The following is a 56,203-nucleotide window of genomic DNA, read 5'->3' as shown; positions in this document are numbered from 1 at the left end:
CAGTTCTTTATCCACCGCCGAAACCAGCCGCGAATCGTCAGCCGTCACATCCGGCGCGAAGCGGGCGGCGACTTTGCCGTCGCGGCCGATCAGGAATTTTTCGAAGTTCCAGAGGATGTCGTCTTCGTCGCCGCCTGTCATGCCGTGGGATTTCAGGCGTTCGCGCATCGGGCCGTCGCCCGTCGTCGCGACACCCGACTTGGTCAGTTGCCGATAAAGCGGGTGCTGGGCCTCTCCCTTGACCGAGATCTTCGAGAAGATCGGGAAGGTGACGTCATAGGTGCTGGTGCAAAAATCGAGGATCTCGGCGTCGGTGCCGGGTTCCTGGCCCTTGAAGTCGTTGGCGGGAAAGGCGGCGATGACGAAGCCGCGCTCGCGCTTTTCGCCATAGAGCTTTTCCAGTCCCTCATATTGCGGCGTGAGCCCGCATTTCGAGGCGACATTGACGACCAGGAGCACCCTGCCCTTGTATTCGTTGAGCGTGGTCTCGCGACCATCCACAGTCTTGACCGGGATATCCAGCACATTGCCCGTCACGGGAACCTCCAATTTCGTAAGGATATGTTTCGCCCAAGCTTAGCAATATCGCCGCCGTTGTCATCAGCGTCGGGATCAACTTGGCTTCCACAGGACGCCGGTGCGGCTTCCGGCCGCACGGGGCCTCAGCACCTCAGGCGGGAGACGTTTCCTTCACGTCGTCGAGCAGGAAGTGCACGACGAGATAATCCGTCTTGTAATGGCGGCCGCTGTCCGACACGGAATCGACGCTGCCGCCGTCCTTCGGGTGCCAGGCATGGTAATGGGGATTGGTGGTGATCAGGGTGATGGCCTTGCCATCTCTTTCGCCAAGCCGGAAGCGCATCTCGGCGAGCGGCCAGATCCGCTCGTAATCCTGCATGGTGATTCGCGCCTTCAGCGCCTTGCGCTGCAGCGGCGCTTCGCCGGCCTCGGCTGGTGTTTCCAACATCACCTCCTCAGCTCCGCTGATGATGGCGTTGAATTCTTCAGGCCACATGCGTCTCATGAAATCGCTCCTCCCGAGGCTTTTTCGTCAGTTCACAGATGGAACTTAGCGGTTTGTTCGAAAGAAGCAAATTCCTGTCATGCGGTTGTCATCGGTGCCGGCTGCTCCTACCTTCCCGTCAAACCGCATCAGGGCCGTCAGTCGCCCGCAATCCCGAGATCAGAGATGAAGACACGTGAAGACAGGCAGGCGCTCCGGGCGGGCATGCCGCGCACTCCGCTCAGCGCCCACCATATGGAAAACGCCCGCCTGCTGCCGGATCGCGGCGAGCTGCTCTATCGGATTCCGAATGGCGGCATCGGCGTCGAGGTGGGAGCAGCCTTCGGCGAATATACGGCCGAGATCCTGGAAAAGAATCGCCCGGCGCAGCTCTACCTCATCGATCCCTGGTCGATGGATCGCTACAGTTCCGGGCTTGACGCGATCCACACGAATTTCGCCGCCGAGATCGAGGCCGGCCGGCTGCACCTGATGCAAGGCACATCACTCGAAAAGCTTGCCGAATTCGAAGACGATTTCCTCGACTGGGCCTATATCGATACCGATCATTCCTTCGAGCTCACCTGGCAGGAACTCCTGCTCTGCGAAAAGAAGGTGAAGCGGACGGGGCGCATTGCCGGGCATGATTTCTGCACCGGCAATACGGTCAAGCCGATCGTCTATGGTGTCGTCGAGGCGGTTACCAAATTCTGCAAGGATTATGGCTGGCAATTCGAGTTCCTGACGGTCGAATCGCACGCGCATTTTTCCTATTGCCTGAAGCGGCTCTGATCAGTCTAAAGCGCGGCGCGATCTTTCAGATTCGCTTCAGGCGCTTTAGGTCTTTGGTTTTGCGCATGTCTTTACCGCAAAACCGCTGCACACTTTTGCGTGACATGCTTTACGCCTGGCCGGAATATTGCTCGTCGCTGACCTTTTCCATCCAGTCGACGTGATTGCCGTCCAGCGCCTCATGAATGGCGATGTGCGTCATCGCCGTATCCGGGGCAGCACCATGCCAATGTTTTTCGCCCGGCGCGAACCAGACGGTATCGCCGGCACGGATCTCGCGGATGTCCCCACCCCAATTCTGGGCGAGGCCCTTGCCTGATGTCACGATCAGCGTCTGGCCGAGCGGATGCGTATGCCAGGCCGTGCGGGCGCCGGGTTCGAAGGTGACGGAGACCGCCCTCGCCCGTGCCGGCGCCGGCGTTTCCATCAGCGGATCCTGGCGAACGGCGCCGGTGAAATAGTCGGCCGGTGGCTTCGTTGACGGGCGAGAGCCGACGGGTTTGATCTCCATGATCTTTCCTTTTCCATCCATGCGGTTGAAGCCTTGTAGCAGAACGATATTTCATCGGGGCGACCAATCAAAGCCGGATCGACAATTGCCGCAAAGTCACCCGGCTGATAGTGCCAGTGTCTTTCATCAGCGCGTCGCATCTTGCTTGAATCATGCGACGCGCTTTGGCTCTTTGTTTTTATGCATGCCGTTGTCCCCGCACACTTCCGGGCGACATGCAGTAGGGAGGATTTTTCATGAAACACCACGCTTTTGGCCGCATGCCCTTCACCGTCACCAATGTCGGCTTCGGCGCCTGGCAGATCGGCGGCTCCTGGGGTGATATCAGCGAGGCGGACGGACGCGCGGCGCTGAATGCCGCGCTCGATGCCGGCATGACATTCATCGATACGGCGGATGTCTATGGCGACGGCCGCTCGGAAAAGATCATTGCCGATGTGCTGAAGACGAGTGGGGCGGCCAAGCGCCCGATGGTCGCCACCAAGGGCGGCCGCCGCCTCAACCCGCATGTCTCGGAAGGCTACACAAAGGCTAATCTCGAAGGCTTCATCGACCGCAGCCTCACGAACCTTGCCGTCGACAGCCTCGACCTCGTGCAGCTCCACTGCCCGCCGCGCGACGTGCTTTATCAGCCTGAGGTCTTCGAGGGCCTGAACGCGCTGCAGAAGGCCGGCAAGATCAAGGGTTACGGCGTCAGCGTCGAAAAGGTCGAAGACGGGCTGAAGGCGATCGAATATCCCGGCGTCGTCAGCATCCAGATCATCTACAACATCTTCCGCCAGCGCCCCGACCATCTGTTCTTCCAGGAAGCGCGCCGCAGGAATGTGGCGATCATCGCCCGCGTGCCGCTCGCCAGCGGTCTTCTCTCCGGCAAGATCACCCGGGACACGCATTTTGCCAGCGACGACCACCGCAATTTCAACCGCAGCGGCGAAGCCTTCGATGTCGGCGAGACCTTTGCCGGGGTGCCGTTCGAAGTCGGCCTGCAGGCGGTGGAAGAGGTGCGCAAGCTGGTGCCCGAGGGCGCCACCATGGCCGCCTTCGCGCTCCGCTGGATCCTGATGAGCGATGCCGTCACCGTCGTCATCCCCGGCGCCCGCAATGCCGAGCAGGCCAAGGCCAACGCGGCCGCCGCCGACCTTACGCCGCTTTCGGCCGATGTCATGGCGGCCACGCGCGAGATCTACGAGCGGCTGATCGCGCCGCATGTGCATCAGCGCTGGTAGGGATGGAACGCTGATTCTCCGTCCGACGCCGACCTTTCGCAGGGCACGTCCCCTCTCCCCGTTTTTACGGGGAGAGGGCTAGGGTGAGGGGCAGCTTTCAGTTTGTCGCGCTCAGCTCGACCGGGAAGAACAGGGTCTCGCCGGAGGAGTCGCTGACGCCGTCATTGTCGGTGACCGCGTAAGGCTTGCCCGATGCGTCGAAGGTGAAGCCTTCGAGCTTGTCCAGAACATAGCCGTTGGTGGCAGACTTCAGTTCACCGAGGAAGTCATGGGCTTCGGTTTTCTTGACGACCGGCAGCTCGGCCCCGAGCTTGGCGGGCTTCAGCTCCGAAATCGCGACCTTGTAGAGCTTCTTCAGCCTGGCGGCATCGCCGACAAGGTTGTCGCGCTCGATGATGTAGACGCTGTCGCCCTCGGCCGATATTTCCGACAGACCGACCCAGCCGCTTTCCGTCTTGTCGAGCGGATAGCGAACGGCACCCCATTCCTTCTTCTTCGGATTGTAGGAGACGAGCTTGACGAAGCCCTTCTCGTCGTCGCTCCACTCGCGCTGGACCGCCATCCAGAGCGTCGTGTCGTCGCCGGTGTCGACAATGGTCACGCCTTCGAAGCCGTAGCGGATTTCGTTGGCGACGAGCTCCTTCGGCAGGGCGATCTCGGCCTTGATGTCACCCTTGGCATTGACGTTGTAGAGCGCGTGCGGAACGAGACGCTCGCTATAGCCCTCCGAGGCGAGCCAGAAGGAGCCGTCAGCGGCAGCCGCAATGCCTTCGATGTCGAGCTTCTGCGCCGGAGCGCCGTCACGCTTGACGACGAGGGCGTCGGTGATGACGGCCGGCTTCTTGCTGGCATCGATCGTGTAGATCGTCGGCTGTGAACCCAGAACGCTGTCGCTGACGGCGTAGAGCATGCCCGGCTTGCCCGGAACGGCAGCGAGACCTGAAAGGGCTGCGAAGCCGATCGGATTGCCGTCCTTCTCGGCGGAGACGATCTGCGGATAGGCCTTATCGCCTTCCGAGCGCTCGTAGATCATCACATGCGAGCGCGTGCCGCCGTCCTTGCCGAGATCGACCTCGTTGGCGGTCGCAAAGAGATTGCGGGCGGGAATGGCGATCGCGCCTTCCGGCGAAATGCCTGATGGCAGCAGTTGGACGAGTTCGGGATCGGCGCCGGTATCTTTGAAAACGCCGACCACCGAGGCGCGCTCGGCGAGCAGGAAGAAATACTTGATGTCGCCGAACTTGGCGGCTTCGAGGCCTTCCGGCTCGACGCCCTTCGATCCCGAGCGGCTTTCAGGATAGTGGCCGATATGGGTGACGGCGCGTTCGAAGGAGGCGCCCGATTCGTAGAGAAGCTTGCCCGTCTTATCGAAGATGGTGAAGCCGCGCGAGCCGCCCTGGTAGTCGCCTTCATTGGCAACGACGAGGCGGTTGTCGTCCAGCCACTTCACGGCGTCGGGCTCGCGCAGCACACCTTTGGCTTCGCCTGAGAATTTCAGGGCGCCGTCACGCTTGGTGTCGATACCGGTGAGATCGACGCTGCCGGCGGAGAAATGCGTCTTCACTTCAGCCGTGTTGGCGTCGATGATGACGATCTCATTGTTTTCCTGCAGCGTCAGGGCAATCTCGTTCAGGCCGTTGAAGGCGACGAATTCCGGCTCCGGATCCTCCGGGGCGACGCCGGTAAGCCCGGTCAGCGTCACGTGCTTGATGGTGCCGCAATCGACGGTGCCGTTCTTGACCTGGAAGACGACGAGATCGCCGGCCGGCATCTGCGGGATCTTGCCGTCATTGACGTCTTCGTCGCGCTCATTTTCGATTGCGATGGTGCCGAGCGTCTTGTCCTTGTTGAGGGCGATCGAATCCGGCTGACCACCGAGATCGCACGTGTTTTCGATCTTCTTGGTCGCCACGTCGACGATCGCCAGACGGCCCGAGGGCTTCGCCTTGCTTTCGGAGGTGTTGACGGCAACCAGCGCCTTGCCGGCGCTCGAGGTGACCGAAGTCGGCTCGCCGTCCATCATCAGCGCGCCGCCTGCCTTGGGGGCCTTGGCATCGGTAATGTCGATAAAGCCGATCGCGCCGAGCGGGCTGTCGCTATAGATCAGCGTGTTGCCGTCTTCGGTCGCGGTGATGATCTCGGCGGAGCTCACCGAAAGCTTGTCCTTGTCGGCCGGCAGGTTCTCTGCGACCGGGAAGGAAGCGATGCGGTTGAAAACCGGCTCGGCCGCGGCCGGAAAGGCTACCGATGCGAGAAGCACGGCAGCAAGCGCTGCGCTGCGCGATGAAATTGTCATGAAATCCCCCATGTGTCGAACATTCGAAACATGAGTTTTCTGCGGGAGCCGCATGACAGAGGCATGACAGATGCGGCATTTTGCGTCAAATCATGTCAGGCAAGTTTCCGCTCCCGGCGCATCTCGTTTCGCATGATGAACAGCGAAGCAGACAGGATGAGAGCCGCTCCCAGCCAGAGGTAACCCGCCGGCGCATAGCCGAAGAACAGCCAACCGGCCAGCACGTTCAACGGCAGCTTCAGATCGTCGAACGGCTGGACGTAGGCGGCATCCGCTGCGGCATAGGCAAGCGTCAGGAAATACTGCGCTACGGCAGTCAGCAGCCCCGCCAGCAGGAACAGAGCAAGGGTTGCGCCCGTCGGCACTGCAAAGCCTGCCGCAAGCGCCAGCCCGCCGTTTATCGGCGTCAGCAGAACGAGCAGCCAGACGGTGATCGTCTCCGGCCGTTCGATGCCTGTCAGGCTCTTGGTGATCAGCGACGAGGCGCCCCACAGCAGCGCCGAAAGCACAGGCAAGAGAGCCGCCCAGCCAAAACCATCAGACCATGGCTGCAGAATGATCATCGCTCCGGTGAAGCCCGCCGCCGTCGCTGCCCAGCGGGCCGGGCCGACGCGCTCACCCAGAAAAAGCCGGGCGCCCAGAATGATGAAGAAGGGCGAGGTCATCACCAGTGCGATCGCCTGCCAGATCGGCACCGCGGCAAGGCCGGCGACCCAAGCCTCGACGCCGAGCGCGGCAAGCACGACGCGCGCAAGGTGACGCCAGGGATAGCGCGTGCGCATCGCCGCAAGGCCGAGCCTCTTCAGGAACGGCAGCGAAAACAGGAAGGCGAAGCCATATTGCCAGAAGGCTGCCGACGCCGAGGGAAAGGCAAGCTTCATCGTCAGCCATTGGGTGACGACGTTGAGAAGCGAAAAGGCAATGCCGGCAAGGACCATCCAGAGTGCCCCGACAACGGCGCGGGATGGCTCGACGGCAACGGAAGTCTGATTCATGTCTTTCATCCATAAAAGGGACCAACATAAATCAGGACGCATGAACCCCGACAGGCGACACAGGGCAACCCCTGCCCTTCGCACGGCCGACGCTCATTCTCTTCCATCCGGACTTTAACCGTCGGCTCCGGAATCGCACCGGATCTGCTGACCCTTCCCCCGCTTGGACACGAGAGAAGGCGCTCGCGGGCTCAGGCCGAAACCCTTACCGCCGGTGGGGAGTTTCACCCCGCCCTGAGAACAGAAACGTCGTAGATTAAAGCCCGGGCGACAGCAAGGCCCGCCAAAGCAAAAGGGGTCCGGCAAAGCCGAACCCCTCTTAAATCCTGCACAACCGGTCTCGTTTCCGGCTGGTGGGATAATCTCAGATCAGCCGTTGACGGCGTCCTTCAGGCCCTTGCCGGGCGTGAATTTCGGCACGTTGCGAGCCGGAATGTCGACTTCAGCGCCCGTCGACGGGTTACGGCCCTTCGATGCGGCACGATGAGAAACGGTGAAGCTGCCGAAACCCGCGAGGCGAATGTCGCCCTTGTTCTTCAGTTCAGCCTGGACAACGTCGAAAACCGCGTCAACAGCGGAAGCCGCGTCAGACTTCGTCAGTCCTGCCTTTTCGGCTACTGCGGACACGAGTTCATTCTTGTTCATGTTTCCACCCCTTTCTAAATGGTATGAAACGACTCAAAAGTAAGCTAGGCGCAGAATAGGTTTCATCAGGCCCGCCGAAAACCCAAAAGCCCTGCAAATCAAGGAAAAGCAAGCGTCTACATGACGTTTTCACAAAAAAGGCTGGCGTTTCCGCCAGCCTTTTTCCGTGTTTTGGGCCAATTGGGCATAAATGTGGCAAAGGCCACTCAATGCGCTATGGTTGCGCCTGTCTCATCGAGGCCTTCGACCGATGCGATGACCGGCGTTTCCACCGTGCCATCCCATTCGATCGGCTCCGGCCGCCGGATCAGCGCATGCTTGATCACCTCGCCCATGCGGGATACCGGGATGATCTCCATGTTGTTCTTCACGTTGTCAGGAATCTCCGCCAGGTCCTTGGCGTTTTCCTCCGGAATCAGCACCTTCTTGATGCCGCCGCGAAGCGCTGCGAGCAGCTTTTCCTTGAGACCACCGATCGGCAGCACACGGCCGCGAAGGGTGATTTCGCCGGTCATGGCCACATGCCTGTCCACTGGAATGCCGGTCATGATCGAGACGATCGCGGTTGCCATGGCGACGCCTGCCGAGGGGCCATCCTTCGGCGTCGCGCCTTCCGGCACGTGCACGTGGATATCGCTCTTGTCGAAGCGCGGCGGCTCGATGCCGAAATCGACAGCGCGCGAGCGGACATAGGAGGCCGCTGCCGAGATCGATTCCTTCATGACTTCCTTCAGATTGCCGGTGACGGTCATGCGGCCCTTGCCCGGCATCATCACGCCTTCGATGGTCAGCAGTTCGCCACCGACTTCCGTCCAGGCAAGACCGGTCACGACGCCGACCTGATCCTCGCCCTCTGCTTCGCCATGGCGGAAGCGCGGGACGCCCAGATAGTCGGAGATGTTGGCAGCCGTCACGTGAACGGCCTTCGTCTTGCCCTTGATGATCTCGGTGACCGCCTTGCGGGCGAGTTTCATCAGCTCGCGCTCGAAGTTGCGGACGCCGGCTTCGCGGGTATACTGCTGGCTGATCGACATCAGGGCGTCGTCGCTGACCGAGAATTCTTCCGGCTGCAACGCATGTTCCTTGATGGCCTTCGGCAGCAGGTGCCGCTTGGCGATTTCGCGCTTTTCATCCTCGGTGTAGCCGGCGATACGGATAATCTCCATGCGATCCATCAGAGGCGCTGGAATATTCAGCGTATTTGCCGTCGTGATGAACATCACATCCGACAGGTCGTATTCGACTTCCAGATAGTGGTCCATAAAGGTCATGTTCTGGGCCGGATCGAGCACTTCGAGCAGGGCCGAGGACGGATCACCGCGATAGTCCTGGCCGAGTTTGTCGATCTCGTCGAGCAGGAAGAGCGGGTTGGACTTCTTCGCCTTCTTCATCGACTGGATGACCTTGCCGGGCATCGAGCCAATATAGGTGCGGCGGTGACCGCGGATTTCGGCTTCGTCGCGAACGCCGCCAAGCGCCATGCGGACATACTCACGGCCGGTCGCCTTGGCGATCGACTGGGCGAGCGAGGTCTTGCCGACGCCCGGAGGACCGACGAGGCAGAGGATCGGGCCCTTGATCTTGGTGGCACGGGCCTGCACGGCCAGATATTCGACGATGCGCTCCTTGACCTTGTCGAGACCGAAGTGATCGGCTTCGAGGATCTTCTCGGCATTGTTGAGATCGGCCTTGATCTTCGACTTCTTGCCCCAGGGAATGCCGAGCAGCCAGTCCAGATAATTGCGCACGACGGTGGCTTCCGCCGACATCGGGCTCATCTGGCGCAGCTTCTTCAGTTCCGCATCGGCCTTTTCACGGGCTTCCTTGGACAGCTTGGTCTTGGAGATGCGCTCTTCCAGTTCGCTCATCTCGTCGCGGCCTTCCTCGCCGTCGCCGAGTTCCTTCTGGATCGCCTTCATCTGTTCATTGAGGTAGTATTCGCGCTGGGTCTTCTCCATCTGGCGCTTGACGCGCGAGCGGATGCGCTTTTCGACCTGCAGGACCGAGATCTCGCCTTCCATGAAGCCGAGGGCCTTTTCGAGGCGCTGTTTGACGCTGGTGGTCTCCAGCATCTCCTGCTTCTCGGTGATCTTGATCGACAGATGCGAGGCGACCGTATCGGCGAGCTTGGAATAGTCGTCGATCTGGCTTGCGGCGCCGACCACTTCGGGCGAAATCTTCTTGTTGAGCTTCACGTAGCTCTCGAATTCGGAGACGACCGAACGCGACAGGGCTTCCAGTTCGACCGGATCGTCATGCGGCTCCTCGAGCACATGGCCGAGCGCCTCGTAAAAATCCTCGCGGCTGGTATAAGTGTCGATCTCGGCGCGGGCGCGGCCTTCGACCAGAACCTTCACGGTGCCGTCGGGCAGCTTCAGGAGCTGCAGCACGTTCGCCACGGTGCCTACATTGTGGATCGCGGAAGGATCCGGATCGTCGTCGCTGGCGTTGATCTGCGTCACCAGCATGATCTGCTTGTCGGAACCCATGACCTCTTCGAGCGCACGGATCGACTTTTCCCGTCCGACGAACAGCGGCACGATCATATGCGGGAAAACCACGATGTCGCGCAGGGGCAGAACAGGGTAGGCAGTGCTGCTCGCTACAGACGTTTTCTTCGTCATTTTATGTCCTTTCCATCGTCCCGTTGCCGGGCTCTCTGCACGGCCGCTTGGGACCGGCCGGCAATCTCACTTGTTGCTACAAGTGGAGGTTCTGACTACGCTTTTCAAGCCACGCTAACGCCCGCGTCCCTCGGATGTGACAGCTTTATTACAACGGAACGCCAACACTATGAAGCGCGTGGCTGGACCGGCGCTTACCACTTCCGACCCGGCTAAAATACAAACGCCAGCAAGAGGCTTACGGATCATTGCATCATTGCCAAGCACTACCCCTTGCGCAACATCGGCAAAGGCAATTTCGGTTCCCACCGGCAAATACTAACAGCGCTTCGCATGGTTTTTCAAATAGAAAGGGGCCTGCCTATGGCAAGCCCCCAAAATAATCACACGAAAGCCTAAGCTCACGCCGAAGCGTTGGCCTTTTCTTCCTGGCGATCGGCATAGATGTAAAGCGGACGGGCCGAACCGCGCACCACTTCCTCGGAGATAACGACCTCGCGAACGCCTTCCAGCGTCGGCAGTTCGAACATCGTGTCGAGCAGGATCTTCTCCATGATCGAGCGAAGGCCGCGGGCGCCGGTCTTGCGCACGATCGCCTTGCGGGCGATTTCGCGAAGAGCGTCCTCGTGGAAATTCAGTTCCACATCCTCCATCTCGAACAGGCGCTGATACTGCTTGATCAGCGCATTCTTCGGCTCGGACAGGATCTGGATCAGCGCGTCCTCATCGAGGTCCTCGAGCGTCGCCAGAACCGGCAGACGGCCGATGAACTCGGGGATGAGGCCGAACTTGACCAGGTCTTCCGGCTCCAGTTCGCGCAGGACCTCGCCGACGCGGCGGTCATCCTGCGACTTGACGCTAGCGCCAAAGCCGATCGAGGTCTTCTCGCCACGGGCAGAGATGATCTTGTCGAGGCCGGCAAAAGCGCCGCCGCAGATGAACAGGATGTTCGTGGTGTCGACCTGCAGGAATTCCTGCTGCGGGTGCTTGCGGCCGCCCTGCGGCGGAACGGAAGCGACCGTGCCTTCCATGATCTTCAGCAGCGCCTGCTGCACGCCCTCGCCCGAGACGTCGCGGGTGATCGACGGGTTGTCGGACTTGCGCGAAATCTTGTCGACTTCGTCGATGTAGACGATGCCGCGTTGCGCACGCTCGACATTGTAGTCGGCCGACTGCAGCAGCTTCAGGATGATGTTTTCGACATCCTCGCCGACATAACCGGCCTCGGTCAGCGTCGTCGCATCGGCCATGGTGAAGGGAACGTCGATGATGCGGGCGAGCGTCTGGGCAAGATAGGTCTTGCCGCAGCCGGTCGGGCCGACGAGCATGATGTTCGACTTCGCCAGCTCGACTTCGCCGTTCTTGGAGGCGTGCGCCAGGCGCTTGTAGTGGTTGTGAACGGCAACCGACAGGATCTTCTTCGCCTGCCGCTGGCCGATGACGTATTCGTCGAGGACCTTGATGATGTCCTGGGGCGTCGGAACGCCGTCGCGGGACTTGACCATCGAGGACTTGTTCTCCTCGCGGATGATGTCCATGCACAATTCGACGCATTCATCGCAGATGAAGACGGTCGGTCCGGCAATCAGTTTCCGGACTTCGTGCTGGCTCTTTCCGCAGAACGAACAATACAGAGTGTTCTTGGAGTCGCCGCCGTTGCTGCCGCTGACCTTGCTCATATCACTTTCCTTCCAGCACGCCGCATTTCAAGGCGAAATCGCGGTCCACTCTATCAGCTCCTGGCGGCACTCCGTTTCCGGAGCCTTTGCCGAGAAGGGCTTCAGGGGCTACGAACCGGGCCCAACCAATCATGTCCTGGGCCCGGCGGCAACGAATTCCCCTTCGAATGCCGAATGCTATGTCACAAAAATTCAACATAGCATTAATAGTTACTATTAGCGTCTTCGTCGCCGGATGAAAGCCCTTGTTCAATCACAAATGGGATAGAACTGTGGCGAGGAAAACACCATCCCTATTAATTACTAGGCCTGTTCGCCTTCCATTTCGAGGCGCGACGTCAGAACCTTGTCGATCACGCCCCAGCTCTGGGCTTCGTCCGCATCCATGAAATGGTCACGATCGAGCGTCTTTTCAACTTCCTCGTAGGTGCGGCCGGTGTGCTTGACGTAGACCTCGTTCAGGCGGCGCTTCATCTTGAGGATGTCGCGGGCGTGGCGCTCGATGTCCGAAGCCTGGCCCTGGAAGCCGCCCGAGGGCTGGTGCACCATGATGCGGGAATTCGGCGTGGCAAAGCGCATGTCCTTGTGGCCGGCCGCGAGAAGCAGCGAGCCCATGGATGCGGCCTGGCCGATGCAGAGCGTCGAAACCGCGGGCTTGATGAACTGCATCGTATCGTAGATCGCCATGCCGGCGGTGACGACGCCACCGGGCGAATTGATGTAGAGGGCGATTTCCTTTTTCGGGTTTTCGGCCTCGAGGAAGAGCAGCTGGGCGCAGACGAGCGTCGCCATGTGGTCCTCGACAGCACCTGTCAGGAAGATGATGCGTTCCTTCAACAGGCGGGAATAGATGTCGTAGGAGCGTTCACCGCGGTTGGTCTGTTCCACGACCATCGGAACGAGGGCCATTGCGGTATCGACTGGGTTTCTCATGTGCGTCCTTTGTCAACGTCTCGCCGGCCGGCGCCGGGAATCAAAGAAAAATGTCTTACCCCTACATAGAGTGTCCCGGCCCTCCTCTTCAAGACACGCATGAGGATAACGTTAAGAAGGCGGGGCAAGGCGGCCAAGCTCCTTCTTTTCATGCATGTCGTTATCCCGGAACCGCTGCACACTTCCGGGCGACATGCATTGAGCCTCTTTCCCTCAAACGCCTGTTAACGGCGAGCCCTTGGTACGGTCTCCCCCGGCTTTTCTCCATGACAGGATGAAGGAAGGCTTACTCTATTCGACTGTGCTCATACACGTTTACCCAACGGAAAGCCTACCGGCAGATATCGGCCTAAAACAATGCCGCGGCGCAGCAACATTAAGGAAGTGGCGAGCTTCCTCGGCAAGGATGTGAACGGACAGACAAGGGGTTGCTGCCGTGTTCAATTTCGCTACAGGTCTCGCCATCTGGTGTTCCGAGGCCATGACGCTCGCTTTGGTGCTGTTCGTCGCCTGGCGCCACAACGTCAGGAACGAGGCCTATCTCTATTGGGGCCTGGGCTTCCTGCTGACCGGCATCGGCTTTGCGATGGTTGCGCTACGCGGCGAAATCCCCAGCGTGCTTTCAGTAGAGACGGGCAATGCCATCGCCCTGCTCGGCCAGAGCGCCTGGGTGGCTGGTTTTCTGGCACTCGACCGCAAGCGGATCGAATGGTGGGCACTGCTGCCGCCGGCAATCTGGCTCGCCGGTGTCTTCCTGCCCTGGGTCAACAGCGATTATTCAAACCGGGTGGTGCTCTACAACCTTGCTTCGGCGACGGGTGCGACGGCACTCGCCATGGCGGTGGCCGCCGGCGACATGCGCCGTGAGCGTACCCGCATCAAGCTGATGGGTGTGTTCATCCTCCAGGGCTGCCTGTGCTTCGGCTCGGCGCTGACGATGGCATTGACGATGCCAAGCGATATCGAGGCGACCAATCTCGGCGGTGCCTCCGCCATGGCCAGCGCCTTCCTGCTGACCATCGCCTTTGCGTTCACCTGCCGTCTGATCATGGAGCGCTCTGAACGGCACCTGCGTGCCCTCACCCTGACTGACTCGCTGACCGGCGTGCTCAACCGCCGCGGCCTGCTCGGCTATTTCGACGGCATCCAGGAACGGGCTCATAACGAGCAGCGCCAGGTCGCGGTGATCCTTTTCGATCTTGACCATTTCAAGCGCGTCAACGACCGTTTCGGCCACCAGTCCGGCGATGCCGTGCTGACCGCCTTCGCGCACATGGCCCGCCAGTATATTCCGAACAACATCTTCGGCCGCATGGGCGGCGAGGAATTCGCCGCCTTCGCCGCCGTCGCGGACCAGACGGAAGCCGAGGCGATCGCGGAAGCGATCCGCACCGAATTCTGCCGTCTTCCCGTCAGCACCGGCGAAGCGATCGTTCCGGTCACCGTCAGCATCGGCATCGCGCTCGCCTCCTCGATCGAAGCCAATATCGACAAGCTGATCTCGGCCGCCGACCGGGCGCTCTATGCGGCGAAGGCCGCCGGCCGCAACTGCACGGTCACCTTCGGCGAAGCGGAGGCCGCAGCCCCTGCACCGGCCACGCCGAGCGGCAATGCCGGCGAACTCGTGCCGACGGTCGACGACCAGGTCGACGCGCTGCGACGCATGGGTACGCTGTCACGAGCCGGGTAGTCCGGGATCGCTTGCCCCGCATCTTCCCGAGGCCCGGCAAATCCGCTAAGCCTCGGGGCATGATGATCCCATCTTTTCTCTCGATCGACCGCGCCAACCGTCATGTCTCGCTGGACGGCCGCAACCCGGCCTTCTACGGCGACCCGAATGCCGTCTATGCCGCACTTCATGCCCATTGCCCGACCTTCTACTGGAGCGAGCAGAAGCAGTGGTTCTTTACGGGTTACGACCATGTGAACGGCCTGCTCCGCGACCGCCGCTTCGGCCGGCAGATCCTGCATATCGCCAGCCGTGAGGAGCTCGGCCTTGCCGAGCCGATGCCGCATCTTGCCAGTTTCGATCTCTCGGAACGTTATTCCCTGCTCGAACTCGAACCGCCGGAGCACACGCGGCTGCGCACGCTCGTCAACCGCGCCTTCGTTTCCCGCCATGTCGAGAAGATGAAACCTGAGCTTGCCGAACTCGCCAACCGGCTGATCGACGGCTTCGCGGAGAAGCGCGAGATCGAGCTGCTCTCGGCCTTTGCCGACATCATCCCGGTGACGATGATCGCCCGGATGATCGGCATTCCCGAAGAGATGGGGCCACAACTGCTCGCCTGGTCGCACGCCTATGTCCGCATGTACATGTTCGGCCGTACGCGCGAGCAGGAGGAAGAGGCCGAACGGGCGGCGAAGGAATTTTCCGACTACGTCAAGACGGTGATCGCCGAACGCCGTGCGACCCCACGCGACGACCTGCTCACCCACATGATCCATACCGAACACAAGGGCCAGTATCTGACCGAAGAGGAGCTCGTTTCGACGACGATCGTGCTGCTCAATGCCGGGCATGAGGCGACCGTGCACCAGATCGGCAACTCCGTGCGAACCATTCTCGACAGCGGCTGCGATCCGGCGGACCTCTTCCGGGACGAAGCGACGACGGAGCGCACCGTCGAGGAAACCCTGCGCATCTGCGCGCCTGTCCACATCTTCCAGCGCTGGGCCCTGGAGCCTGCCGAAATCGACGGCGTCTCCTTCAAGCGCGGCGACAAGGTCAGTCTCATCCTCGCCGCCGCCAATCTCGATCCGGCGAAATTCACCGATCCCCTCACCTTCAAGCCCGACCGCAACGAGGCGGCGAACCTCTCCTTCGGCGCCGGCATCCATTTCTGCATCGGCGCGCCACTGGCGCGGCTGGAGCTCAACGTCGTGCTGCCGATCCTGTTCGAGCGGCTGGCCGGCCTCAAGCTGGCAAAGACACCCGTGGTCAAGGATGTCTACCATTTCCACGGGCTGGACCGGCTGGATTTGCAGTGGTGATCCATTCCTCTCCGGCGTCGCAGATCAGCCATAGCGGCCGGTGATGTAGTCTTCCGTGCGCTTGACCTTCGGCGACTGAAAAATCTCGGCGGTCGGGCCGTATTCGACCAGTTCGCCCAAATACATGAAGGCGGTGTTGTCGGAGATGCGGCTTGCCTGCTGCATGTTGTGGGTGACGATGACGATGGTGAAATCCGTCTTCAGCCGGGCGACCAGCTCTTCCACCTTGGCAGTCGAGATCGGGTCCAGGGCGGAGGTCGGCTCGTCGAGCAGAAGCACCTCGGGGCGAAGTGCTACGGCACGCGCGATGCAGAGACGTTGCTGCTGACCGCCGGAAAGGCCGAGGCCACTGCCCTTCAGCTTGTCCTTGACCTCTTCCCAGAGCGCTGCCGAGCGCAGCGCCTGCTCGACGCGGACATCCATCTCGGCCTTGGAGATGCGCTCGTGGTGACGGATACCGTAGGCGATGTTGTCGTAGATCGACATCGGGAACGGCACCGGCTTCTGGAAGACCATGCCGACCCGGGCGCGCAGTTCGTTCATCGAATAGCCGGGGTCAAGGATATTCTGGCCGTCGAGCGTGACGGAGCCGGTGGCACGCATCTTCGGGTAGAGCATGTAGATGCGGTTCAAGATGCGCAACAGCGTGGACTTGCCGCAGCCGGACGGACCGATGAGAGCCGAGACCTGGCGCTCGGGAAAGCTCAGGGTGACGTCGCGGATCGCGTGGGCATCGCCGTAGTAGAAGTTGACGCCGGTCAGCGCCATCTTGTCGACTGTTATGGCCGAGTGGGCCGGGCGAGGTTCGAAGGCTTTGTTCTCAAGCATCATTTCGCATTCCTGCGGTTGAGGATGGCGCGGGAGCCCACGCTGAGGAGAAGCACGATCGCCGTCATGACGAAGGCGCCGGCCCAGGCGAGATTCTGCCATTGCTCATAGGGGCTCATAGCGAACTGGAAGATGACGACGGGAATATTCGCCATCGGCTGCGACATGTCCAAGCTCCAATACTGGTTGTTCAGAGCCGTAAAAAGGAGTGGCGCGGTTTCGCCCGAAATGCGGGCGATCGCAAGCAGGATACCCGTCAAGATGCCTGCGGAGGCGGCGCGGTAGAGTATGTTGACCGTTACCTTCCAGCGCGGGATGCCCAGCGAAAGTGCTGCCTCCCGCATGACGTCCGGAACCAGCCGCAACATCTCGTCGGTGGTGCGCACCACGACCGGCAGGAAGATGAAGGCGAGCGCGATGCCGCCGGCAAAGCCGGAAAAGCGTGACGTCGGGCGGACGACCAGCTCATAGACAAACAAGCCGATGATGATCGACGGCGCCGAAAGCAGGATATCGTTGACGAAGCGGATTGCTTCGCCGATCTTCTTGCCGCGGCTGAACTCCGACAGGAAGGTGCCGGCCAGCACGCCGATCGGCGTGGCGATGATAACAGCCAGAACGACCATCAGCAGGCTGCCCATGAAGGCGTTAGCGAGACCGCCGCCATCTTCGCCGGGCGGCGGCGTCATTTCCGTGACGAGACTAGGGCTGAGCGCAGACAGGCCGTGTATCAGCGTCGTCCAGAGGATCCAAACCAGAAAGACCAAGCCGACCACGGTCGCGATGCCACAGAGCGACAGCGCGATCATGCTGCCGATCTGGCGGCGGCGGTAAATGGAACCCGAATGGGTCGCCATGACTACTCTCCCCTCTGTCTTGCCATGCGCACCAGCATGAGCTTGGCGGCCGCCAGAACGATGAAGGTGACAACGAAGAGGATGAGACCGAGCGCCGAGAGCGACGACCTGTAGAGATCATCCGAAGCTTCGGCAAACTCGTTGGCGAGCGTCGCAGCGATCGACGTGCCGGGCTCCATCAACGACACAGCGATGTTATGGGTGTTGCCGAGTACGAAGGTGACCGCCATGGTCTCTCCGAGCGCGCGGCCGAGACCAAGGAAGATGCCGCCGACGACAGCGGTGCGGGTGTGCGGAATGACGATATCGCGCACCACTTCCCACTTGGTCGAACCAAGCGCATAGGCCGATTCCTTCAGCTGCGCCGGGACGACCAGGAAGACGTCGCGCATGACCGAGGAGACGAAGGGGATAATCATGATCGCCAGCACGATGCCTGACGTCAGCATGCCGATGCCGAGCGGGGCGCCGGTGAACAATGCGCCGATTATCGGGATCGGGCCTAGCCAGTCGATCAGCACCGGCTGAACGTAGTCCGACATGAAGGGAGCAAACGTGAAGAGACCCCACATGCCGTAGATGATCGAGGGAATACCGGCGAGAAGCTCGATGGCGCCGCCGATCGGACCGCGAATGGAGCGCGGCGCAACTTCGGTAATGAAAACGGCGATACCGAGGCTCACGGGAACGCCGATGATCATGGCGAGCGCCGAGGTGACCAGCGTGCCGTAAATTGGCACAAGGCCCGAGAACCGCTGGGCAACCGGATCCCATTCCATGCCGGTCAGGAAGCCAAAGCCGAAGGTCCGGAACGCGAGAAACCCGTCCCAGACCATGGAGAACGCCGCTGCGAACAGTGCGACCAGAACAAACAGGCCGCAGCCCAAAACTATCCAATAAAAAATACGATCGCCTGCCGCGCCGTCGCGGCGCTTGACGCCCGCGGTTGTGGCGGGCAGCGATGCCATTGCTTCGCTCATATCCGTCCGCTCTGCTGCTTTGAGGATGTCAAAGGATTCGGGGCGGAAAGCTTGGCTTGCCGCCCCGGCCGCAGTTTCGTCAGGATCAGCCCTTGAAGGAGGCCGTCCAGTAATCTTCGATCTGCTTCACCAGAGTTTCCGGAAGCGGAACGTAGTCGAGCGAGGAAGCTTCCTTCTGGCCGTTTTCGAGCGCCCATTTGAAGAAGGCGAAGGCGGCCTTGGAGCGCGCCGCATCCTTCGGCTCCTTGTACATGATCGCCCAGGTCGTGGCAGTCACCGGCCAGGCCTTTTCGCCCGGAGCATTGGTCATGATCAGGTAGAAGTCCTGAGCCTTGGTCCATTCGGCGCTCGCAGCTGCAGCCGAGAAGCTTTCGGCATTCGGCTTCGGATACTGGCCTGCGGCGTTCTGGATCAGCACGTAAGGCAGCTTGTTCTGCAGGGCGTAGGCGTATTCGACGTAACCGATCGAATCCTTGACGCGGGTGACGTATGCGGCAACGCCCTCATTGCCCTTGCCGCCGATGCCAACCGGCCAGTTGACGGTAGTGCCTTCGCCGACCTTGCTCTTCCAGTCTTCGTTGACCTTGGAGAAGTAGTTGGTCCAGTTGAAGGAGGTGCCCGAACCGTCCGAACGGTGGACGACGGCGATCTGGCTGTCGGGCAGTTTCAGGCCCGGGTTCAGATCGGCAATCGCCTTGTCGTTCCATTTGGTGACGTTGCCGAGGTAGATGTCGGCGAGAACCTTGCCGGTGAGCTTCAGTTCGCCCGACTTGATGCCCTTGACGTTGATGACCGGCACGATGCCGCCGACGACGAGCGGGAACTGGCCGAAGCCGCCGGTCGTCAGGTCTTCCGGCTTCATCGGGGCGTCGGACGCGCCGAAGTCAACCGTTGCAGCCTTGATCTGGGCGATGCCGCCGCCCGAACCGATCGACTGGTAGTTCAGCTTGTCGCCGGTCTGCTTGTTGTAGTCCGCAGACCACTTGGACAGGACGGGGTAGACGAAGGTGGAGCCGGCGCCGGTGATATCGGCGGCGGAGGCCGAAACCGCCAGCGCGGCGACCAGGCCCGCACCGAGGCAGGCCGAAAGAAGTTTCTTGGTGAGCATATGAGCGCTTCCCTAATGGATTTGAAAAACAACGAGGCCAGCGCCATGGAGGGGGTGTCATTGTCGGGGCGCTGAAATTCTCGTCACATCAGGCGGGCTAGGCGCGTTTTATTACAGTTTGATGACGGTTTTTGACCGCCGAAACCGAATGCAGGGCCGTGCGTCAAATGCGGCAGTTACGGCCTTTCGATTGAATCGCGGATTTAACAAAGCCTTAGCAAAAACATTGGGATAGATTGACGCATGGCTGTGGTGGATTGCCGCAGCGATGCCTGGAAATGTCGTTTTCAGGATTTCGAAATGCCGGGGCCTGCTCGTGGCCGATACCGAATTCGTGCGATGGCCTTTACGAGATCATGCGGCCGACTCTTCTCGCAGCCTGCTGGATATGTCGCATGCCGACATGGGTTTTCCGAGCATATACCCTTGAAGCTGGTCGCAGCCGGCGTCTCGCAAGATCGCCGCCTGACGGGTATTCTCAATACCTTCGGCGGTCACGGGTATCTGCAGAGCAGTCGCCAAGGAGATGGTTGCCCGAAGAATATCGGCGCCATTTGCGGTTACATCGAGAGCGGACACGAGCGAGCGGTCGATCTTCATGCGATCAAACCCAAACTGCCGCAATGCACCGATGCTGGCGTAGCCGCAGCCAAAATCATCAAGAGCAAACTTTATGCCGACGCGCTTGAGTTGGTCTATCGACCGACGGGCCTGATCCGGATTTGTCATCAGAACGCCTTCGGTGATTTCCAGTGTCAGGCGGTTTGGATCGAAATCCAGCTCCTGCAGGATCGCGATCACTTGGGCAGCAAATTCCGGATTGCAGAGCTGGATCGGCGAAACGTTCACCGACAAAGTCAGACCGGGCCAGCTCTTGGCATGCCCGATCGACGTTCTCAGCATATGGACGCCAAGGGCATCGATGAGGCCGCACCTTTCAGCAAGCGGGATGAATATTTCCGGGCTGACGTTTCCCGTTGCAGTTTTCCAGCGCGCCAGTGCTTCAAGACCGGTGACAGCGCCGGTCGAAGCAGAGACGAGAGGCTGGAAAACAGCTTCGATTGCGCCGCTGCCGATGGCGTTTTTCAAGAGACCTTCCAGCTCGGCGACCCGTATGCGTTCCCGGTCCAGTTCGGGATCGTATTCAACCGCCTGACCTTTACCATTTGCCTTGGCTCGATAGAGGGCCATGTCGGCTCTGCGAAGAAGCTCCAGAGGCGATATGTCTCCATCGTGCGCCGCAGCTCCGATGCTTGCGCCAACTTCGATCGTTCGCCCGTCAATTTTGAAGGGCTCGGCAAACAGCGCCAGAATCGCCTCTTCCATCTCTTCGCGTGCAGTGGCTCCAACGTGCACCAACGCGAATTCGTCGCCTCCCAGCCGGGCCGCGGCTAGGACTTCGGGATGACTGGTCATCAGCGCGTTCGAGACGATCCGGATCAAATCATCCCCAACCGCATGCCCCCAAGCATCGTTGACCGCCTTGAAGCCGTCGAGATCAACCAAGTAAAGCCGCGGTGACGAAGGTTCCGGGCTCTCCAGATCCTCCAGCAGGCGGAGAAGACCCTGTCTGTTCAACAAGCCACTCAAGCTGTCATGGCTCGCTTCGAAGCGAGCTGTTTGCGCCAGTTGGCGCAGGCGCCGCGCTTCGGATGCGCCAACCAACAGAACGCCGATCAAGAATAGCGAAAGAACGACGGTAGAAGCTGCAAGATAAGGATAGACCTGCTGAAACACGGCACTTCCGGGCGCTTTGCTCGGCCAAACGAGGTAGCCGATCACGCCTCCCTTGATGTCGGTGATCGGCGTGTTCAGGAATCCCGGCTTGGGCGTCGTCTCAAGGCTCAGCCCCTCGAGTTCATGTTCGTTGGAGAGAGTGTCGAGTACCTCCGACGTAAAGGCCTTGTAGAAACTCAGCACGCTGAACTTCGGAACCTCGGCGGCGGCCTCGAACGGCTGGATCGCCTGCGAGGCGATGAGTGCCATACCGCTATCGGTCTTGATGAAATTGACCACCGGCGCCTTGGCCGGAGCTGCAGCCGCATTGATCTGCTGATAAAAGGCTTCTCCGAAAAACGTGCCCGGCTGGAAGGGCTTGCCTTTGGCATAGGCCGAGACGATCGAAGACCCGTCAGGGCCGGTCACGATCGCGCCGTCATAAAGCGCATAATCCTCGCTGGTTTTTCCCCAATTCTCATAGGCCCAATCCGCAGCGGCCGGAGATGAGACAGCACTATAGGCATCGTCCCATATGGCATTGTCCGTCGTTGTCCCGCTCAAGCGAGCCACAAAGGCTGCGACCGCCGCGCGGGCGGCGCGACTGGCCCTGGCATCGTCGATCTCGTTCGCCGACCGGGTCATCGTGGCGACGACATGTGCCATAAGGCCGGTCAATACGAGAGCGACGACAAGGAAGCAGACGGTTGTCGCAATGATGGAAGACGTTTGAGTCCGAACGTGCCTGGCTGCAAGATTCGACGACATGCAAATTCCGCAAAGATTAATTGCAAGGCCATGTCTGGGGGACGGCAGGAGACATCATGTCCGCAATGCGCTGCAGATAAGGGTTTAGCATTTGCCGATGTAGGCACGATTAATGGGATTGGTTAAAAGCATTCAAATCCGGGATATGAGGCCACAAGCACCGTCTTTGCCCGCTTGCCGTTTCGGATCATCGCTGCGACTGCGAGGACAAAAGGCGAAGCCGAAAACGGGAAAGGCCCGGCTTCGTCGCGCCCCATTTGCCGGCCCGCTCAAACCTCGATCACGTAGTCCTTGCGAGTCGTTTCAACGACTTCCCACGTTCCCTTGAAGCCGGGTCTGAGGATCATCCGGTCACCTGCCTTCAGATGAACCGGCTCACCGCCGTCCTCCGTCACGATCGAATGGCCGGCCAGCAGGCTGAAATATTCCCATTCCTCGTAGACGATCCGCCACTTGCCGGGTGTCGCCTCCCAGATGCCGGAATAAAGGCCACCTTCTCTCTCCTCTAGGTTCCACGTACGGAATTGCGGATCGCCGGAGATGATCCGGCCGGGCTCCGGGGCGCCGAACTCGGGTTCGACGCCGTCGATGCTGAAGGTGATGAAATTTGCCATCGTCGTCATGGACCTCTCTGATGTCAGTCTCCTTCGCAGCCAATGCCTGCGTGGGATTATTTGAAATCATTAGCGATTTTGTATCCCGTCGCATAGATCTTCGTGCTGGTGTTGCCGTGCTCCCAAAATCCGCCTCCGACCGGTCCGGACGCGGACCCTATTTCCTCGAATTCGCAAAACGCGCGCGCTATGACTGCCAAGCCTCTTATGCTGACAGGCTGCTTCAAGGCGCGCGCTCAGGCCGAAGACGCTGTGGCAAGCGGTGCAGTCGACATCGTCGGCCTCGCACGTGCGCTCGTCCTTGAGCCTTCACTTCCCAATCTCTGGAAAGACGATCAGAAACCCGAGCCGTCTTTTCCAAGGTTCTCGCAAGCCCCCGAGGGTGGGATCACCGCGTGGTACACGATGCGGCTGGCAGAGATCGGCGCGGACGAGGACAGCCCCGTTTTCGGCGACCTCGCACAGGCAATTCACGACTACGCAGCACGCGACAAATTGCGGACGAAGGTCTGGCTATCTCACTTCGCTGGTAATGCCCTCATGCGTGACCGCACAGTCTCGTTTCAGACTAACCGCGATCCATCGTTGAAAGGAGCGCCGTTGCCATTCGTTTAGCCTGACCGGCAGGCTCCGCTGAGCGAACCATTTGGGCTACCGCCGTTGCTCCTTCATGGAGAAGATTGATTTCATCCGCCACACGCCGAGGGTCGCGGAATCGCACAGCATGAGCCAGTTCTTCGAAGTAGGCGAGCGCCAAGCGCTTGTGCATCTCCGCCGCTCGGAACACGGGATCAGCGATGTCCTTGTGTTCTCCAGCAGCAGCCATAAATCCACAGCCTCTAAAATCCTTGTCCTTGAACCAGAGTTCCAGAAAGTCGAACGTCGACAGAATTCGCTCCATCGGATCGGTCGCACGCTTCTCGACAAACTCGCGCATCTTACGGCGATCCTCTTCGTCGCGCCGCTCGAGCGCCTTGAGGATCAGGTCCTCCTTTGTCTCGAAGTGTCGGTATAGGGTCGTTTTCGCTACGCCACTTTCCGCGATAATCAAGTCAATGCCAGTCGCATGGTAACCATGCTCGTTGAACAGGCGCAAAGATGTTTCGAGCAGATGGTCCCTGATTTCCGATCGCCGCATTATCCCTCACCGAAAAATACTGATCTGTAGTGATACTTAATCACTCGTCGGATGGTAAGCAATGGCTTGTTGGCTGGGAACAGAATACGGCTGCAGCTGACAGTTACGCGCAAGTCGCCATGCTGCACCGTCAATCGGAAGCGACATGGATCGCGATTTCGTGATTTGAAAACGATACAGATCAGTAGTATTAATTCAACATCGATACAGATCTGTATCGTTCTGGATTTGGGTCGTCGAACTGACCGCAAAGTCCAGACATCAATGGGAGAAGGAAATGACCCAACTTATCGATCATGTCGGCATCCAGCCGAAATCGAAACGCATCGCAGGCATCCTGCATCTAGCAGAGACCTATGGCCGCACGGCAACCACCGGTGGCCTCTATGTATCAATCATCGTGATCTATGCCTGGTTTGGCGGCATGAAATTCACAGCCTACGAGGCCCAAGGACTGGTCGATCTGGTCAGCAACAACCCTCTTGTAAGCTGGATGTACTCCATCTTGAGCGTGCGAGGCTTTTCGAGCTTCCTGGGAGTCCTCGAACTCAGCATCGGCGCACTTATAGCCGCAAGACTTGTCAACCCGATTTATTCGCTTGTGGGAGGCGTCCTGTCGTCCGGACTGTTTGTCACCACCATCAGCTTCATGATTACGACCCCTGGCGTGATTGTTCCCGAACTCGGGTTCCCGGCCATCTCGGTCGCTCCTGGCCAGTTCCTGCTCAAAGACGTCGGCCTTCTGGCGCTATCACTCTGGATTGCAATGGATTCCCTTACCGCAATCCGCTTCACGAGAACCTAAATCCGGAAGCTCGGCACATCTGCCATTCGTGCGAACGCCCCGATCCAAGCCTGGATCGGGGCGTTCGCCATTCACTAAGTTCCAAACTCGTGTCATTGTGCCCGCGATCTTCTTCACTGAACGTACGGAGGATTGGTGCCGTGAACGGGTTGTCCCACGGCATTGGGGTGGCAGACTTCGAGACGTGGGCCAGTTTCGGTTTGATTGGAGGGCTGGGCTTCGTCCTCGGCTTCGCGATGAACCACGGGTCGATCTGCACCTTCATCGCTACGACGGAATTGATTTCCGAACGCAGACCCGCGCGATTTCTCGCTCTGGCCGAATGCGCAGTGTGGGCCGCGATCGCCTATATCATCCTCGACAAGTTGCCGACCATGAATGGTGGATGGTCGCCTTTGGTTCACATGGTCGGCGCAGCCATCCTTTTTGGTGTCGGCGTATATGTAAACGGTGCCTGCATTTTTGGATCGGTAGGGCACTTTGGTAACGGAGAGATGGATTTCGGTTTCACCTTCCTCGGGATTCTTGTGATCCTGTCCCTCGATTCTGTGTTCAATCTGCGCGCGGAGCCGATGCCAATCAGCGCTTCACCGCCGCTTGCGCTAGAAGCCTTGTTGGTGGTTTTGTTCGTGTTCCTACTCCTGAGACTCGGCGTCTCGATCAAATCGGAGACCAACTTCCGTCGGCTGACATTGGCAATGGGTACTATTGGCATAACTTCGGCCACCTTATCGGCGTTCGCCCCTCGCTTCTCAGTCACGACCTCGGTCGGATCGATGCTTTCGATCCCGGTGACGAGTTCACTCATCTTTGTCTGCATGTTTAGCGGCAGTCTCGTCTCGGCGAGAATTCGCCGGCATCAGTTTTCACTGAGCTGGCCGCCGACATGGAAGAGCGTGTCGCGAAGAACAATTGGAGGCTTGCTGATGGGCTTTGGGGCGCTCCTTATCCCAGGTGGAAATGACACTCTCCTGCTTGTCGGTCTCCCAATGGGAGCGTGGCAGGCCTTCGTCGCCTATCTTATCATGGTGGCAGCGCTTGCCGTGCTGATCGCTAGATTTGGTTCAACAGCGCGATCGTGGTCTTGAACCCTTCCCCAAAGTCCGAGCGCGCTCACGCTTGATCGTTACGACCGTATGGCTGCGCGATCGTCGCCTCGGCGCTGATTTTATGGCTGTATGCCGACAAACATCATCTGCGAAATTAAAAACGTTTGTTGCGAACCACATCAGATCTTCGAGAGTGCCTGTTCGAGATCGGCGATGATGTCCTTGACGTCCTCGATGCCGACGGAGAGGCGCACCACGTCAGGGCCTGCGCCGGCAGCGATCCTCTGCTCGTCTGTCAACTGCCGGTGCGTCGTCGAGGCCGGATGGATGACGAGCGAACGGGTGTCGCCGATATTGGCAAGATGGGAGAAGAGCTCCAGCCCCTCGACCAGCGTCTTGCCCGCCTCATAGCCGCCCTTGACGCCGAAGGTGAAGACGGAGCCGGCGCCCTTCGGCGAGTAGCGCTGCTGCAGGGCGTGGTTCGGGTCGTCGTCGAGGCCGGCATAGTTCACCCAGGCAATCTTGCTGTGCGCCTTCAGCCACTTCGCGACGGCGATCGCATTGTCGCTGTGGCGCTGCATCCTGAGCGGCAGCGTCTCGATGCCGGTCAGGATCAGGAAAGCGTTGAAGGGCGAGATCGCCGGCCCGAGGTCGCGCAGGCCGAGCACACGGGCAGCGATCGCAAAGGCGAAATTGCCGAAAGTCGCATGCAGCACCATGCCGTTATATTCCGGCCGCGGGCTCGACAGCATCGGATAATTGCCGGATTTTGACCAGTCGAAGGTGCCGCCGTCGACGATGAGGCCGCCCATGGAATTGCCGTGGCCGCCGAGAAACTTCGTCAGTGAATGCACGACGATGTCGGCGCCGTGCTCGATCGGACGGATGAAATAAGGCGTTGCCATCGTATTGTCGACGATCAGCGGCAGGCCGTTGCGATGCGCGACGTCGGCGATGGCGGCGATATCGACGAAAGTGCCGCCGGGATTGGCGAGGCTCTCGATGAAGATGCCGCGCGTCTTGTCGTCGATCTGGCTTTCGAAGCTTGCCGGATCGGCGGCATCGGCCCAGCGCACCTGCCAGCCAAAATTCTCGAAGGCATGGCCGAACTGGTTGATCGAGCCGCCGTAGAGCTGGCGGGCAGCGATGAAATTCTCGCCGGGGCGCATGATATTGTGGAAGACGATCACCTGCGCCGCATGGCCGGAGGCGACGGCAAGGGCTGCGGTGCCGCCCTCGAGCGCTGCGACACGCTCCTCGAGCACGGCCTGCGTCGGGTTCATGATGCGGGTGTAGATGTTGCCGAAGGCCTGCAGGCCGAAAAGGGCGGCGGCATGATCGGAATCATTGAAGACGAAAGCGGTCGTCTGGTAGATCGGCGTTACCCGCGCGCCAGTCGTCGGGTCGGGCTGCGCACCGGCATGGATCGCCAACGTGTTGAATCCCGGATCGTTCTTGGCCATGTCGTCCTCCAGTTGTTGCTGACGGGCAGGATCATAGCCGGTCGCTTGCGAAAGTTAATCGCGATCCGTTTCAACCCGTGGGCGTTCGGTGGAAAATCCGTCTCCGAGGACCGCAACTCAGGCAATAAGACGGGGATACTCGATCGCCGGGCAGCGATTCATCACCACCTGGATGCCGGCGGCCTCCGCCTTTGCCGCAGCCGCATCGTCGCGGACACCAAGCTGAGACCAGATGATCTTCGGCAGCGGCCTCAGCGCCAGCGCCTCCTCGACGACCCCGTCCAGATATTCGGAGGCGCGAAAGACGTCGACCATGTCGATCGGCACGGGAATGTCGGCGAGCCGGGCATACACGGTACGGCCCTGGATCTGTTTGCCCGCCTGCCCCGGATTGACAGGAATGACCTCGTAGCCGCGCGACAGCAGATAGCCCATGACGCCGTTGCTCGGCCGGGCCGGATTGGGCGAAGCGCCGGTCAGCGCGATGGTCTTTACAGAATGCAGGATTCCGGCGAGGTAATCATCCGTGTAGGCGTCGTGATTCATGTCCATTTCTCCACTCCCGAAAGCCCTTCGGCGCGGCCGGCATATTTTTTTGCGTGTCCGTGAAACCGACTGGGCATCTTTTCCGTATATATGAATTGGATACTCCCTGAGGATGATTCGATGAAAAAAGTCGCTCTTGCCCTCATGCTCGTGCTGGCCACATCGCCGGCGCTGGCGATCTCGCGCTACAATCCGCTAACCATGAGCTGTGCCAGCGTGCGTGCCGCCATCCACAATCAGGGCGCGGTCATCTTCCGCTACCAGTCTCCCCGTGGCTTGCCGCTCTACGATCGCTATGTCCGCAACAGCAATTATTGCGACGCGACCGATTATGCGGAATGGACATATATCCCTTCAAAAGACACTCCCCGCTGCCAAGTGCTGAACTGCCAGAACATCGACAACCTTGACGGGATGCTCTTCGTTCCGCATCATCAGCTATGATGTTTTTCGCCGTCATGTCGGGCGCAGGAACAGTACGCCTTTCGCGGTTGCGAAAGGTTTGAGATCAATCCCGCGCTGCGATTTCGCGATGATTACACAATCACAAGCTTTAATTTTCCCTTATGTCAAAGTTATAGAATAATATCTATATTTCAGCACCATAGAATAATCAGTTGTCGAATTCCTGCAGGTATTTTCTCTTTTTGTTCTCGATAAAGCCACTCTTTGTTCCCCCATCCATTAGAAACATCTCATAGTTGAAAGGATCGCGTGGATTGAACGCATGTCGCGCGCACGTAAAAATTGCTCCAATGGGTCGCCATTGTTCACCTCCTGAAAGGATGCTATTCGTCATATGGACACGTAAGCGACCGCCGCCATGCAATTTCGTGCAAATCCCAGTTGTCTTTTCACGAATTTGAAACGCCGAAGGCGAGGCGTGTTCCGCTTCCTCTCATCCTTTCCGGATTACTCCCTTGCCTCTCGACGTCATCCTGCTCGTTCTCTTCGGCGCACTGCTGCACGCGACATGGAACGCCATCATCAAGGCGGGGAGCGATAAGTCCCTCGATGCGGCGCTGATCTCGGCCGGCGGCGCGGTTTCGGCATTGCCGTTCCTGCCATTCCTGCCGTTGCCGCACGCCTCGGCCTGGCCGTTCATCGGCGCCTCTGCCATCCTGCAGTTCGCCTATTTCCAGCTGGTCGCCGCCGCCTACCGGGCCGGCGATATCGGCCTTGTCTATCCGCTGATGCGTGGCTGCGCGCCGCTGCTGATCGCTGCGACAAGCGGTTTCATCCTGAAGGAAAATCTTTCCGGCGGCGCCCTTGCGGGCACGATGACGATCTCGGCCGGCGTGCTGACACTTGCCCTCGAGGCGCGGCGCGGCAGCAGCCGCGCCGTCATCCTCTCGCTTGCCAATGCCTGCGTCATCGCCAGCTACACCTATGTCGACGGAATCGGCGCGCGCATCTCCGGCAATGCGGTTTCCTACACTTTGTGGATGTCGCTGCTGCCGCCGCTGCTGCTGTTTTCCTGGGCAGCATCCCAGCGCGGCGCTTTCGCGGTCGTGCGTCACGTTCGCCGCAACTGGTGGCGCGGCCTTATCGGCGGCGCCGGCTCGATCGCTTCCTACGGGCTGGCACTTTGGGCGATGACGAAAGCCCCGGTCGCGACCGTCGCAGCCTTGCGCGAAACCGCAATCCTGTTTGCACTGGTGATCTCGATCACCGTCTTCAAGGAAAAAGCCAGCATCTGGCGCTACGTCGCCGGCGTCGTCATCGCGATCGGCGGGCTGCTTCTGAAACTGGCGTGATCACTCACCTGTCCATTCGGCCTTGCGCTTGCCGAGGAAGGCGCCGATCCCTTCCTGCGCATCCTCAGTCAGCATGTTCTCGACCATCACCCTGGCGGCATAATCATATGCCGCCTCCACCGGCAGTTCGAGCTGCCGGTTGAAGGCTTCCTTGCCGATCTTCAGTGTCAGTGGCGACTTGCTGGCGATCACAGCCGCATATTTGGAAACCACCTGCGCCAGATACTGCTTTGGCACGATACGGTTGACGAGGCCGAAGTCCTTGGCGGTCGAGGCGTCGATCGTCTCGCCGGTCAGCAGCATCTCCATCGCCTGCTTGCGGTGCGCGGCACGGGAAACGGCCACCATCGGCGTCGAACAGAACAGGCCGATGTTGACGCCCGGCGTACAGAATGTCGAATTGTCCGTGCAGATCGCCAGATCGCAGGAGGCAACGAGCTGGCAGCCCGCAGCCGTTGCAAGCCCGTCGATCTCGGCGATGACAGGCTTCGGCAGATGCGCGATCTTCAGCATCAGATCGGCGCAGAGCCGGAAGGACCTTTCGAAGAAACCGCCCCCCTGATCTTCATCGGCGCGATGGGCGGTGAGTTCCTTGAGATCATGCCCGGCGGAAAAGACATTGCCGGTCGAGGCGATGACGACGACGCGCACATCCGGCTCCGCCCCGGCCGTCTCGAGTTCTTGCATCAGCGCTTCGAGAAGCGCGATCGAAAGCACATTGGCCGGTGGGTTGTTGAGCACGAGCCGCAGCACGCCGTCGCGCAGCGAGCGGGTCAGCATGCCGCCCTCTTCCGCTCCGGCGGCGTCCTTCCGGAAGGATACGATTTCGGCCATGATGCTGCTCCCTGCGCTCGATTCCAGGCAGACGTTTTGCCACAAGGCGCCGGAAATTTCGAGCAGGATCCACACTCCCCGCAGAGACCGTTGCCGTCAGGACCAGAACCACGACTTCGATGTTTCTGCGCTCGCCTGCGCACGGGTCAGACCGACATCGCACAGCTCGTCGTCGGTGAGTTCCAAAAGCGTGCGGCGGCTGCGGCGCTTTTCGAGGTGATGTTCGATCGTCATCAGCAGCCGCAGGCTCCAGCGCGCCATGCCGCGAAGTCTCGACCGAACGATATCGCGAGGTGTGTCAAGGATCCCGCTTAATTCCAGGGCCATCTCTTCTTCCTTTCTTCAACGGATGAAAGATGCGCTGGAAGATGCCGCGAAAGAAGCTTATGGATATTATGATATGCATAAGGATCTCTTTTGTATGCCTCTCCACCTCGATCAGCTTGCCGCCTTTGTCAACGTCGCCGAGCTCGGAAGCTTTACGGCTGCGGCCGACAAGGAAGGCCTGACGCAGCCGGCCGTCAGCCTGCAGGTGAAGGGGCTCGAGCAGCGGCTCGGCGTCCGGCTGATCGAGCGTGTCGGGCGGCGGGCGCAGCCGACCGCGGCTGGCCTCGACCTGCTCGTGCATGCAAGGCGACTGCTTCAGGAATCGGCCGCCGCGGAAGAAGCGATGATGCCGTATAGAGATGGCGCCAGCGGCCGTGTGCGCATCGGCAGCGGCGGCACGGCGTCGATCCATCTGCTTCCTCCCGCCATCGCCGTCGCCAGAAAATCCATGCCCGGCCTCGAAATCACCGTGCGCATCGGCGATGCCGATGACATTCTGCGCGATCTGGAGGCCAACAGCCTCGATATCGCCGTCGTCGCCCTGCCGGCATCGGGACGGAACTTCGAGATCGAGCCGTTCTACGAGGAGGAATTGCTGGCCGTCGCGCCTGCGGGCAGCCTCATGCCCGAAGGCGGACCGGACGCCGCCTTCATGCGCGACAGGACGCTGCTGCTTTATGAGGGTGGCAATACCAGGCGCGCAATCGACGCGTGGCTGGCTGCACCGGATACCAGGATCCGGCCTACGATGGAGTTCGGCAGCATCGAGGCCATCAAGGAGCTGGTGGCCGTGGGGCTCGGCTGGTCGATCCTGCCGGGTCTGGCGCTGAAGCGCGACCGCGCCGGCCTCGTGACGACTGCATCGCTGAACCCGCGGCTCACGCGCCGCCTCGGCATGGTTCTGCGCCGGGACAAACATCTGACACGCGGCCTTCGCGAGATGATGAAATGCCTGCGCGCGTTCAAAGGGTGAGTGCCGCTTTCGACCGGGGACGCGATTTCAAACCGGCAGAGACGACGTGAAAAACGTCAGACGCAGCAGTTCGCGGCTGCAGAAATATGCGGTATCAAAATACCACATATCTAAGTATTTGTTTTTACTTCAAAATTTTTCCAAACCTTCGGGACGTCGATATTGACCCAATGTCATATTGCCTTTATACACCGCGCCAGAACGCAGCCTGTCCGGGCTGCTTTCTTTTTGGCATGCCTAAAGCCTGCCAATCCAAGCAACAAGAAACGCCCTTCAAGCCCTCGGGCCAAGGGTCCCAAAAGAGAGTATTCACTATGGCAACCTTCTCCCAGAAGCCTGCAGAGGTGGAGAAGAAGTGGGTGATCATCGACGCCGAAGGGCTGGTCGTTGGCCGTCTCGCTTCCATCATCGCTATGCGCCTGCGCGGCAAGCACAAGGCAACCTTCACGCCTCACGTTGACGACGGCGACAACGTCATCGTCATCAATGCCGAAAAGGTCGTTTTCACCGGCAAGAAGTATTCCGACAAGGTCTACTACTGGCACACCGGTTATGCCGGCGGCATCAAGGAACGCAGCGCACGCCAGATCATCGAAGGCCGCTTCCCGGAGCGCGTCCTCGAAAAGGCCGTCGAACGCATGGTTCCGCGTGGCCCGCTCGGCCGTCGCCAGATGAAGAACCTGCGCGTTTACGCCGGCTCCAACCATCCCCATGAAGCCCAGCAGCCGGTCGCCCTCGACGTTGCCGCGCTCAACAAAAAGAACGTAAGGAGCGCCTGATATGGCTGACCTCTCCTCCCTGAAGGATCTCGGCACGGTTTCCGAAGCTGCTGCTCCGGCCCACGTCCGCAAGGTCGACTCGCTCGGCCGCTCCTACGCGACCGGCAAGCGCAAGAACGCCGTCGCCCGCGTCTGGGTCAAGCCGGGCTCCGGCAAGATCACCGTCAACGGCAAGGAATTCGCGGAATATTTCGCCCGTCCGGTGCTGCAGATGATCCTGCGCCAGCCGATCGTTGCGGCTGCCCGTGACGGCCAGTTTGACATCGTCGCAACCGTTGCCGGCGGCGGCCTCTCCGGCCAGGCCGGTGCCGTTCGCCATGGCGTGTCCAAGGCGCTTACCTACTTCGAACCGGGCCTGCGCGCGGTACTGAAGAAGGGCGGCTTCCTGACCCGCGACAGCCGCGTCGTCGAACGCAAGAAGTACGGCAAGGCAAAGGCCCGCCGCTCGTTCCAGTTCTCCAAGCGTTAATCGCTTCGGACAGATGGAATTTACGAAGGCCGGGGCAACCCGGCCTTTTTTGCGCTGTTTAAACCAATCGGAAGCGTGCCGGTATGCCATTGTCGCATTCCCGCTCTGCTGGTAGAAACTTGGCAAAGCGCTTCGGAAATGAGCAAAGCCGCAGTCAGGGTCGAATCATGGGAACAACCAAGTCCGCAGACAAATAAGCCGCAACAACTCTGCCCTGTTGTTGCGGCGTCTGTCCGGTCAATCCCGATACTGATGAAGAGACAGATCGCCGCCGAATGAAATCATTTGAGCGGGTTCTTTCCCATGTCTTATCCCAAAATCCAGCAATGGACCTATCCCCTGCCGGCAGCCTTGCTGCTGATGGCACCGTTCGACATCCTGGCCTCGCTCGCCATGGATATCTATCTGCCGATCGTGCCGGTCATGCCGGAGGCGCTCGGCACTTCGCCGGCGGTCATCCAACTGACCCTCAGCCTCTACATGCTCGTGCTCGGTGTCGGCCAGATCGTCTTCGGCCCAATTTCCGATACTGCCGGACGACGGCCTGTCCTGCTTGGAGGTGCTGCACTCTTTGCCGCTTCATCCTTCCTGCTTGCCGGCTCCTCGTCGGCGCCGATCTTCGTGGTCTTGAGATTGCTGCAGGCAGTCGGCGCGTCGGCGACCCTCGTTGCAACTTTCGCAACCGTGCGTGACGTCTACGCCGGGCGTCCCGAAAGCAGCACGATCTATAGCCTTCTCGGATCCATCCTCTCCTTCGTGCCCGCACTCGGCCCGATCATCGGAGCCTTGATCGCGGATCGCTTCGGCTGGCGCGCCATCTTCCTCGTCATCGGCCTCCTTGCGGTTGCCGCCCTTTTCAACGCCGGCATGCGATGGCACGAAACCCGCCCTGCCGTTACCGCGAAGATCGCTCTCCGCCCGATCCTTACAAGCCTTCCCTTCTGGGTTTATACGGGCGGCTTCAGCACGGCGATGGGCGCCTTCTTCGTCTTCTTCTCGACGGCACCCCGTATCCTGATCGACAAAGCCGGTTTTTCCGGCATCGCCTTCAGCTTCATCTTTGCCACGGTGGCGCTGGTGATGATCGTGACGGCGCGTTTCGCCAAGCGTTTCGTCATGCGCTGGGGCATTGCAGGCAGCCTTGCCAGAGGCATGGCAATGCTGCTTCTCGGCGCCGTGCTGCTTACCTTTGGACAGCTGTTTCTGCAGCCTTCCCTCGTCAGCTTCGTCGTGCCGATGTGGATCATCGCGATCGGTATCGTCGTTGCGACGGCGGTCACCGCCAACGGCGCGCTCGACGCCTTTGGCGATACGGCCGGGACGGCGGTCGCGCTCTATTCCTGCGTCGCGAGCATCATCGTCGGCTTTGCCGGAACCTTCTTCGTGATTCTGCTCGGCAGTGACAGCGCCTGGCCGCTCGCGGGCTATGTCTCAGCGACCGCGCTGACAACGCTGGCTGGATTGTGGTGCCTGCGGGAGCTGGCCGGATAGGCAGCGGACAAATGACGGTCGCTCGACGATAACGAGCGGCCGTCGTCCGAACGATTGCTTGAAATCCGTCCGCACCTCGCCTACCCCTTTCTGCGCGCGGGGGATCGGCCAATTCCTTCGCGAGAGACCCGCCGCCCGACGCTCTGGCGTCGTGCGGAGATCCTACAATGCAGCGTCCGTATCGAACGCGACTATGATTTTGCGACCGAAAAAGGAGCATGATTTGGCGAACAGATCGATTGACCACGCCTTCACGGCGACCAGCCTCACCTCCGCTGCCAGCGATCCGACCTTTGCCGGCGCGCTGTCTTTCATGCGCCGCCGCTTCACCAAGGAGCTCGCCGGCGTCGACGTCGCCGTCTGGGGCATTCCCTTCGATGCTGCGACATCGAACAGGCCGGGCACACGCTTCGGGCCGCAGGCGATCCGGCGCGCTTCGGCGATCTTCGACAATGATGCGCAATATCCCTTCAACCGCGAACTCTTCGCCGAAATGGCGGTGATCGACTACGGCGATTGCCTGCTCGACTATGGCAATCATCAGGACACGCCAGCAGCTATCGAACGCCAGGCGAATGTCATCCTCGACAGCGGCGCCTTCCTGTTGACGCTCGGCGGCGATCATTACGTCACCTGGCCACTGCTGAAAGCCCATGTGGCAAAACATGGCCCCCTCGCGCTCGTGCAGTTCGACGCGCACCAGGATACCTGGTTCGACGAGGAACGCCGCATCGACCACGGTTCTTTCGTGGCGCGGGCAGCGCGCGAAGGTATCATCGATCCCGACCGCTCCATTCAGATCGGCATCCGCACCCATGCGCCTGAGGATTGCGGCGTCAATATTCTCTACGGTCATCAGGTCGAGGAGATGAACGCCAGCGATATCGCCTCGGCGATCATCTCCCATACGCGCGGGGCGCCGGCCTATCTCACCTTCGATATCGATTGCCTCGATCCAGCCTTTGCGCCGGGCACCGGCACGCCGGTTTCAGGCGGACCATCGAGCGCCAAGATCCTCTCGGTGCTGCAGCGTCTGCACCAGCTCGATATCCGCGGCGCCGACATCGTCGAGGTATCGCCGCCCTACGATCATGCCGATATCACCGCCATTGCGGGGGCAACGGTGGCGATGTATATGCTGGGGCTTCATGCCGAGCGACGCGCCATCGCCGTGTCACAAGGCTGACCTATCATCCTCAAACTGAATCCGGAAACCTTCAGAACCCATTGAAAGCGCAGGTTTAACATGGCACCGAAAATCTTCATCGACGGCGAACACGGCACGACGGGTCTGCAGATCCGCACGCGCATGGCAGGCCGCCGCGATGTCGAACTTCTGTCCATACCCGAAGCCGAGCGGCGCAACGCCGCCATGCGCGAGGACATGCTGAACGGCGCCGACATCGCCATTCTCTGCCTGCCCGACGATGCGTCGAAGGAAGCAGTGCAGATGGTTTCGGCCAACAACAATGTACGCGTCATCGACACCTCGACCGCCTTCCGCGTCAATCCCGGCTGGGCCTATGGTTTTGCCGAAATGGACAAACAGCAGGCCGACAAGATCGCTGCCACCCGTTTCGTCGCCAATCCCGGCTGCTATCCCACCGGAGCGATCGGCCTCATCCGGCCGCTGCGCGCCGCCGGCATTCTGCCGGACGGCTATCCGATTACGGTCAACGCGGTCTCCGGCTATACCGGCGGCGGCAAGCAGATGATCGCGCAGATGGAGAACCCGGATCATCCGGATGCGATCACCGCGCCGCATTTCCTCTACGGCCTGCCGCTCACCCACAAACATGTGCCCGAGATGACCGTGCACGGCCTGCTCGACCGCGCGCCGATCTTCTCGCCGTCCGTCGGCAAGTTTGCTCAAGGCATGATCGTGCAGGTGCCGCTGCATCTCGACGATCTCGCCGAGGGCACGACGATGGAGAGCATCCATGCCGCCCTCGTCGCCCATTATGCCGGCCAGGATATCGTCAGTGTCGTGCCGTTGGCCGAAAGTAAGGCCCTGCCCCGCGTCAATGCCATCGAGCTCGAAGGCAAGGACACGATGAAGCTCTTCGTCTTCGGCACCCCGGGCGCTTCGCAGATCAATTTGGTGGCGCTGCTCGACAATCTCGGCAAGGGGGCGTCGGGCGCCGCCGTCCAGAACATGGACCTGATGCTCGCCTCGTAAGGCGTGAGCGGCGGCATCGGCCTGATGCCGCTCAAGCTTCGTGTCGATCTCATCATCATGATCTCGCGGCCGCTTGCATCGGCGGCCGCAGCATCGCTTTCGCGCTCGATCATCGATGACGATTGGGCTATGAAACCGCATCCTTCCTCGCTGCCCATCCCGAATCACGGAGCCGATGTCATGACGCTGGATGCGCTTATCGCTGGCGTCGGCGCATGGTTTGCCGCAGCCTTGCCCGATCATGGCATCTATGCGTTGATGGCATTTGCCTTCATCGCCGGGCTTGCCCGCGGCTTTTCGGGTTTCGGCGCCGCATTGATCTTCATTCCGCTCGGCGGCGCGATCGTCGGGCCGAAGCTGATCTCACCGATCCTGCTCGTCATCGACGGCATTGCCACACTCGGGATGATCCCGCCGGCCTGGCGCGGCGCCAACCGACCCGAGGTTTTCGTCATGGCGGCGGGTGCCGCGCTCGGCGTCCCGGCCGGCACGGCGATGCTGGCGCTGCTCGACCCGATGCTGTTGCGCTGGAGCATCACGATCATCGCCATCTCCTTGCTCGCGCTTCTCGTATCGGGATGGCGTTACCACGGCGCACCTTCGGCGCCAATCAGCAGCGGCGTCGGTCTTATCGCCGGGCTTTTCAGCGGCGCCGCACAGCTGGGCGGGCCGCCAGTCGTCGCCTACTGGCTCGGCGGCAAGAGCGACTTCACCCGCGTCAGGGCGAATGTCGTGCTCTACTTCTCGATCTCGTCCGTCTTCAGCGCCATCAGCTATTATGTCGGCGGACTGTTCGTGCCTGCCGTCTTCGCGCTCACCGCCGTCATCCTGCCGAGTTACGTGGTCGGGCTCTACGGCGGCTCGAAACTGTTCGGGCTTGCCGAGGAACGGACCTTCCGCATCGCCTGCTACGTCCTGATCGCCGCCGCCGCGATCATCGGCATGCCGCTGCTCGATGGCGTGCTGCGCTAGAACCCCTCCGTGGAGCGAAGGCCGCTCGCGTCAATCGCGCTCGGCGATCATCGTCCCGTGCGGATATTCGCCGTAAAAGCCGCGCCAGTTGGCGACGGCGAAGCCGAAAACCACAAGCGCGCCGGCCTGATGCAGCAGGCCCCAGTGAAGCGGCACCTGCATCAGCAGCGTCGCTATGCCGATCGCTGCCTGCAGCGTCACCAGCACGAAAAGCAGGATGGCGCGGCGTGCATGGGTGGTCCAAGATGCTGCGCGAAGGGCGATCACCATGTTGATCAACGTCAGTGCGAACAGCGTATAGGCGCCGATGCGATGGATGAACTGCACCGTCTTCGGGTTCTCGAAGGCGTTGATCCAGAAGGGCTGCTGGATCAGCAGATCGGAAGGGATGACGGCGCCGTCCATCAGCGGCCAGGTATTGTAGGAAAAACCAGCGTCGAGCCCCGCCACCAGCGCGCCGAGATAGATCTGGAACAGTGAGAAAATGGCGATCGCGGCGGCAAAACCGTGCGAGCTTCTTGTCGGCGCCGGATCGTCGGAATGTCTGGAGAGACCGCGCATGATCCACATGCAGCCGGCAAAGATCAGACAGGCCATGACAAGATGCGTCGCCAGCCTGTACTGGCTGACGTCGGTGCGGACGGAAAGGCCCGAGGACACCATCCACCAACCGATAAACCCCTGCAGGCCGCCGAGCGCCAGGATGCCGACGAGCGGCCAGCGCAGACGCTTCTCGATCCGCCCCGTCAGCCAGAAATAGATAAGCGGCAGCGCGAAGATCACGCCAATGGCACGCGCGATCAGCCGGTGCGCCCATTCCCACCAGAAGATGCCCTTGAACTCATCGACGGTCATGGAACTGTTCAGTTGCTGAAATTCAGGAATGCGCTGGTAGAGGCGGAATTCCTCCTCCCATTCGGCGGCCGACAGCGGTGGGATGACGCCGTGGATCGGCTTCCACTCTGTGATCGACAGGCCGGAATTGGTCAGCCGCGTGGCGCCGCCGACGAGCACGAGACAGAAAAGCGCCAAAAGCACGAAGCCGAGCCAGAAGCGCAAGGCGCGGCGGTCGCGATTCTGCTTGCGCATTTCGCTCAGGATCGCCTGTTCCGTGGTCGGGTTTGCGACGGCCATGATGTCTCCTTCTATCCGGCAGTTGATTTGCCCCACCGGCTCATGCAAAACAAGCCCCGAACCTTTGCGGCATGCCGTCGCGCCGGTTCGTCCCCTCCATGCCGAGAGATAACCGATGCCCGTCCGCCTCCGCAAATTCATCGGCACGATCCTCATCATCGTGCTCGTGGTCGTCTATGCGCTGGTGGCCAATACGATCGCGGTGGCAACGCTCGGCAACGCGCCCTGGTGGGGACATCTGCTCTATTTCCTGCTCACCGGCCTGCTCTGGGTATTGCCGGCGATGGTGATCATCAAATGGATGGCCGGGCCACCGCAGCGCTAAAGCGCGTCGCGATCTTTCAGATACGCTTGTCGCGCTTTAGGTCTTTGTTTTTACGCATGTCGTTGTCGCAAAAACCGCGGCACACTTTTGCGCGACATGCTTTAGGCCCATTAACGGCCGAATAACCGTGATCTGCGGAAAACCTCGCCCATCGCCTGCGGTTAAACCAAATATACGTCCGGCATACCTACCCTCCCGTTCAGCATTCTTGACCGGAGAAGACCGTGCAGACGCAACAGCTCGATGTCCATGAACAGCCGTCCGACGACGTGGCGCTGGCCGATACGGCCATTTCGCGCCTGCGCCAGCTGAGCATGAAACTCGCCATGACCCAACTCGACATCGAAGTCTTCGACGCGATGCAGCCGCTGGAGGATGACTGGCGGGCGCTGGAGCGCGACAACCTCCAGTCCCTGCATCAGAGCTACGACTGGTGCGCCGCCTGGGTGAGCGCCTTCCAGCGGCCGCTTGCGATCCTTAAAGCCACTCATGCGGGTCAGACCGCCTTCATTCTGCCGATCGAGATCGTCAAGTCTCGCGGCCTCAGGACGGCGAAATTCATTGCCGCCGATCACAGCAATATCAATACCGGCCTGTTCGCAGAGAGCTTTGCCGAAGCCGGCAGGACCATCGACCCCCATGAGTTCGCCGGCCAGCTCCGGCATGCGCTGAAGGGCCGCGCCGATCTGCTGCTGCTGCAGAACATTCCGCTCGAATGGCGCGGGCGAGAGAGCCCGCTCGCCGGGCTGCCGATGGTGCAGAACCAGAATCATGCCTATCAGCTGCCGTTCCTTCCCGCTTTCGAGGACACGCTGAAGCAGCTCAACGCGAAGAACCGGCGCAAGAAATTCCGTGTTCAGTCGAAGCGTCTAGAGGCGGCCGGCGGCTTCGAATACGTCATTCCCGAGACATCGGCAGAACAGCACGGCCTGCTCGATATCTTCTTCCGCCTGAAAAGCGCCCGCTTCGCCAGCCTCGGCCTGCCCGACGTCTTTGCCGACAGGGAAACGCAGACCTTCCTGCACGGTCTCATCGACAAGCAGGACGACAGCAGGCAGTACTTCGGGCTGCAGATGCATATGCTCCGGCTCAAGGGCGAGCATGAGGGTAAGATCGCCGCGATTTCAGGGATTTCGCGCAAGGGCGACCATATAATCTGCCAGTTCGGCGCGATCGATGAAGAGCTCGCGCCGGATACGAGCCCCGGCGAATTTCTCTATTGGCAGACCATCTCGGGATTGCATGGCAAGGGCGTCGCGCTGTTCGATTTCGGCCTCGGCGACCAGACCTACAAGCGTTCCTGGGCGCCGGTCGAGACCGCGCATTACGACGTGGTGTTGCCGGTATCGCCGTTCGGCGTGGTCGCCGGCGCCGCTCACCGGCTCGTCACCCGCGGCAAGGCGCATATCAAGGTGCGCCCGAAGCTTTATAAATTCGCCCAGGGCATCCGGGCACGGATCGGCTGACCGTCAAAAAACTAGGCGGCCCGGCCGAGTGCCTGCTCGGCCCCTTCGCCGCCCGACATCAGCACCACGCGCTCATAGCCGGCAGCCTGGAATTCCGTCATCAATGCAACGAAAATGGCCTCCTCGACCTCAGGCAGCGAGAGGATGATCTCGACGTCCCGGCTGTGCGTCAGCCGCGATACGCCGGCGACATCGGCCGAACCGCATTCGACCACCACGAGATCGTACGCGGCGGCGAGTGCATCGAGCAGCAACGAGAGCCGGTCGACACCGCGCATGGCGCGGCGCACGTCGCTCTGGCCCTGGGGAATGAGATGGGCGTCTGAAAGGCGGTCGCCGTGGATCGTGTCGCCGAAGGCCGCCTCGCCGCAAAGCAGATCGGTGACGCCAAGGGCGGCCGGGTCCTCGGCCATCAGTTCCGTGGGGTAGCCGGAGCCGGTCATATCGATCAGAATAACGCGGTGACCGGCATCGGCGAGCATTCGGGTCAGCGAAACCGTCGCCGCCGAGCCGTTATCACCAGTCGGAGATATGGCGATTGCCAGCGGCGCGCGGCTGCCGGTGAGATAATCCGCAACTGAGGCGACGGAGAATTCATTGTCATCCTCCGGCTCGTCCTCTGGCGCCTCATCGGCAACCTTCACGTCCTGGATTGTATCCTCTTCGTCTGCGACGACGGCGAGCATGCTCGGCTGAACGGGCCTTCCGGCGGCAGCGGCGATCGGTGCGGCCTGCGGCACATGTTTCTCCTCGACGACTGCTTCTGCCTCGATTGTCTCTGAAGCCACATCTGTCGGGCGAAGTGCCCGGCCGCTGAAGAGTTCGGCCAGCATGATGACGATGGCGCTCATGATCAGCGTCGCGACGGCAGCGACGACGACGATCGGCACCACCTTCGGGAAATAGGGATCGACCGGCTCGACGGCCCTGGAAACGATCCGGGCATCGGCTGGGCTCGAATTGCTGTCGGCGCGGGAGGCGGCCTCGCGGTAGCGCACCAGATAAGTTTCGAGCAACTGGCGCTGGGCGTTCGCCTCGCGCTCCAGCGCATTGAGACCGACCTCGTCCTCACCGGCGCGGGCGCTGTTTGCCTGCACCGTGTCCGACTGGCGCTCGAGCTCGCTCGCGCGGAGATCCGCGACCTTCGACTCGTTCTCGATGCTCGCCAGGATCTTCTGCGTCTCCTGGCGAATCTGGCTACGGATATCGGAGAGCTGGGCGCGCAGGCTTTTCAGCCGCGGATGGTTGTTGAGAAGGCTGGTCTGCAGATCGGAGATCTGCGACTGCAGGCCGGATTCCGTCCCCTTCAGCCGCTGGATCGCCTGGGAGGACATGATGTCAGGCAGCGTATCGGAGGCTTCGCCCGAAGACAGTGCGTTGCGCACCGCCTGCGCCCTCGCCTCGGCATTAGCCTTGTCGCCCCGCACGCGGGTCAGCTCAGCGGAAATATCGTTCAGTTGCTGGGCCGGAAAAGTGGTTGTGGCGTTCGTCTGCAGCAGCCCGTGCGAGGTGCGGTATTCAGCGACCTTCTTCTCGGCTTCGCTGACCTTCTGGCGCAGGCCTTCGATCTCCGGCTCCAGCCAGCGGGTCGCCTCGGAGTTGGAATCGAGCTTGGCGCCGCTCTGGGTCGAAAGATAGACATTCGCCATCGCGTTCGGGATGGCGGCGGCGAGCTTCGGGTCCTTGGAGGTGAAATTGATGCCGATGACGCGTGAACCCGGCACCTGATAGACCTGCAGGCGTTCGACGAAGGCGTCGATGACGCGCTCTTCCGGCGGATTTTCCAGCGGGTTCTTCTTCAGGTGAAGCTTCACCAGGATACTGCTCATCGCCGAGCCGCTGGCGGCATCGTCGAATTCCGGCAGGTTATAAAGCTTGAGGTCGTTGATGACCTTCTTGAGGAGATCGGCCGATTGCAGGAGCTGCACCTGGCTGGCGATGTTCAGTTCATCCATCAGCGGGCCGGCGCTGGCGTCATTGATCTGCTGCGTACTGGCGAAGGCCGGCGCCCGGGGTTCGATGAGGATGCGTGTTTCGGTGCGATATTGCGGCGACATGATCTTGGCGCCGGCAAAGGCGACGCCCGCCCCCACGAGGGTGATTGTCAAAATCCGCAGACGGCGCGCCCAGACCGCACGGACCAACTGGCCGAGGTCGATGTCCACATCCTGATCACGAGCTACGCCGGACATGCTCTTACTCCACAACAAAGGTGCCGTAAGCGTAAACGACCATGGTAACTCAACGGTTAATGGTGATCTCGCCGGGAAGAGCGATGATCGATGAAGGAAACCGGGAAATTGCAGACGTCCTTTACCGGGCATTAACCCTAACGGATCGATAACGACTGCACCGAGTTCATTTTTGTGAGCACAAGCGGATGTCTGTCGTCCAGCCCAAGATCCTTTTGGCCCTGAGCCTTGCAGCCATGACGGCAGCATTGGGCGGCTGCACGACGTACAAGCCGGCGCCGAAGGCCTTCAACGAGGCCACCATCCAGCCCTATACGCTGGACAGCGGCGATCGGCTGCGCATCACCGTCTTCGACCAGCAGAGCCTGACCAATACCTATACGGTGGATCAGGCCGGCTATGTCGCTTTCCCGCTCATCGGCCAGGTCCCTGCCCGCGGCCGAACCCTGCAGCAACTCTCGGGACAGATCGCCCAGAAGCTGCAGCAAGGCTATCTTCGCGATCCCGACGTCACCATCGATGTCGATCGCTACCGTTCGGTCTTCATCATGGGTGAAGTCGGCCAGCCCGGCCAGTATGCCTATGTTCCCGGCATGACGGTGCAAAATGCCATCGCGGTTGCCGGCGGCTTCACCAGCCGCGCCAACCAGCGCATGGTCGATGTCACCCGCAAAATCAATGGACAGGTGCTGACCGGCCGCATCAACATATCGGGGCCGATCATCGCAGGTGACACGATCTACGTTCGCGAACGGCTTTTCTGAGCGATGGCAAAACACCAGCCGCTCCGCATCCTCCATTGCTTCAGATCGCCGATCGGCGGGATTTTCCGCCATGTCCGCGATCTCGTCGAGGAGCACAGCAAAGCCGGCCATGAAATCGGCATCCTCTGCGACAGCTCGACCGGCGGCGAGTACGAGGACAGCCTGTTCGACGATATCCGTCCCTATCTCTCGCTCGGCCTGACGCGCGTGCCGATCCGGCGCTCGATCAGCCCGTCCGATATTGCGACGATGTGGGATACTTACAAGAAAATCAAAAGTTTGCGGCCGGATGTGCTGCACGGACACGGCGCCAAAGGCGGCGTGCTCGCGCGACTTGCCGGCTCAGCGTTGCGGGTGAACAGGTATCGCGTAGCCCGCCTCTATACCGCGCATGGCGGAAGCCTGCATTATTCGCGCTCCTCGCTCGGCGGACAGTTTGTCCTCAAGATGGAACGCCTGCAGGAATATTTCACCGATGCGCTGGTCTTCATCTGCGAATATGAGCGCGATACCTACGCGCGCAAGGTCGGGCGACCGCGGACGAAGACGAGACTGATCTACAACGGCATCGGCGAGCGCGATTTCGAGCCGATCCCGACCCGCTCGGATGCCGTGCATTTCATCTATGTGGGAATGCTACGGGACCTCAAGGGTCCCGATCTGTTTGTCGATGCCTTCGCCAAAACCGAACGGCTGCTCGGCAGGCCACTGTCGGCGCTGATGATCGGCGACGGGCCGGATCGCGACCGCTACCGCGAGATGATGGTCGAACGCGGCCTTGGCAAACGCATCGGCATGCTGCCGGCAATGCGAGTCCATGAAGCCTTCTCCATGGCGCAGAACCTCGTCGTTCCCTCACGCGCCGAAGCCATGCCCTATATCGTGCTCGAGGGACTCGGCGCCGGCAAGACGATCATCGCAAGCCGTGTCGGCGGCATTCCAGAGGTGCTCGGCGCGGACAGCGCAGCACTGGTGGAGCCCGGCAATTCCGACGATCTCGCCCGCGTCATGGCGGAAACGCTGAGCACACCCGACTGGCACGCCAGGACGATGCCTAAGCCCGAAGCGGTGAAGGCGGTGTTTTCCTCCGCCGTCATGGCGCGTGATGTCCTGAAATTGTACCAAGAGCTCGTCAATCCCGCTGCCGGCCAAGTATTGCCTGTCGCCTCGTAAATGTTTCTTAGGGGCTTTCTGCTATTTCGCTTGGGTAACAACGAGCGATGAAACCCCATGAACAAGCTGGAAAAAGGCGATCAATTCGACGTGGACGCACTGCGCAAGCAGGTTTCCGACGTCGAGGTGCGCGGCGAAGCGGGTCAGGAGAAGCCTTCCGATCCGACTGAGATCAACCCCTATGCCCGGCAGATCGCCGAACAGTACCGTGACGGAACCCGTTCGCCAACGATCATCATCGGGCAATTGCGGCTGCTCGAATTCCTGGCGCTCTTTGCGATAGCTCTGATCACCTATTATTTCAGCCCCGGCGACGGCGGCGATTCCCCGTTGATGCGGGCGGGCATTGCGGCGATTGCCTCGGCCTTGACCGTCATCAGCCTGCAGCTTGCCGATACCTATACAATTCCGGCACTTCGCTCCAAGCTGCGGCTGATACCGCGCATCCTCGTTGCGTGGACGATCGCGTTTGTCCTCACCACCGGCCTGTTCACACTTCTTCGCGGCACGACATCGGCGATGGTCGATGCCTATATCGTCTGGTTCGCTGCGGGCGCGCTCTTCCTTGCGGCCGAGCGCTTCCTCGTCGCCTACGGCATCCGCAACTGGGCGCGCAACGGCATCATGGAACGCCGCGCCGTCATCGTCGGCGGCGGCGAGCCGGCCAAGGACCTGATCCGCATCCTCGAACAGCAGGCCGACAACGACATCCGCATCTGCGGCATCTTCGACGACCGCGGCGAGAAACGCTCGCCGATCATGGTCGCCGGTTATCCGAAGCTCGGCACTGTCGCCGAACTCGTCGAATTCGTGCGGTTGACGCGCATCGACATGCTGATCATCGCCCTGCCGCTGTCGGCCGAAGCCCGTATCTACGACCTTTTGAAGAAGCTCTGGGTTCTGCCGGTCGATATCCGCCTTGCCGCGCATGCCAACCGGCTGCGCTTCCGGCCGCGCGCCTATTCGCATGTCGGCTCGGTGCCGATGCTCGACATTTTCAAGAAGCCGATCCGTGACTGGGATTCCGTCGCCAAGCGCGGCTTCGACCTGTTCTTCACTTTGGTTGCGCTCGCGCTGCTCTGGCCGCTGATGATCGCGACCGCGATCGCCATCAAGGCGACTTCAGAAGGCCCGGTCTTCTTCATGCAGAAGCGCCACGGCTTCAACAACGAAATCATCAACGTCTTCAAGTTCCGCTCGATGTACACCAACATGGCCGATCCCACCGGCAAGGCCGCGGTGACCAAAAGCGATCCGCGCGTCACCCGCGTCGGCCGCTTCATCCGTAAGACCTCGATCGACGAATTGCCGCAGCTTTTCAACGTTTTGAGGGGTGAGCTCTCGCTGGTCGGCCCACGCCCGCACGCCGTTCTCGCCCAGGCGCGCGATCGCGCCTTCGGCGATGTCGTCGAGGGTTATTTCGCCCGCCACCGCGTCAAGCCCGGTGTCACCGGCTGGGCGCAGATCAACGGCTGGCGCGGCGAAGTGGACAATGACGAGAAGATCAAGTTCCGCACGGCCTACGACCTCTACTACATCGAGAACTGGTCGCTCTGGTTCGATCTCAAGATCCTGTTCCTGACGCCGATCCGACTGCTCAACACGGAAAACGCCTATTGAGCGCGATCGAGGCGACATATCCCCGTGTCGCCCAACCGCAGCGGATGACGCTGCGCCTGATCGGCTCGGCCTTCGTCGCCTTCGGCGTCTTTCTTTCCGGTTTCGTGATCGACGAGCCGGCGCCCTATGAACTCTGGATGGCGGGGTTGATCGGCCTCTGGTTCATTCTGGGCCTCAGGATTTCGCGCAGCGTGGCGCCGCTGCTTGCCCTGCTGCTGACCTTCAATATCGGCGGCATGCTGTCGCTGACGCAGATGAAGGACCTGGCAACGGCGCCGATGTATATCGCGGTGTCGACCTTCCTGGCGCTGACGGCGGTCTTCTACGCGGCAATCATCGAGGACAGCCACAAGCGACTGCCGCTGATCTTCAATGCCTGGGCCTTCGCCGCCGTCGCCACCTCAGCGCTCGGCATACTCGGTTATTTCCACGCCTTCCCGGGCGCGGAAATCTTCACGCTCTACGACCGCGCCAAGGGCGCCTTCCAGGATCCGAATGTTTTCGGCCCCTTCCTGGTGCCGCCATCGCTCTATCTGGTCCACGGTATCTTGGTCGGCGACCTGAAGAAATCGCCGCTGAAGGCCGCCGCCCTGCTCGTGCTAGCGCTCGGCATTTTCCTCTCCTTTTCCCGCGCCGCCTGGGGGCTCTTTGCGCTCGGCGTGGTGCTGCTGATCTTCATCATGCTGCTGAAGGAGCGCAGCGGCGCCTTTCGCTTGCGTGTCCTGGTCCTGTCGCTTGCGGCGATCATCATGCTGATCGCGTCGCTGCTGGTGGCGCTGCAGATCCCGAAGGTCGCCGAACTGTTTTCGGCGCGCGCCCAGCTGGTGCAGCAATATGACGGCGAACATCTCGGCCGCTTCGAGCGCCACCGGATCGGCTTCACCATGATGATGGAGCGTCCGCTCGGCATCGGCCCGCTGGTGTTCGGCACGATGTTTCCCGAGGACGAGCACAATATCTGGCTGAAATCGCTCACCTCCTATGGCTGGCTCGGCTTCGTCAGTTATGTCGGCATGCTTCTCTGGACGCTGGCTCTCGGTTTCCGAAACCTGCTGCTCGACCGGCCGTGGCAGCCCTTCCTGATGATCGCCTGGATCTCGGTTCTCGGCCATGCGACAATCGGCAACGTTATCGATATCGACCACTGGCGCCATGTCTATCTGCTGCTCGGCACGGTCTGGGGCTGCGCGGCGCTGGAAGTGCGCCACAAGCGCGAGCGAAGACGCCACGAGGCGGCGTAAGGTGTTGCCGTCAATGGGCGGCTGTCTATTTCGTCGCTCCTGCCGTCAAGCCAGCAATAAACCTGCGCTGGAAAATGAGATAAGTCACGATGAGGGGGAAAATGACAATCACCGCGCCGGCGGTCAAAACCGGCGTGTTGACGGTATAACGCCCTTGGAAAAACAGCATGCCGAGGGGCAGCGTCCGATAGTCGTCGTCGTTGACCAGGATGAACGGAATCAGAAACTCGTTCCAGGTCCATATGAACAGGAACAGCGCCAGTGTCGACATTGCCGGCACCATGAGTGGGACAACGATCTTGCGCAGGATATAGAAGCGTCCGGCGCCATCGAGAACCGCCGCTTCGAGGACTTCTTCCGGCAGTTGCTGCATCGCGCTGGCGAGGAAGATCGTCGAGAATGGTATCGACATCGCGATCTGCGGCAGAATGAGAGCCGCATAGGTGTTGATCAACCCCAGATACCGCATTTCATAATAAAGCGGGATGATGAAGGCTTCAGCCGGCACCATCATGCCGAGCGTCAGGATAGCGAACAGCGTGCGCCGGAACGGAAACGACAGGTAGGCGAAGGCAAAACCGGTCAGCAGGCCTAAAAAGACGCTTGCAGCAACGACGGGTATGACAACGATGATCGAATTCCAGAAGTAAATGTTGAAATGCCCGGCATTCCAAGCATCGATGTAATTTTCGAAATGCGGATATGCCGGCAGCGCGAATGCACCCTTGAGAACGTCGGCCTTGCTCTTTATCGAGGTCAGAAGCAGAAGCAGGAACGGCGTGATCGTTACGAAAGCAAGAAGCCAGAGGACAATGCGAAGGAATAGCGTACCGGCCGAGATTTTAGACCAACGGCTCATCAAGCCCGTCCTTTGTTCTGCGATCCCACAAATCGGTGAATTGCATAGTTGATGACGAAGGTAAGTACCGCGCCGACAATGGCGATGGCCGCTGCGGCGCCGAACCGATTAAGCTCGAAGCCGAGCTGATACATGTAGATGTTCGGCACGAGCGTCGCGTTGGCGGGTCCGCCCCTGGTCATTGTAAAAATCAGGTCGAAGCTTTTGATTGACGCTATGACCGTCAGGAGCAAAACCACCCTTATTTCAGGCAAGAGAAGCGGCAGCGTTATCCAGAAAAAGGTTTTTCGCCCCGAAGCGCCATCGACCTTGGCAGCGTCGAAAAGAGACGGGTCGATGCGCTGAATCCCGGTCAGGAAGATGACCATGCAAAAACCAAAGAAATACCAAGTGGCAACGATCCCGACCGCGGGAAGCACAAAATTGAAATCTCCCAGCCATGGGAGCGCGAAGGCGCCCAACCCCACCGCTCTCAGAAACTGATTGAACGGGCCAAATGCGGGATTGTAGAGCCATGCCCAGATGATGCCCAACACGGCGGTCGGCATGATATAAGGCAGGAACAAGAAGGTGCGGAGCGCAAGTTGTTCGCGCTGCTTCAGATTCCAGACGCACGCAGCAAGAGTTATGCCGAGCACGAGCGGCAGGACACAGTAGAAGATCATAAGCTCGGCATTGTTACGCAGGGCAATATAAAAGCGACTGTCAGAAAAAAGATCAGCGTAATTGCCGAGACCAACCCACTTGGGCATGCTCAAGCCGTCCCAACTGGTCAGGCTCAAACCCAAAGCCGCGACGATGGGTCCAAAGACAAAAGCCGTGTAGAACAGCAATCCCGGCAATAAATAGATAAAATTGGTCTGTTGCGAGCCGTCAAGTGCGGAGCGTTTCATCCATTACTCCATAAAGCCAAAGCTGTGGTCATCGCGCAGCAAGCCGATCGCAGTGCTCATTTATTTGGATCGACGAGACTGAGGCCACGACCGCCGGGGACGGCCGTGACCAGCGCTCGCAGTCTTTATTTCTTGTCCTTCAGGTACGCCTGATAATCCTTGTCCATAGCATCGACAAAGGCTTCGGGCGTGATATTGCCGGACAGAAGAAGCGGCGTGTTGTCGTCTATTGTCTTCAGCATCGTTGGGCTCGACCAATCGGGGTAATGGCCGAGAGCGTCGTTTGCGTTGAGTGTCTTCCACATTTCGATGCCGGAGGTGAGGAGCGGCGTGAGCTTTGGCTTTGCGTCAGCCGCGAGCGAAGTTGCCGGAAGATAGCCAGCATTGGCCCAGGTTTCAGCAGCCTTTTCCGAGACCATATAATCGATATATGCGCCGGCTACGTCCTGTGTCGGCTTCGTTTTGGCAAGGCTCGTTATCGCCCAGGCAAGATCCACGCCCCCGACACTCATGGGCTTGGAAACACCTTTCGGGGCGGGAATGGCCATGAAGCCGATATCCGGATTGTGTTGCATGTCACCGAAATACCAGGTCCCGGAGATCAGGAACGCGCCCTGCCCGGAAATGAAAAGCTGGACGGCGTCGTCACCCGAGATGCCTTCGAAACCGGGGAAAAAATAACCGCCTTGTGCCCATTGCTGCACGAGTTTGGCGGATTCGATGTTCCCCTTGGTGTTCCACGAGCCGCCCCGGCCGTAAATCAGATCGTCAAGCTCGGCGCGATTGCTCGCGTCGATATGCGCTTGCTCGATGGCGCCGATCATGTGCAAGGCCAGATGCTGCTTTGCCGAGCCCATCATGAAGGGCGCAACGCCCTTTTCCTTCAGCTTATCAAGCCCGGCCAACAGCTCCTCGAAGGTTTGCGGTAGCGCTACTCCCGCATCGCCGAGGATCTTTTTATTGTAGTAGAGGCCAACGATCTCGCCGAGGCCTGATATGCCGTAGGTCTTACCGACCCCAAATTTTCCATCTTCCCAGCGGTCTCGAGCAAGCACCGAATCCGACTGGCGCTTATCCCAGCCATAGTTTTTGATGTAGTCGTCGACCGGCAGGAGCAATCCTTCCTTGACCATCGCCCCCATGTCACCGGCACCCTGATTGACTTTCGTGATGACAGGGCCATCACCTGCCGAAACCGCAAGCTTCAGCGTCAACTTCATGTCGTCAAAAGTGCGGGCGGTGCGCTTGATCGTGACGCCGGGATGCGCAGCTTCGAACTCCTTGTTGAGCTGTTCTATGACCGCACTCTGACCTTCATAGGTTTGGTCATCCCACACAGCCAGGTCGTCGGCGCGCGCGGCTGCCGAAAGACCAAAACTCAAAAGCGCCGCGCCAACAAGCGCGACAGCTGCTTTCAATCGGTATGCCGGCAGTATGCTGATCGATTTCACGGTTCTTTTCATCTGCTCCACCTCATCTGGTTTATTCTCCACTCCCCGTTCAGGCCTTGCGCCAAGCAGCGGCCGAACGTTTTCTTCCCCCAGAGCTTTGCCTGGCTGGCGAATCTGAGGTAATCGTCAATGCATCAGCTCCTCTCGCGACCCAAAATGACAAAGCGCCACGCAGGAGGTGGCAAAGTGATGGACAACAGCTGCTTCATCCGCCCCGCGATTGAAGCGGATATCGACGCCCTTTTCGACATCTGCCTGAAAACCGCGAATGGCGGTGAGGATGCCAGCGCGCTTTATAGCGACCCGCATCTGCCCGGCTACATCTGGTCGGTACCCTACCTCAAATTCGCCAAAGACTTTGCCTTTGTTCTCGTTCAGGACGACCGGCCGGTCGGCTACGTTGTAGGGGTGCCGGACACCGGCGGGTTCGACAGAGACTTGCAGATGAACTGGTGGCCGTTCGTCCGCCAGCAGATTGCAGGACTGGCACCCAGCCGCCCGCGCGACGCCGACGTGATGGAACGAATTCAAAATCCGCGCAGTGGAACGGGGTGGCTTCAAGACCAGTACCCGGCGCATCTCCACATCAACATCCTTCCCGGACTTCAGGCAAGCGGTTGGGGACGCAGGATGATCGGCACGGAGCTTCAGGCGCTTCGAAATCACGGGGTCGGCGGCGTGCATCTCGGGGTTGACCCAAACAACGAACGCGCCAAGGGTTTCTACCGTCACCTTGGCTTTTCCGAATTCGAGCAGGATGGCTCCGTCGCCTTCGCAATGCGGATCCATGCGGGATTGGGTTGAAGCATTTCCTGGCTTCTCCGAGGCAGGGAAAGGCCTTGCCTCATCGGTATAAGAACCCTTGATTGGAGAAAATCTCACACGCCCAGAGCTGCCTGCTCCCCACGAGGCGAGATCAGCGTGCCCATCCGGATGAACGTCCGCCTGAAGGCGTAGTGCTATTGTCGGCAGTAAAACAGATTGCTCGGCGGAAAGCTGTCCATCAATCGAGGGCTTCATCATGAGCAAATCCTCGGCAGCCAGGTTCAAGGGATCGGCGGGGCGCAAAAAAGGAAATAGCCAGGGAAGCCTAGGCCGGTTCCTCTTTGGGCGATCTTGGCGAGCGCACGGCTAACCAGACGATACGTATGGCGCATACTTCTACTCGACCCTCTTTATTTCATCGCGCATTTTTATCGCGCGTTGATCCAAAGCCTACAGCTGGCCTCCCATTTGTCAAGGACATAGACAAATTGCGTGCTTCAATGTATTGAATTCCAGTTAGTCGCGATAGTTGTGAACCCAATATCGCCCTATTAAGTATGCGCTCCGAACTAATTGACTGAGCTCGCCGGATGGCAATGACATCTTCTGTCGCACAGACTCCGATCGCACGAAAAATTTCAACCAATGCCGTCATTCGAACCGTGTTCGCGAATGGATCAATCTCTCGCGCCGATATTGCCAAGCTAACCGGCTTGTCAAAGCAGACGATTTCCGATGTCGTGCGCGACCTTGAGGATGACGGATGGCTGAAACCAGTCGGGCAGACCGATGGTCGCCCGGGCCGGAATGCGATCACCTATGAAATCAATGCCAAGGCGGGACTGGCCGTCTCCATCGATCTCGGGAGCACCAAGATTGCTGCGGCTATCTGCGATCTGTTAGGGAACGTGGTTGCTGAAACCAAAGTATCCACCGATCCGCGCGGCGGAATGCATCTCGTCAATCAGTTCAGTGATCTTATCGTGGAACTCGCGCTTGCGGCCGGGACGACTGCCGACAAACTCCGTCTGGTCGTTCTGGGCAGTCCCGGTGTGCTCGATCCGGCCACCGGACATATCAACGTAGCGCCAAGCATCCCCGGCATCGACGCAATAAATCTGCGGCAAGTCTTCAGCGACAGAATGGGGATACCGGTGATCGTTGAAAATGACGTCAACCTGGCCGCCCAAGGGGAGAGATGGCGGGGACACGGTGTCGAAACCAGCAATTTTGCTTTCGTTGCTCTCGGCACGGGCGTCGGCATGGGCATCATCGCCAACGGAACTCTGTTGCGCGGCGCGCGTGGGGCGGCCGGCGAAATCGCCTATCTGCCGATCGGCGGAGATGCTTTTGATCCTGGCGGATTTACGCTTGGAACCTTTGAGAGTGCGGTCGGCAGCGTCGCGATGTTGCGCCGCTACGTCGGTTTCGGCGGCCGCAACGCATCCACCGTGGCCGATCTCTTCGCCGCGTTTAATGCAGGAGAAACAAGTGCTGCGGCTGCCATCGAAGAGACGGCAAGGCTGGTCGCAGTCGCTATCGCTGCAATCGGAGCGGCTCTCGATCCTGAACTGGTGATCACCGGCGGCAGCATCGGCGCAAGACCGGAACTCGTAAACGCCATCCGTGGTTTCCTGCCGCGTTGTACGCCTTACCCGCCGCGCATCGAGATCAGTCGCTTTGGGAACCGGGCCGCCTTGATGGGAGGAATGGGGATCGCGGTCGAGCGCATGCATGACGATCTATTTGGTGTCAAATTGAGGGAAGTTTGAAGAGCGCATACCATAGGGCGAACGTGCAGCGTCGCCACTTGAGAAGCGCTGGAAATGCGCTAGATTTTCCATCATGATAACAGCAACGCAGATCCGCGGCGCGCGCGCCATGATTGGAATGAGCATCGAAGAGCTCGCCGCCGCCAGCGGCCTGCCGGTCGAGACCCTGATGGCGCTGGAAAATGGCGAATTCGCCGGCGAGCCGCACGCGCTGTTCGACGTACGCAGCACGCTCGAGGCGAACGGCATCATCTTCCTGTCCAGCGGCAATCAGGATGAAGGCGGCCCCGGCATCCGGTTACGCGCACGCACCTCCAGCGATGACGGCATCCGGCCGGAAAACCTCAACGCCGCCAACGACGACTGACGGAACCAATCGCTCGCCCGGGCGTTTCGCTGTCCCAGAACATATCGGGGCCTATAACATATCGGGGGCAGTCTCTTGAACCGCAGCAATGGTCTCTACGTTATCATCGGCGTTCTTGTCGTCGCCGTCATCGGCCTCGGCGCCTATATCTTCCACGAGGAAAGCAAGCCGCAAGGCATCGAGATGAGCATCGGTAAGAACGGTGTCTCGATCGAGCAGAACTGATCTTTATAAATAGGTTTTTGCAAGGTCGGCGAGTTTGCCGCCGTCCTTCACGCCCTGTCTGTAGAGCTGAATGATGACCGCACCGATCCGTTCGGCCTCCGGCGTCGTCCTGGCGAGGCCGCGTTCGTCGCAGACCTTGTCGAGGACCTGCGAAAGCAGATCGAGATCTTCCGAAAATAACGGCAAATCATGCGGATGAATTGATGATCGTAACATCACGCCGCATCTCCTCCGAGGGCAAACGCATCCACGCTTGCATCGCCGGCCGCCCTCCGCAACCGACCATAAAGTGATTATGCGCGAGGGTCTGAACTTTAGCAACTACGCAAATTCTTGTGGAACAAAATTATGGAACAAAATTTTATCCCGCGCGTTCTGGCCGCGTTTGGTAGCAGGAATCAGTGAGTGCAGACGTGAGTGAAAAACGCTTTCCCTCCCCCGTTCGGGTCGTTTCTCCAAACAGCAGCCTGATCGTTTCCACCGTCTGGGAGGCCGTCGAATATCTGAAGCGGTGGCCGAGCAAGCGTGGGCGCGATTATCGCGTTGCGCGCCAGCACTGCCTGGATGCGCTCGATGGACTGCGCAGCCCGCGTGCAGCACAGGCTTCCTTCATCACGGCAGCGAAAACGGCGGGATTGCTGGTGTAAGATCGTCAGCTGTTGCGTCCACCGCCGGCAGCGATGAGCTGAGGATGGACGGAGCCTTCCATGATCACCTTGGCGGTAACCTCGATCACCTGCTCCTCGGCGAGCTCGGCAAGCGCGAGAGCGACATCGCCTTCCGACCAGCCGGCTTTGACGGCCTCGTCCGACAGAGCCTGGAACGCGCTGGCGAGACTCTGCCTGCAAGTTAGATTGTGCTTCATATCCGCCATGCTCGACTAGGCTATCTGTGACAGGGATAATGTTAATCTACACATATTCACGAGAATGCGAAGAGGCTTCAGGTTTTTTTCAATCCAAATTTGGGTTGTTAACTTCCAAACTGGGTATAACCTTAACAAAAGACAACAAATACCACCTCTCCCAACTGAGGCAGTACCAAAAAGAACTAAAGGATTTATTTGCGATGCACCTTCAAAGGGTATTTCATCGCGTTATTTAGTTTAAATGGTCGAACCGGTCGGAGCCGGATGCAGCGGCCCTTTGAACCACGAGAATGCGGCAAACCTGAACGCGGGCCGTTTTCAGCATCTTCAGGGCACCCTGTCAATCAGCTTCGGGATCCGGCGGGCGAGCGTCGGGCGTGCTGGAGAATGTCTCGCGCTGTCGGTACTGCCAATCGGCAGTGACGCTTAGTCGCCACGAACGCCTTCGGCGTTAATCACCGTAATACCACAACGACACCACACTCCCGTCAAAGTCCGCCGTACCATTGGCGGCTCACTTCTTCAGGTTTTCAGGAGGTAAAATGTCTATCGAACTGGACGCTACTACATATATACACGCCAAATCGGCGACCGCCCATTCCTATATTCTGCCGGCCGTTGTCGATGTTCTCGAGAACAGTTTCCAGGAGGCAAAAGAAACGGCGGTCTTCGACCTCGGTTGCGGCACCGGCGGTGCTGCCGCCGTGCTTGCCGAAAAAGGGTATGACGTCGTCGGCGTCGATCCCTCGAAGGACGGCATCGCCAAAGCGAGAACGGCCCACCCCGATCTTCCACTGGAAATCGGTTCCGGTTACGAAGATCTTTCCAGTCGGTACGGGACCTTCGATGCGGTGATCAGCCTTGAAGTGGTGGAACATGTCTATGATCCCAAGGCTTTCTCGACGACTATTTTCGACCTGGTGAAGCCTGGCGGCATCGCGGTCGTATCGACGCCTTTCCACGGCTACTGGAAAAATCTGGCTTTGGCCGTGAGCGGAAAGATGGACGACCATTTTATGCCTCTGAAGGACCATGGTCATATCAAATTCTGGTCTCCCGGAACGCTCAGCACGCTCCTGGTCGAAACAGGCTTCGAAGACGTCGACTTCGAATATGTCGGGAGAATTCCGCTGCTGGCAAAATCGATGATCGCAATCGCTCAGAAACCGCACTGAAAGCGGTCGAAGGCCCGCCGCCGTTTTGCAATGGGGGGTTACGCCTCACCTGCGACATGAACAAATGACATTTTCGTTCGGGACGTTCGGCTCCCGCTTCAGCATTTCTGCCTATGTCTCGTTCCGCTTTCCGCCGCCAGCGGGACGAAGAAAGTGACATTCTGACTGGGATTTCAAGGGGATAAATGGTCGGGGCGACTGGACTCGAACCAGCGACCCCTTGACCCCCAGTCAAGTGCGCTACCGGGCTGCGCTACGCCCCGACCTGCCGAAACGGCTTGTTTCGTTTAGTTTTTCAGCGCGTGCAATGCAAGCGGAAAAACCTTACCTTCAACAAAAAGGAGGCGGTTTGCGCGAATGGTCAGATCGCCGCGAGCGTCAACCGGCCTTCGGCGGTTTGACTCGGCTGCCAGGCCTGGTAGTTGGCGATCGAAAAATGCGGTGTTTCGAAGGGCGTAGCGTGGGTTTCGGTGATGACGGTGACGTCGGCGCCGGCGGCCTCGCCGGCGAGGATGCCGGCGACCGCATCTTCGAAGACCAGGCATTTTTTCGGATCGACGCC

55 protein-coding genes, 1 tRNA gene, 1 pseudogene and 1 riboswitch (1 of these 58 cut by a window edge) are annotated in these 56,203 nt (G+C 60.0%); of the genes and pseudogenes, 28 read left to right on the top strand and 29 right to left on the bottom strand.

From position 1 onward, the window contains the following. Window positions 1–537, bottom strand: the 5' portion of a protein-coding gene (locus tag HX898_RS31255; RefSeq protein WP_180196690.1) for a glutathione peroxidase. It extends 12 nt beyond the left edge of the window; only the first 537 of its 549 coding nucleotides appear in the window; it begins with the start codon at window positions 535–537; its stop codon lies beyond the left edge, outside the window. 133 nt (window positions 538–670) lie between these two features. Then, on the bottom strand, window positions 671–1,024 hold the full coding sequence (locus HX898_RS31250; protein ID WP_018241586.1) for a hypothetical protein: 354 nt from the start codon (window positions 1,022–1,024) through the stop codon (window positions 671–673). Between the two features lie 165 nt (window positions 1,025–1,189). Here HX898_RS31250 and HX898_RS31245 point away from each other — a divergent pair, with 165 nt between their 5' ends. Further along, entirely contained in the window at window positions 1,190–1,795 is a 606-nt protein-coding gene (locus tag HX898_RS31245) for a class I SAM-dependent methyltransferase (protein ID WP_180196689.1), read from the top strand. Window positions 1,796–1,904: 109 nt separating this feature from the next. Here the strand turns inward: HX898_RS31245 and HX898_RS31240 are convergent, their stop codons facing one another. Beyond that, window positions 1,905–2,306: a cupin domain-containing protein gene (locus HX898_RS31240; RefSeq protein WP_245456136.1), complete on the bottom strand. Its 402-nt coding sequence runs from the start codon at window positions 2,304–2,306 to the stop codon at window positions 1,905–1,907. Window positions 2,307–2,542: 236 nt separating this feature from the next. On the opposite strand from HX898_RS31240, the gene HX898_RS31235 reads away from it, so the two are divergent. Next, the gene (locus HX898_RS31235) at window positions 2,543–3,532 is read left to right on the top strand and encodes an aldo/keto reductase (protein WP_180196688.1); all 990 of its coding nucleotides are present in this window, start codon (window positions 2,543–2,545) and stop codon (window positions 3,530–3,532) included. A gap of 97 nt (window positions 3,533–3,629) precedes the next feature. On the opposite strand, the gene HX898_RS31230 is transcribed toward HX898_RS31235, so the two are convergent. From HX898_RS31230 to clpP, 6 genes are all read right to left on the bottom strand, one after another. Beyond that, on the bottom strand, window positions 3,630–5,840 hold the full coding sequence (locus HX898_RS31230; protein WP_180196687.1) for an esterase-like activity of phytase family protein: 2,211 nt from the start codon (window positions 5,838–5,840) through the stop codon (window positions 3,630–3,632). 83 nt (window positions 5,841–5,923) lie between these two features. Continuing rightward, on the bottom strand, window positions 5,924–6,823 hold the full coding sequence (locus HX898_RS31225; protein ID WP_138328262.1) for a DMT family transporter: 900 nt from the start codon (window positions 6,821–6,823) through the stop codon (window positions 5,924–5,926). Window positions 6,824–6,914: 91 nt separating this feature from the next. Then, window positions 6,915–7,069, bottom strand: a riboswitch (FMN riboswitch). Between the two features lie 123 nt (window positions 7,070–7,192). Beyond that, window positions 7,193–7,468, bottom strand: a complete 276-nt coding sequence (gene hupB / locus HX898_RS31220; protein ID WP_003547346.1) for a DNA-binding protein HupB — start codon at window positions 7,466–7,468, stop codon at window positions 7,193–7,195. A gap of 206 nt (window positions 7,469–7,674) precedes the next feature. Next, on the bottom strand, window positions 7,675–10,092 hold the full coding sequence (lon, locus tag HX898_RS31215) for an endopeptidase La (protein WP_138387559.1): 2,418 nt from the start codon (window positions 10,090–10,092) through the stop codon (window positions 7,675–7,677). A 401-nt stretch (window positions 10,093–10,493) separates the two neighbouring features. Next, window positions 10,494–11,771, bottom strand: coding sequence for an ATP-dependent Clp protease ATP-binding subunit ClpX (gene clpX, locus HX898_RS31210; RefSeq protein ID WP_003547337.1), 1,278 nt, complete (start codon window positions 11,769–11,771; stop codon window positions 10,494–10,496). Window positions 11,772–12,074: 303 nt separating this feature from the next. Continuing rightward, window positions 12,075–12,704, bottom strand: a complete 630-nt coding sequence (gene clpP / locus HX898_RS31205; RefSeq protein WP_003547334.1) for an ATP-dependent Clp endopeptidase proteolytic subunit ClpP — start codon at window positions 12,702–12,704, stop codon at window positions 12,075–12,077. Between the two features lie 436 nt (window positions 12,705–13,140). On the opposite strand from clpP, the gene HX898_RS31200 reads away from it, so the two are divergent. Both HX898_RS31200 and HX898_RS31195 read left to right on the top strand, forming a co-directional pair. Further along, window positions 13,141–14,394, top strand: coding sequence for a GGDEF domain-containing protein (locus tag HX898_RS31200; protein WP_180196686.1), 1,254 nt, complete (start codon window positions 13,141–13,143; stop codon window positions 14,392–14,394). Between the two features lie 59 nt (window positions 14,395–14,453). Next, a complete protein-coding gene (locus HX898_RS31195) occupies window positions 14,454–15,698 on the top strand; it encodes a cytochrome P450 (RefSeq protein WP_180196685.1) in 1,245 nt (414 codons plus the stop codon). A 24-nt stretch (window positions 15,699–15,722) separates the two neighbouring features. Here HX898_RS31195 and pstB read toward each other — a convergent pair whose 3' ends face one another. The 6 genes from pstB to HX898_RS31165 form a co-directional block, all read right to left on the bottom strand. Beyond that, window positions 15,723–16,529, bottom strand: a complete 807-nt coding sequence (gene pstB / locus HX898_RS31190) for a phosphate ABC transporter ATP-binding protein PstB (protein ID WP_138328265.1) — start codon at window positions 16,527–16,529, stop codon at window positions 15,723–15,725. Then, entirely contained in the window at window positions 16,526–17,383 is an 858-nt protein-coding gene (gene pstA, locus HX898_RS31185) for a phosphate ABC transporter permease PstA (RefSeq protein ID WP_171599444.1), read from the bottom strand. Before pstA ends, pstB begins: the two co-directional genes overlap by 4 nt. 2 nt (window positions 17,384–17,385) lie before the next feature. Then, window positions 17,386–18,363: a phosphate ABC transporter permease subunit PstC gene (pstC, locus tag HX898_RS31180; RefSeq protein WP_138328267.1), complete on the bottom strand. Its 978-nt coding sequence runs from the start codon at window positions 18,361–18,363 to the stop codon at window positions 17,386–17,388. Window positions 18,364–18,448: 85 nt separating this feature from the next. Beyond that, on the bottom strand, window positions 18,449–19,471 hold the full coding sequence (gene pstS / locus HX898_RS31175) for a phosphate ABC transporter substrate-binding protein PstS (RefSeq protein WP_180196684.1): 1,023 nt from the start codon (window positions 19,469–19,471) through the stop codon (window positions 18,449–18,451). 354 nt (window positions 19,472–19,825) lie between these two features. Continuing rightward, complete coding sequence (locus HX898_RS31170) at window positions 19,826–21,955, bottom strand: EAL domain-containing protein (RefSeq protein ID WP_138387561.1); 2,130 nt, start codon at window positions 21,953–21,955, stop codon at window positions 19,826–19,828. A gap of 269 nt (window positions 21,956–22,224) precedes the next feature. After that, window positions 22,225–22,578 (bottom strand): cupin domain-containing protein, encoded by a 354-nt coding sequence (locus tag HX898_RS31165; RefSeq protein ID WP_180196683.1) that lies wholly within the window; start codon window positions 22,576–22,578, stop codon window positions 22,225–22,227. Window positions 22,579–22,758: 180 nt separating this feature from the next. Here HX898_RS31165 and HX898_RS31160 point away from each other — a divergent pair, with 180 nt between their 5' ends. Next, entirely contained in the window at window positions 22,759–23,184 is a 426-nt protein-coding gene (locus tag HX898_RS31160) for a hypothetical protein (RefSeq protein ID WP_246697242.1), read from the top strand. Here HX898_RS31160 and HX898_RS31155 read toward each other — a convergent pair. Further along, window positions 23,138–23,707: a TetR/AcrR family transcriptional regulator gene (locus HX898_RS31155; RefSeq protein ID WP_138328270.1), complete on the bottom strand. Its 570-nt coding sequence runs from the start codon at window positions 23,705–23,707 to the stop codon at window positions 23,138–23,140. The genes HX898_RS31160 and HX898_RS31155 overlap by 47 nt on opposite strands. A gap of 277 nt (window positions 23,708–23,984) precedes the next feature. On the opposite strand from HX898_RS31155, the gene HX898_RS31150 reads away from it, so the two are divergent. Beyond that, on the top strand, window positions 23,985–24,512 hold the full coding sequence (locus HX898_RS31150; RefSeq protein ID WP_180196682.1) for a DUF417 family protein: 528 nt from the start codon (window positions 23,985–23,987) through the stop codon (window positions 24,510–24,512). Between the two features lie 140 nt (window positions 24,513–24,652). Continuing rightward, a complete protein-coding gene (locus tag HX898_RS31145; RefSeq protein ID WP_246413092.1) occupies window positions 24,653–25,600 on the top strand; it encodes a YeeE/YedE thiosulfate transporter family protein in 948 nt (315 codons plus the stop codon). Between the two features lie 140 nt (window positions 25,601–25,740). Here the strand turns inward: HX898_RS31145 and HX898_RS31140 are convergent, their stop codons facing one another. Both HX898_RS31140 and HX898_RS31135 read right to left on the bottom strand, forming a co-directional pair. Next, complete coding sequence (locus HX898_RS31140; protein WP_064649120.1) at window positions 25,741–27,024, bottom strand: O-acetylhomoserine aminocarboxypropyltransferase; 1,284 nt, start codon at window positions 27,022–27,024, stop codon at window positions 25,741–25,743. A 117-nt stretch (window positions 27,025–27,141) separates the two neighbouring features. Next, window positions 27,142–27,570: a CoA-binding protein gene (locus HX898_RS31135; RefSeq protein ID WP_033180348.1), complete on the bottom strand. Its 429-nt coding sequence runs from the start codon at window positions 27,568–27,570 to the stop codon at window positions 27,142–27,144. A gap of 120 nt (window positions 27,571–27,690) precedes the next feature. Here HX898_RS31135 and HX898_RS31130 point away from each other — a divergent pair, with 120 nt between their 5' ends. Both HX898_RS31130 and HX898_RS31125 read left to right on the top strand, forming a co-directional pair. Beyond that, window positions 27,691–28,014: a hypothetical protein gene (locus HX898_RS31130; protein WP_138387563.1), complete on the top strand. Its 324-nt coding sequence runs from the start codon at window positions 27,691–27,693 to the stop codon at window positions 28,012–28,014. A gap of 476 nt (window positions 28,015–28,490) precedes the next feature. Beyond that, window positions 28,491–29,327: an EamA family transporter gene (locus tag HX898_RS31125; RefSeq protein WP_138387564.1), complete on the top strand. Its 837-nt coding sequence runs from the start codon at window positions 28,491–28,493 to the stop codon at window positions 29,325–29,327. Here the strand turns inward: HX898_RS31125 and HX898_RS31120 are convergent, their stop codons facing one another. Both HX898_RS31120 and HX898_RS31115 read right to left on the bottom strand, forming a co-directional pair. Next, complete coding sequence (locus HX898_RS31120; RefSeq protein WP_138387565.1) at window positions 29,328–30,161, bottom strand: enoyl-CoA hydratase; 834 nt, start codon at window positions 30,159–30,161, stop codon at window positions 29,328–29,330. Window positions 30,162–30,257: 96 nt separating this feature from the next. Next, entirely contained in the window at window positions 30,258–30,488 is a 231-nt protein-coding gene (locus HX898_RS31115; RefSeq protein WP_138328276.1) for a DUF1127 domain-containing protein, read from the bottom strand. Between the two features lie 73 nt (window positions 30,489–30,561). Here HX898_RS31115 and HX898_RS31110 point away from each other — a divergent pair, with 73 nt between their 5' ends. The 7 genes from HX898_RS31110 (at window position 30,562) to HX898_RS31080 (ending at window position 37,351) form a co-directional block, all read left to right on the top strand. Beyond that, window positions 30,562–31,461 (top strand): LysR family transcriptional regulator, encoded by a 900-nt coding sequence (locus tag HX898_RS31110; protein WP_180196681.1) that lies wholly within the window; start codon window positions 30,562–30,564, stop codon window positions 31,459–31,461. A 314-nt stretch (window positions 31,462–31,775) separates the two neighbouring features. Next, window positions 31,776–32,240 (top strand): 50S ribosomal protein L13, encoded by a 465-nt coding sequence (gene rplM, locus HX898_RS31105; protein ID WP_003558420.1) that lies wholly within the window; start codon window positions 31,776–31,778, stop codon window positions 32,238–32,240. Window position 32,241: 1 nt separating this feature from the next. Beyond that, the gene (rpsI, locus tag HX898_RS31100; RefSeq protein WP_003558419.1) at window positions 32,242–32,709 is read left to right on the top strand and encodes a 30S ribosomal protein S9; all 468 of its coding nucleotides are present in this window, start codon (window positions 32,242–32,244) and stop codon (window positions 32,707–32,709) included. 303 nt (window positions 32,710–33,012) lie between these two features. After that, complete coding sequence (cml, locus tag HX898_RS31095; RefSeq protein WP_180196680.1) at window positions 33,013–34,200, top strand: CmlA/FloR family chloramphenicol efflux MFS transporter; 1,188 nt, start codon at window positions 33,013–33,015, stop codon at window positions 34,198–34,200. Between the two features lie 223 nt (window positions 34,201–34,423). Continuing rightward, on the top strand, window positions 34,424–35,386 hold the full coding sequence (gene speB, locus HX898_RS31090) for an agmatinase (RefSeq protein ID WP_180196679.1): 963 nt from the start codon (window positions 34,424–34,426) through the stop codon (window positions 35,384–35,386). 60 nt (window positions 35,387–35,446) lie between these two features. Beyond that, on the top strand, window positions 35,447–36,379 hold the full coding sequence (gene argC / locus HX898_RS31085) for an N-acetyl-gamma-glutamyl-phosphate reductase (protein WP_180196678.1): 933 nt from the start codon (window positions 35,447–35,449) through the stop codon (window positions 36,377–36,379). Window positions 36,380–36,559: 180 nt separating this feature from the next. Further along, a complete protein-coding gene (locus HX898_RS31080) occupies window positions 36,560–37,351 on the top strand; it encodes a sulfite exporter TauE/SafE family protein (protein ID WP_180196704.1) in 792 nt (263 codons plus the stop codon). Between the two features lie 30 nt (window positions 37,352–37,381). Here the strand turns inward: HX898_RS31080 and HX898_RS31075 are convergent, their stop codons facing one another. Next, window positions 37,382–38,485, bottom strand: coding sequence for a COX15/CtaA family protein (locus tag HX898_RS31075; RefSeq protein WP_180196677.1), 1,104 nt, complete (start codon window positions 38,483–38,485; stop codon window positions 37,382–37,384). Window positions 38,486–38,600: 115 nt separating this feature from the next. Here HX898_RS31075 and HX898_RS31070 point away from each other — a divergent pair, with 115 nt between their 5' ends. Beyond that, window positions 38,601–38,810: a DUF2842 domain-containing protein gene (locus HX898_RS31070; RefSeq protein WP_003547289.1), complete on the top strand. Its 210-nt coding sequence runs from the start codon at window positions 38,601–38,603 to the stop codon at window positions 38,808–38,810. Between the two features lie 224 nt (window positions 38,811–39,034). Beyond that, window positions 39,035–40,276, top strand: coding sequence for a GNAT family N-acetyltransferase (locus HX898_RS31065; protein WP_180196676.1), 1,242 nt, complete (start codon window positions 39,035–39,037; stop codon window positions 40,274–40,276). A gap of 11 nt (window positions 40,277–40,287) precedes the next feature. On the opposite strand, the gene HX898_RS31060 is transcribed toward HX898_RS31065, so the two are convergent. Next, complete coding sequence (locus HX898_RS31060) at window positions 40,288–42,468, bottom strand: exopolysaccharide transport family protein (protein ID WP_180196675.1); 2,181 nt, start codon at window positions 42,466–42,468, stop codon at window positions 40,288–40,290. A gap of 188 nt (window positions 42,469–42,656) precedes the next feature. Here HX898_RS31060 and HX898_RS31055 point away from each other — a divergent pair, with 188 nt between their 5' ends. From HX898_RS31055 to HX898_RS31040, 4 genes are read left to right on the top strand one after another with little or no spacing between them, the layout of a single operon-like run. Beyond that, a complete protein-coding gene (locus tag HX898_RS31055) occupies window positions 42,657–43,232 on the top strand; it encodes a polysaccharide biosynthesis/export family protein (RefSeq protein ID WP_003558401.1) in 576 nt (191 codons plus the stop codon). A gap of 3 nt (window positions 43,233–43,235) precedes the next feature. Next, complete coding sequence (locus HX898_RS31050) at window positions 43,236–44,405, top strand: glycosyltransferase family 4 protein (protein ID WP_138387571.1); 1,170 nt, start codon at window positions 43,236–43,238, stop codon at window positions 44,403–44,405. Window positions 44,406–44,462: 57 nt separating this feature from the next. Continuing rightward, window positions 44,463–46,025 carry an undecaprenyl-phosphate glucose phosphotransferase gene (locus HX898_RS31045; RefSeq protein ID WP_180196674.1) on the top strand — a complete coding sequence of 521 codons (1,563 nt, stop codon included), beginning with the start codon at window positions 44,463–44,465 and terminating at the stop codon, window positions 46,023–46,025. Continuing rightward, entirely contained in the window at window positions 46,022–47,266 is a 1,245-nt protein-coding gene (locus HX898_RS31040; RefSeq protein WP_180196673.1) for an O-antigen ligase family protein, read from the top strand. The genes HX898_RS31045 and HX898_RS31040 overlap by 4 nt, the downstream gene beginning before the upstream one ends. A gap of 25 nt (window positions 47,267–47,291) precedes the next feature. On the opposite strand, the gene HX898_RS31035 is transcribed toward HX898_RS31040, so the two are convergent. From HX898_RS31035 to HX898_RS31025, 3 genes are all read right to left on the bottom strand, one after another. After that, complete coding sequence (locus tag HX898_RS31035) at window positions 47,292–48,125, bottom strand: carbohydrate ABC transporter permease (protein WP_180196672.1); 834 nt, start codon at window positions 48,123–48,125, stop codon at window positions 47,292–47,294. Then, a complete protein-coding gene (locus HX898_RS31030; RefSeq protein ID WP_180196671.1) occupies window positions 48,125–49,018 on the bottom strand; it encodes a sugar ABC transporter permease in 894 nt (297 codons plus the stop codon). The genes HX898_RS31035 and HX898_RS31030 overlap by 1 nt, the downstream gene beginning before the upstream one ends. A 125-nt stretch (window positions 49,019–49,143) precedes the next feature. Then, window positions 49,144–50,481, bottom strand: a complete 1,338-nt coding sequence (locus HX898_RS31025; protein ID WP_180196670.1) for an extracellular solute-binding protein — start codon at window positions 50,479–50,481, stop codon at window positions 49,144–49,146. Window positions 50,482–50,658: 177 nt separating this feature from the next. Between HX898_RS31025 and HX898_RS31020 the strand changes: the two genes are divergently transcribed. The 4 genes from HX898_RS31020 to HX898_RS31005 all read left to right on the top strand — a co-directional run bounded on the left by HX898_RS31020 (window position 50,659) and on the right by HX898_RS31005 (window position 53,598). After that, a complete protein-coding gene (locus tag HX898_RS31020) occupies window positions 50,659–51,273 on the top strand; it encodes a GNAT family N-acetyltransferase (protein WP_180196703.1) in 615 nt (204 codons plus the stop codon). 551 nt (window positions 51,274–51,824) lie between these two features. Then, a complete protein-coding gene (locus tag HX898_RS31015; protein ID WP_171599432.1) occupies window positions 51,825–53,006 on the top strand; it encodes an ROK family transcriptional regulator in 1,182 nt (393 codons plus the stop codon). A 73-nt stretch (window positions 53,007–53,079) separates the two neighbouring features. Continuing rightward, window positions 53,080–53,373, top strand: coding sequence for a helix-turn-helix domain-containing protein (locus HX898_RS31010; RefSeq protein WP_138328291.1), 294 nt, complete (start codon window positions 53,080–53,082; stop codon window positions 53,371–53,373). A 75-nt stretch (window positions 53,374–53,448) separates the two neighbouring features. Beyond that, entirely contained in the window at window positions 53,449–53,598 is a 150-nt protein-coding gene (locus HX898_RS31005; protein WP_012756918.1) for a hypothetical protein, read from the top strand. A gap of 3 nt (window positions 53,599–53,601) precedes the next feature. Here HX898_RS31005 and HX898_RS31000 read toward each other — a convergent pair whose 3' ends face one another. Beyond that, complete coding sequence (locus HX898_RS31000) at window positions 53,602–53,814, bottom strand: hypothetical protein (RefSeq protein WP_029872887.1); 213 nt, start codon at window positions 53,812–53,814, stop codon at window positions 53,602–53,604. Window positions 53,815–54,011: 197 nt separating this feature from the next. Here HX898_RS31000 and HX898_RS30995 point away from each other — a divergent pair, with 197 nt between their 5' ends. Next, window positions 54,012–54,245, top strand: a complete 234-nt coding sequence (locus HX898_RS30995) for a DUF982 domain-containing protein (protein ID WP_017990989.1) — start codon at window positions 54,012–54,014, stop codon at window positions 54,243–54,245. Window positions 54,246–54,250: 5 nt separating this feature from the next. Here the strand turns inward: HX898_RS30995 and HX898_RS30990 are convergent, their stop codons facing one another. Continuing rightward, the gene (locus HX898_RS30990) at window positions 54,251–54,472 is read right to left on the bottom strand and encodes a hypothetical protein (RefSeq protein ID WP_138387575.1); all 222 of its coding nucleotides are present in this window, start codon (window positions 54,470–54,472) and stop codon (window positions 54,251–54,253) included. Window positions 54,473–55,008: 536 nt separating this feature from the next. On the opposite strand from HX898_RS30990, the gene HX898_RS30985 reads away from it, so the two are divergent. Continuing rightward, entirely contained in the window at window positions 55,009–55,641 is a 633-nt protein-coding gene (locus HX898_RS30985) for a methyltransferase domain-containing protein (RefSeq protein WP_138387576.1), read from the top strand. Window positions 55,642–55,827: 186 nt separating this feature from the next. Here HX898_RS30985 and HX898_RS30980 read toward each other — a convergent pair. Together HX898_RS30980 and HX898_RS30975 are read right to left on the bottom strand one after the other, a co-directional pair. Beyond that, a tRNA-Pro gene (locus HX898_RS30980) sits at window positions 55,828–55,904 on the bottom strand. A 98-nt stretch (window positions 55,905–56,002) separates the two neighbouring features. Next, a pseudogene (locus HX898_RS30975) lies at window positions 56,003–56,203 on the bottom strand (HAD family phosphatase); the annotation flags it as partial.

Source organism: Rhizobium sp. WYCCWR 11128, from assembly GCF_013416305.1.
Lineage (GTDB): Bacteria > Pseudomonadota > Alphaproteobacteria > Rhizobiales > Rhizobiaceae > Rhizobium > Rhizobium indicum.
The sequence above is the reverse complement of the archived record's forward strand: the minus strand, read 5'-3'. Positions and strand labels throughout refer to the sequence as shown.

Bases quoted from the DNA above. Each gene is read 5' to 3' on its own strand.
- HX898_RS31250 (WP_018241586.1), bottom strand. From the start codon at position 1,024: ATGAGACGCATGTGGCCTGAAGAATTCAACGCCATCATCAGCGGAGCT.
- HX898_RS31245 (WP_180196689.1), top strand. From the start codon at position 1,190: ATGAAGACACGTGAAGACAGGCAGGCGCTCCGGGCGGGCATGCCGCGC.
- HX898_RS31240 (WP_245456136.1), bottom strand. From the start codon at position 2,306: ATGGAGATCAAACCCGTCGGCTCTCGCCCGTCAACGAAGCCACCGGCC.
- HX898_RS31235 (WP_180196688.1), top strand. From the start codon at position 2,543: ATGAAACACCACGCTTTTGGCCGCATGCCCTTCACCGTCACCAATGTC.
- HX898_RS31230 (WP_180196687.1), bottom strand. From the start codon at position 5,840: ATGGGGGATTTCATGACAATTTCATCGCGCAGCGCAGCGCTTGCTGCC.
- HX898_RS31225 (WP_138328262.1), bottom strand. From the start codon at position 6,823: ATGAATCAGACTTCCGTTGCCGTCGAGCCATCCCGCGCCGTTGTCGGG.
- hupB (WP_003547346.1), bottom strand. From the start codon at position 7,468: ATGAACAAGAATGAACTCGTGTCCGCAGTAGCCGAAAAGGCAGGACTG.
- lon (WP_138387559.1), bottom strand. From the start codon at position 10,092: ATGACGAAGAAAACGTCTGTAGCGAGCAGCACTGCCTACCCTGTTCTG.
- clpX (WP_003547337.1), bottom strand. From the start codon at position 11,771: ATGAGCAAGGTCAGCGGCAGCAACGGCGGCGACTCCAAGAACACTCTG.
- clpP (WP_003547334.1), bottom strand. From the start codon at position 12,704: ATGAGAAACCCAGTCGATACCGCAATGGCCCTCGTTCCGATGGTCGTG.
- HX898_RS31195 (WP_180196685.1), top strand. From the start codon at position 14,454: ATGATGATCCCATCTTTTCTCTCGATCGACCGCGCCAACCGTCATGTC.
- pstB (WP_138328265.1), bottom strand. From the start codon at position 16,529: ATGATGCTTGAGAACAAAGCCTTCGAACCTCGCCCGGCCCACTCGGCC.
- pstA (WP_171599444.1), bottom strand. From the start codon at position 17,383: ATGGCGACCCATTCGGGTTCCATTTACCGCCGCCGCCAGATCGGCAGC.
- pstC (WP_138328267.1), bottom strand. From the start codon at position 18,363: ATGAGCGAAGCAATGGCATCGCTGCCCGCCACAACCGCGGGCGTCAAG.
- pstS (WP_180196684.1), bottom strand. From the start codon at position 19,471: ATGCTCACCAAGAAACTTCTTTCGGCCTGCCTCGGTGCGGGCCTGGTC.
- HX898_RS31170 (WP_138387561.1), bottom strand. From the start codon at position 21,955: ATGTCGTCGAATCTTGCAGCCAGGCACGTTCGGACTCAAACGTCTTCC.
- HX898_RS31165 (WP_180196683.1), bottom strand. From the start codon at position 22,578: ATGACGACGATGGCAAATTTCATCACCTTCAGCATCGACGGCGTCGAA.
- HX898_RS31160 (WP_246697242.1), top strand. From the start codon at position 22,759: ATGACTGCCAAGCCTCTTATGCTGACAGGCTGCTTCAAGGCGCGCGCT.
- HX898_RS31155 (WP_138328270.1), bottom strand. From the start codon at position 23,707: ATGCGGCGATCGGAAATCAGGGACCATCTGCTCGAAACATCTTTGCGC.
- HX898_RS31150 (WP_180196682.1), top strand. From the start codon at position 23,985: ATGACCCAACTTATCGATCATGTCGGCATCCAGCCGAAATCGAAACGC.
- HX898_RS31140 (WP_064649120.1), bottom strand. From the start codon at position 27,024: ATGGCCAAGAACGATCCGGGATTCAACACGTTGGCGATCCATGCCGGT.
- HX898_RS31135 (WP_033180348.1), bottom strand. From the start codon at position 27,570: ATGAATCACGACGCCTACACGGATGATTACCTCGCCGGAATCCTGCAT.
- HX898_RS31130 (WP_138387563.1), top strand. From the start codon at position 27,691: ATGAAAAAAGTCGCTCTTGCCCTCATGCTCGTGCTGGCCACATCGCCG.
- HX898_RS31120 (WP_138387565.1), bottom strand. From the start codon at position 30,161: ATGGCCGAAATCGTATCCTTCCGGAAGGACGCCGCCGGAGCGGAAGAG.
- HX898_RS31115 (WP_138328276.1), bottom strand. From the start codon at position 30,488: ATGGCCCTGGAATTAAGCGGGATCCTTGACACACCTCGCGATATCGTT.
- HX898_RS31110 (WP_180196681.1), top strand. From the start codon at position 30,562: ATGCATAAGGATCTCTTTTGTATGCCTCTCCACCTCGATCAGCTTGCC.
- rplM (WP_003558420.1), top strand. From the start codon at position 31,776: ATGGCAACCTTCTCCCAGAAGCCTGCAGAGGTGGAGAAGAAGTGGGTG.
- rpsI (WP_003558419.1), top strand. From the start codon at position 32,242: ATGGCTGACCTCTCCTCCCTGAAGGATCTCGGCACGGTTTCCGAAGCT.
- cml (WP_180196680.1), top strand. From the start codon at position 33,013: ATGTCTTATCCCAAAATCCAGCAATGGACCTATCCCCTGCCGGCAGCC.
- argC (WP_180196678.1), top strand. From the start codon at position 35,447: ATGGCACCGAAAATCTTCATCGACGGCGAACACGGCACGACGGGTCTG.
- HX898_RS31080 (WP_180196704.1), top strand. From the start codon at position 36,560: ATGACGCTGGATGCGCTTATCGCTGGCGTCGGCGCATGGTTTGCCGCA.
- HX898_RS31075 (WP_180196677.1), bottom strand. From the start codon at position 38,485: ATGGCCGTCGCAAACCCGACCACGGAACAGGCGATCCTGAGCGAAATG.
- HX898_RS31070 (WP_003547289.1), top strand. From the start codon at position 38,601: ATGCCCGTCCGCCTCCGCAAATTCATCGGCACGATCCTCATCATCGTG.
- HX898_RS31060 (WP_180196675.1), bottom strand. From the start codon at position 42,468: ATGTCCGGCGTAGCTCGTGATCAGGATGTGGACATCGACCTCGGCCAG.
- HX898_RS31055 (WP_003558401.1), top strand. From the start codon at position 42,657: ATGTCTGTCGTCCAGCCCAAGATCCTTTTGGCCCTGAGCCTTGCAGCC.
- HX898_RS31050 (WP_138387571.1), top strand. From the start codon at position 43,236: ATGGCAAAACACCAGCCGCTCCGCATCCTCCATTGCTTCAGATCGCCG.
- HX898_RS31045 (WP_180196674.1), top strand. From the start codon at position 44,463: ATGAACAAGCTGGAAAAAGGCGATCAATTCGACGTGGACGCACTGCGC.
- HX898_RS31035 (WP_180196672.1), bottom strand. From the start codon at position 48,125: ATGAGCCGTTGGTCTAAAATCTCGGCCGGTACGCTATTCCTTCGCATT.
- HX898_RS31030 (WP_180196671.1), bottom strand. From the start codon at position 49,018: ATGAAACGCTCCGCACTTGACGGCTCGCAACAGACCAATTTTATCTAT.
- HX898_RS31025 (WP_180196670.1), bottom strand. From the start codon at position 50,481: ATGAAAAGAACCGTGAAATCGATCAGCATACTGCCGGCATACCGATTG.
- HX898_RS31020 (WP_180196703.1), top strand. From the start codon at position 50,659: ATGGACAACAGCTGCTTCATCCGCCCCGCGATTGAAGCGGATATCGAC.
- HX898_RS31015 (WP_171599432.1), top strand. From the start codon at position 51,825: ATGGCAATGACATCTTCTGTCGCACAGACTCCGATCGCACGAAAAATT.
- HX898_RS31010 (WP_138328291.1), top strand. From the start codon at position 53,080: ATGATAACAGCAACGCAGATCCGCGGCGCGCGCGCCATGATTGGAATG.
- HX898_RS31000 (WP_029872887.1), bottom strand. From the start codon at position 53,814: ATGTTACGATCATCAATTCATCCGCATGATTTGCCGTTATTTTCGGAA.
- HX898_RS30990 (WP_138387575.1), bottom strand. From the start codon at position 54,472: ATGGCGGATATGAAGCACAATCTAACTTGCAGGCAGAGTCTCGCCAGC.
- HX898_RS30985 (WP_138387576.1), top strand. From the start codon at position 55,009: ATGTCTATCGAACTGGACGCTACTACATATATACACGCCAAATCGGCG.